The organism is Amycolatopsis sp. NPDC043889 (assembly GCF_056435645.1).
Genome location: NZ_JBWKEC010000032.1, coordinates 1 through 57,671, shown reverse-complemented (window position 1 = coordinate 57,671; position 57,671 = coordinate 1). Strand labels below are relative to the sequence as shown.

At 68.8% G+C, this 57,671-nt stretch carries 50 protein-coding genes (1 of these 50 running past the window's edge); 25 read left to right on the top strand and 25 right to left on the bottom strand.

Going from position 1 to position 57,671, the window contains the following annotated elements:
• The 4 genes from AC0685_RS36190 to AC0685_RS36175 all read right to left on the bottom strand — a co-directional run.
• Positions 1–1,308, bottom strand: partial view of an APC family permease gene (locus AC0685_RS36190; protein WP_478229588.1) — the 5' portion only. It extends 138 nt beyond the left edge of the window; only the first 1,308 of its 1,446 coding nucleotides appear in the window; it begins with the start codon at positions 1,306–1,308; its stop codon lies beyond the left edge, outside the window.
• A gap of 390 nt (positions 1,309–1,698) precedes the next feature.
• Positions 1,699–2,148, bottom strand: a complete 450-nt coding sequence (locus AC0685_RS36185) for a MoaF C-terminal domain-containing protein (RefSeq protein ID WP_478229587.1) — start codon at positions 2,146–2,148, stop codon at positions 1,699–1,701.
• A 100-nt stretch (positions 2,149–2,248) separates the two neighbouring features.
• On the bottom strand, positions 2,249–2,722 hold the full coding sequence (locus tag AC0685_RS36180; RefSeq protein ID WP_340688253.1) for a carboxymuconolactone decarboxylase family protein: 474 nt from the start codon (positions 2,720–2,722) through the stop codon (positions 2,249–2,251).
• Positions 2,723–2,990: 268 nt separating this feature from the next.
• The gene (locus tag AC0685_RS36175) at positions 2,991–3,857 is read right to left on the bottom strand and encodes a cobalamin-binding protein (protein ID WP_478229586.1); all 867 of its coding nucleotides are present in this window, start codon (positions 3,855–3,857) and stop codon (positions 2,991–2,993) included.
• 141 nt (positions 3,858–3,998) lie between these two features.
• Between AC0685_RS36175 and AC0685_RS36170 the strand changes: the two genes are divergently transcribed.
• From AC0685_RS36170 to AC0685_RS36125, 10 genes are all read left to right on the top strand, one after another.
• Positions 3,999–4,880, top strand: a complete 882-nt coding sequence (locus tag AC0685_RS36170; protein WP_478229585.1) for an SIS domain-containing protein — start codon at positions 3,999–4,001, stop codon at positions 4,878–4,880.
• 115 nt (positions 4,881–4,995) lie between these two features.
• Complete coding sequence (locus AC0685_RS36165; RefSeq protein ID WP_478229584.1) at positions 4,996–5,886, top strand: 1-phosphofructokinase family hexose kinase; 891 nt, start codon at positions 4,996–4,998, stop codon at positions 5,884–5,886.
• Between the two features lie 10 nt (positions 5,887–5,896).
• Positions 5,897–6,778, top strand: a complete 882-nt coding sequence (locus tag AC0685_RS36160) for a class II fructose-bisphosphate aldolase (RefSeq protein WP_478229583.1) — start codon at positions 5,897–5,899, stop codon at positions 6,776–6,778.
• Positions 6,779–6,859: 81 nt separating this feature from the next.
• The gene (locus AC0685_RS36155; protein ID WP_478229582.1) at positions 6,860–8,251 is read left to right on the top strand and encodes an ABC transporter substrate-binding protein; all 1,392 of its coding nucleotides are present in this window, start codon (positions 6,860–6,862) and stop codon (positions 8,249–8,251) included.
• Positions 8,251–9,201: a carbohydrate ABC transporter permease gene (locus AC0685_RS36150; RefSeq protein WP_478229581.1), complete on the top strand. Its 951-nt coding sequence runs from the start codon at positions 8,251–8,253 to the stop codon at positions 9,199–9,201. Before AC0685_RS36155 ends, AC0685_RS36150 begins: the two co-directional genes overlap by 1 nt.
• Positions 9,202–9,211: 10 nt before the next feature.
• Entirely contained in the window at positions 9,212–10,141 is a 930-nt protein-coding gene (locus AC0685_RS36145; RefSeq protein ID WP_125682212.1) for a carbohydrate ABC transporter permease, read from the top strand.
• 6 nt (positions 10,142–10,147) lie between these two features.
• Positions 10,148–11,215, top strand: a complete 1,068-nt coding sequence (locus AC0685_RS36140) for an ABC transporter ATP-binding protein (RefSeq protein WP_478229580.1) — start codon at positions 10,148–10,150, stop codon at positions 11,213–11,215.
• The gene (locus AC0685_RS36135) at positions 11,212–13,068 is read left to right on the top strand and encodes a DUF5107 domain-containing protein (RefSeq protein WP_478229579.1); all 1,857 of its coding nucleotides are present in this window, start codon (positions 11,212–11,214) and stop codon (positions 13,066–13,068) included. The genes AC0685_RS36140 and AC0685_RS36135 overlap by 4 nt, the downstream gene beginning before the upstream one ends.
• A gap of 126 nt (positions 13,069–13,194) precedes the next feature.
• Positions 13,195–13,980 (top strand): DeoR/GlpR family DNA-binding transcription regulator, encoded by a 786-nt coding sequence (locus tag AC0685_RS36130; protein ID WP_034316006.1) that lies wholly within the window; start codon positions 13,195–13,197, stop codon positions 13,978–13,980.
• 196 nt (positions 13,981–14,176) lie between these two features.
• Entirely contained in the window at positions 14,177–17,311 is a 3,135-nt protein-coding gene (locus AC0685_RS36125) for a TIM-barrel domain-containing protein (RefSeq protein ID WP_478229578.1), read from the top strand.
• Between the two features lie 222 nt (positions 17,312–17,533).
• Here AC0685_RS36125 and AC0685_RS36120 read toward each other — a convergent pair whose 3' ends face one another.
• Positions 17,534–18,175, bottom strand: coding sequence for an FMN-dependent NADH-azoreductase (locus tag AC0685_RS36120; RefSeq protein ID WP_478229577.1), 642 nt, complete (start codon positions 18,173–18,175; stop codon positions 17,534–17,536).
• An 84-nt stretch (positions 18,176–18,259) separates the two neighbouring features.
• Here AC0685_RS36120 and AC0685_RS36115 point away from each other — a divergent pair, with 84 nt between their 5' ends.
• Positions 18,260–18,739 (top strand): MarR family winged helix-turn-helix transcriptional regulator, encoded by a 480-nt coding sequence (locus tag AC0685_RS36115; protein ID WP_478229576.1) that lies wholly within the window; start codon positions 18,260–18,262, stop codon positions 18,737–18,739.
• Here the strand turns inward: AC0685_RS36115 and AC0685_RS36110 are convergent.
• Together AC0685_RS36110 and AC0685_RS36105 are read right to left on the bottom strand one after the other, a co-directional pair.
• Positions 18,736–19,038, bottom strand: a complete 303-nt coding sequence (locus AC0685_RS36110; protein ID WP_478229575.1) for a DUF6506 family protein — start codon at positions 19,036–19,038, stop codon at positions 18,736–18,738. The two genes, AC0685_RS36115 and AC0685_RS36110, sit on opposite strands and share 4 nt — an antisense overlap.
• Positions 19,039–19,178: 140 nt before the next feature.
• Positions 19,179–19,967, bottom strand: a complete 789-nt coding sequence (locus tag AC0685_RS36105; protein WP_478229574.1) for a LysR family transcriptional regulator — start codon at positions 19,965–19,967, stop codon at positions 19,179–19,181.
• Positions 19,968–20,159: 192 nt separating this feature from the next.
• Here AC0685_RS36105 and AC0685_RS36100 point away from each other — a divergent pair, with 192 nt between their 5' ends.
• Both AC0685_RS36100 and AC0685_RS36095 read left to right on the top strand, forming a co-directional pair.
• Positions 20,160–20,618, top strand: coding sequence for an ATP-binding protein (locus AC0685_RS36100; RefSeq protein WP_478229573.1), 459 nt, complete (start codon positions 20,160–20,162; stop codon positions 20,616–20,618).
• Positions 20,615–21,148, top strand: a complete 534-nt coding sequence (locus AC0685_RS36095) for a hypothetical protein (protein WP_478229572.1) — start codon at positions 20,615–20,617, stop codon at positions 21,146–21,148. Before AC0685_RS36100 ends, AC0685_RS36095 begins: the two co-directional genes overlap by 4 nt.
• Positions 21,149–21,192: 44 nt before the next feature.
• Here AC0685_RS36095 and AC0685_RS36090 read toward each other — a convergent pair whose 3' ends face one another.
• The 5 genes from AC0685_RS36090 to AC0685_RS36070 form a co-directional block, all read right to left on the bottom strand.
• The gene (locus tag AC0685_RS36090; protein WP_016335497.1) at positions 21,193–21,906 is read right to left on the bottom strand and encodes an ABC transporter ATP-binding protein; all 714 of its coding nucleotides are present in this window, start codon (positions 21,904–21,906) and stop codon (positions 21,193–21,195) included.
• Entirely contained in the window at positions 21,896–22,669 is a 774-nt protein-coding gene (locus AC0685_RS36085; RefSeq protein WP_478229571.1) for an ABC transporter ATP-binding protein, read from the bottom strand. Before AC0685_RS36085 ends, AC0685_RS36090 begins: the two co-directional genes overlap by 11 nt.
• Positions 22,666–23,805 carry a branched-chain amino acid ABC transporter permease gene (locus AC0685_RS36080; RefSeq protein ID WP_016335495.1) on the bottom strand — a complete coding sequence of 380 codons (1,140 nt, stop codon included), beginning with the start codon at positions 23,803–23,805 and terminating at the stop codon, positions 22,666–22,668. Before AC0685_RS36080 ends, AC0685_RS36085 begins: the two co-directional genes overlap by 4 nt.
• The gene (locus AC0685_RS36075; protein WP_340688273.1) at positions 23,802–24,773 is read right to left on the bottom strand and encodes a branched-chain amino acid ABC transporter permease; all 972 of its coding nucleotides are present in this window, start codon (positions 24,771–24,773) and stop codon (positions 23,802–23,804) included. The genes AC0685_RS36080 and AC0685_RS36075 overlap by 4 nt, the downstream gene beginning before the upstream one ends.
• Positions 24,774–24,887: 114 nt before the next feature.
• Positions 24,888–26,042, bottom strand: a complete 1,155-nt coding sequence (locus AC0685_RS36070) for a branched-chain amino acid ABC transporter substrate-binding protein (protein ID WP_478229570.1) — start codon at positions 26,040–26,042, stop codon at positions 24,888–24,890.
• Between the two features lie 465 nt (positions 26,043–26,507).
• Between AC0685_RS36070 and AC0685_RS36065 the strand changes: the two genes are divergently transcribed.
• A complete protein-coding gene (locus AC0685_RS36065) occupies positions 26,508–27,326 on the top strand; it encodes an alpha/beta hydrolase family protein (RefSeq protein ID WP_478229569.1) in 819 nt (272 codons plus the stop codon).
• Between the two features lie 131 nt (positions 27,327–27,457).
• On the opposite strand, the gene AC0685_RS36060 is transcribed toward AC0685_RS36065, so the two are convergent.
• Positions 27,458–28,417 (bottom strand): LysR family transcriptional regulator, encoded by a 960-nt coding sequence (locus tag AC0685_RS36060; protein ID WP_478229568.1) that lies wholly within the window; start codon positions 28,415–28,417, stop codon positions 27,458–27,460.
• A gap of 234 nt (positions 28,418–28,651) precedes the next feature.
• Positions 28,652–29,080, bottom strand: a complete 429-nt coding sequence (locus tag AC0685_RS36055) for a PaaI family thioesterase (protein ID WP_125682237.1) — start codon at positions 29,078–29,080, stop codon at positions 28,652–28,654.
• A 222-nt stretch (positions 29,081–29,302) separates the two neighbouring features.
• Here AC0685_RS36055 and polA point away from each other — a divergent pair, with 222 nt between their 5' ends.
• The 7 genes from polA to AC0685_RS36020 all read left to right on the top strand — a co-directional run bounded on the left by polA (position 29,303) and on the right by AC0685_RS36020 (position 40,086).
• On the top strand, positions 29,303–32,044 hold the full coding sequence (gene polA / locus AC0685_RS36050) for a DNA polymerase I (RefSeq protein ID WP_478229567.1): 2,742 nt from the start codon (positions 29,303–29,305) through the stop codon (positions 32,042–32,044).
• Between the two features lie 64 nt (positions 32,045–32,108).
• Complete coding sequence (locus AC0685_RS36045) at positions 32,109–33,713, top strand: S1 family peptidase (RefSeq protein ID WP_478229566.1); 1,605 nt, start codon at positions 32,109–32,111, stop codon at positions 33,711–33,713.
• On the top strand, positions 33,710–35,953 hold the full coding sequence (locus AC0685_RS36040) for a serine/threonine-protein kinase (RefSeq protein WP_478229565.1): 2,244 nt from the start codon (positions 33,710–33,712) through the stop codon (positions 35,951–35,953). Before AC0685_RS36045 ends, AC0685_RS36040 begins: the two co-directional genes overlap by 4 nt.
• Before the next feature lie 10 nt (positions 35,954–35,963).
• Complete coding sequence (locus AC0685_RS36035; RefSeq protein WP_478229564.1) at positions 35,964–37,379, top strand: VWA domain-containing protein; 1,416 nt, start codon at positions 35,964–35,966, stop codon at positions 37,377–37,379.
• Positions 37,376–38,464 (top strand): hypothetical protein, encoded by a 1,089-nt coding sequence (locus AC0685_RS36030; RefSeq protein WP_478229563.1) that lies wholly within the window; start codon positions 37,376–37,378, stop codon positions 38,462–38,464. Before AC0685_RS36035 ends, AC0685_RS36030 begins: the two co-directional genes overlap by 4 nt.
• A complete protein-coding gene (locus tag AC0685_RS36025) occupies positions 38,461–39,750 on the top strand; it encodes an ABC transporter substrate-binding protein (RefSeq protein ID WP_478229562.1) in 1,290 nt (429 codons plus the stop codon). Before AC0685_RS36030 ends, AC0685_RS36025 begins: the two co-directional genes overlap by 4 nt.
• Before the next feature lie 9 nt (positions 39,751–39,759).
• Complete coding sequence (locus AC0685_RS36020) at positions 39,760–40,086, top strand: CU044_2847 family protein (protein ID WP_478229561.1); 327 nt, start codon at positions 39,760–39,762, stop codon at positions 40,084–40,086.
• A gap of 121 nt (positions 40,087–40,207) precedes the next feature.
• Here AC0685_RS36020 and AC0685_RS36015 read toward each other — a convergent pair whose 3' ends face one another.
• From AC0685_RS36015 to AC0685_RS35990, 6 genes are all read right to left on the bottom strand, one after another.
• Positions 40,208–40,786, bottom strand: a complete 579-nt coding sequence (locus AC0685_RS36015; RefSeq protein ID WP_478229560.1) for a TetR/AcrR family transcriptional regulator — start codon at positions 40,784–40,786, stop codon at positions 40,208–40,210.
• A complete protein-coding gene (locus tag AC0685_RS36010) occupies positions 40,783–42,678 on the bottom strand; it encodes a YhgE/Pip family protein (RefSeq protein ID WP_478229559.1) in 1,896 nt (631 codons plus the stop codon). The genes AC0685_RS36015 and AC0685_RS36010 overlap by 4 nt, the downstream gene beginning before the upstream one ends.
• Complete coding sequence (locus tag AC0685_RS36005) at positions 42,675–43,364, bottom strand: ABC transporter ATP-binding protein (RefSeq protein ID WP_478229558.1); 690 nt, start codon at positions 43,362–43,364, stop codon at positions 42,675–42,677. Before AC0685_RS36005 ends, AC0685_RS36010 begins: the two co-directional genes overlap by 4 nt.
• A 137-nt stretch (positions 43,365–43,501) precedes the next feature.
• A complete protein-coding gene (locus AC0685_RS36000) occupies positions 43,502–44,431 on the bottom strand; it encodes a GNAT family N-acetyltransferase (RefSeq protein WP_478229557.1) in 930 nt (309 codons plus the stop codon).
• A gap of 207 nt (positions 44,432–44,638) precedes the next feature.
• A complete protein-coding gene (locus AC0685_RS35995) occupies positions 44,639–45,541 on the bottom strand; it encodes a GNAT family N-acetyltransferase (RefSeq protein WP_478229556.1) in 903 nt (300 codons plus the stop codon).
• The gene (locus AC0685_RS35990) at positions 45,538–46,389 is read right to left on the bottom strand and encodes a class I SAM-dependent methyltransferase (protein ID WP_478229555.1); all 852 of its coding nucleotides are present in this window, start codon (positions 46,387–46,389) and stop codon (positions 45,538–45,540) included. The genes AC0685_RS35995 and AC0685_RS35990 overlap by 4 nt, the downstream gene beginning before the upstream one ends.
• A 304-nt stretch (positions 46,390–46,693) precedes the next feature.
• Between AC0685_RS35990 and rpsA the strand changes: the two genes are divergently transcribed.
• A complete protein-coding gene (rpsA, locus tag AC0685_RS35985) occupies positions 46,694–48,193 on the top strand; it encodes a 30S ribosomal protein S1 (protein WP_007028125.1) in 1,500 nt (499 codons plus the stop codon).
• A 151-nt stretch (positions 48,194–48,344) separates the two neighbouring features.
• Here the strand turns inward: rpsA and AC0685_RS35980 are convergent, their stop codons facing one another.
• A complete protein-coding gene (locus tag AC0685_RS35980; RefSeq protein ID WP_478229554.1) occupies positions 48,345–48,578 on the bottom strand; it encodes a hypothetical protein in 234 nt (77 codons plus the stop codon).
• A 197-nt stretch (positions 48,579–48,775) separates the two neighbouring features.
• On the opposite strand from AC0685_RS35980, the gene coaE reads away from it, so the two are divergent.
• On the top strand, positions 48,776–49,960 hold the full coding sequence (gene coaE, locus AC0685_RS35975; protein WP_478229553.1) for a dephospho-CoA kinase: 1,185 nt from the start codon (positions 48,776–48,778) through the stop codon (positions 49,958–49,960).
• A 3-nt stretch (positions 49,961–49,963) separates the two neighbouring features.
• On the opposite strand, the gene AC0685_RS35970 is transcribed toward coaE, so the two are convergent.
• The 4 genes from AC0685_RS35970 to AC0685_RS35955 form a co-directional block, all read right to left on the bottom strand.
• Positions 49,964–50,500: a hypothetical protein gene (locus tag AC0685_RS35970; protein ID WP_478229552.1), complete on the bottom strand. Its 537-nt coding sequence runs from the start codon at positions 50,498–50,500 to the stop codon at positions 49,964–49,966.
• The gene (locus AC0685_RS35965; protein WP_478229551.1) at positions 50,497–52,017 is read right to left on the bottom strand and encodes an ArnT family glycosyltransferase; all 1,521 of its coding nucleotides are present in this window, start codon (positions 52,015–52,017) and stop codon (positions 50,497–50,499) included. Before AC0685_RS35965 ends, AC0685_RS35970 begins: the two co-directional genes overlap by 4 nt.
• Before the next feature lie 90 nt (positions 52,018–52,107).
• Complete coding sequence (locus AC0685_RS35960; RefSeq protein ID WP_478229550.1) at positions 52,108–53,634, bottom strand: ArnT family glycosyltransferase; 1,527 nt, start codon at positions 53,632–53,634, stop codon at positions 52,108–52,110.
• Positions 53,635–53,779: 145 nt separating this feature from the next.
• Complete coding sequence (locus AC0685_RS35955) at positions 53,780–54,295, bottom strand: ribonuclease FAU-1 family protein (RefSeq protein WP_478229549.1); 516 nt, start codon at positions 54,293–54,295, stop codon at positions 53,780–53,782.
• Between the two features lie 143 nt (positions 54,296–54,438).
• Between AC0685_RS35955 and AC0685_RS35950 the strand changes: the two genes are divergently transcribed.
• Both AC0685_RS35950 and uvrB read left to right on the top strand, forming a co-directional pair.
• On the top strand, positions 54,439–55,722 hold the full coding sequence (locus tag AC0685_RS35950) for a DUF5685 family protein (protein ID WP_478229548.1): 1,284 nt from the start codon (positions 54,439–54,441) through the stop codon (positions 55,720–55,722).
• Positions 55,723–55,774: 52 nt separating this feature from the next.
• Positions 55,775–57,671 (top strand): excinuclease ABC subunit UvrB (gene uvrB, locus AC0685_RS35945; RefSeq protein ID WP_478229547.1); only part of this gene is annotated, 1,897 nt, incomplete at its 3' end.

The following is a 57,671-nucleotide window of genomic DNA, read 5'->3' as shown; positions in this document are numbered from 1 at the left end:
CGGGACGACGCCGTTGCTCGAGCCGACGAGTGTCGGGAAGTTGAGGATCGCCAGCGTCACGATCAGCCCGAGCCCCACCGCGCCCAGCCCGGGGGCGATCAGCGTCTTCGCGACCCGGTGATCCCGCGTCCGGCGGAAGTAGACCAGAATCGCCACCGCCGCGAACAACTGCAGAGTGAGGATCCCGAGCGTGCCGAAGCCGGTCATGCTCGCGGTGAGATCGGCGACCGGGTCGAGCCCGGCGAGCCGGAACGCCAGCGCCACCAACGAACCGAAGACCAACTGGGCGATCGAGGCGTAGCGCGGCGCGCCGTTGCGCGGGCTGGTCTTGCCCAGCAGCCGTGGCAGCACGCCGACCCGGCCCAGCGCGTACAGATAGCGGGTGGCCGAATTGTGCAGCGCCAGCAGCGCCGCGAACAGGCTGACCACCAGAAGCAGCAACATCACCTTCGTCAACGGGCCGCCGAGATACTCCTGCGCGACCGACAGCACGAGGTCCCCGCTCGACAGGTGTGCGGCGGCCACGTCCTGCGCCTGCTCGGCGCCGATCGCGCTGACCACGGCCCAGGTCGTGAACGCGGCGAACACCCCGATGAACCCGATCGCGATGTAGGTCGCCCGGGGGATCGTCCGCTGGGGATCCTTGGCCTCCTCGCCGAACAGCGCCGTCGCCTCGAACCCGATGAAAGCGTTGGCGGCGAACAACAACGCCAGACCGCCCGCCCCCTGGAACACCACGGACGGGCTGAACGCGGCGAACGAGAAGCCGTGCCGGAACAGCACGCTGAAGTCCATGATCAGCAGGATCGACACTTCGAGGATCAGCGAGACACCCAGCACTTTCGCACTGACCGCGATTCCCCGGCGGCTGAGCAAGAGGACCAGCACGACCGAAAGCGCGCTCCAGAACAGCCAATCGAGTTTCAGGCCGAAGACGTCGTCGATCGCCGTGGAGGTGAAGAACCCGCTCGTGCCGATCGCGCCCGCGACGAAACAGTTGTAGCCGAGCATCGCGACGAACCCGGCGACGAGACCCGGCGTCCTGCCCAGCCCCTTGACCACGAAGGCGTAGAAGCCGCCCGCGCTGGTGAGCACCCGCGACATCTGCGCGTAACCGACGGCGAACAGCAGCAGAACGACTGTCGCCAGCAGGAACGCCGCGACCATGCCGCCGCCGTTCCCGACCGCGATGCCGATGGCCGCGATCACGATCATCCCGGTCAAGGGCGCGACCGCGGCGAGCACGAGGAAGACGATGCCCGGCACGCCCAGTACGTTCTTGGCGAGCGACGTGTCGTCTCGGCTCATGCGGTGCTCCTCGTCTCGGCTGGACGGGCCAGTATGGGAGCGGTGGGGGCGCCGGGCTTTGCCTTTGCGTGCGCGGCGCTTGTTCGTCAGCGCCTGGCCTGCCGGCTGTCGGTGGCGGGGCGTCGTGTCTCTAGAACCCCTTCGGCCCTGGTGGTGGGTCGGGTTGGTCGTGAGTGGCGTTTCGGGTTCTAACCCGAAACGCCACTCACGACCCCCTCGTGAAATCGCCCATCCAGGCATCAATCAGACATTGGGTCAGCGAAAGTGTCGGCTCCTGTCGGCCAGGGCAGCCGAGCGCGTAACCTGCGGCAATCCTCCCGCTTACGATCAAGACCCCCATCCAAGATCAACTTGAGCTACGTGGCATTGGGTTGGAACCGTCCCTATCACTCACGACCGCGGTTCGGGAAAGGAAGGCCATCCGTGCGGCTTGTCCAGGATTTCGATGGTCGCCTGATCGACCAGGAAATACTGGCCGCCGTCCTCGCGCGGATTCGTGTAGGCGGCGGTCGCGACCAGACGGCCGAAGTCGGCCATCACCGCGATGGGATAGCCACCGTCGAAGACTTCGCCGTGCGCGGCCGTCGCGACGGTCCCGGTCTCGTACCAGGTGACGAAATACTGCGCCGGGCCGGTTTCGAAGACGCGCAGTGTCGCCTCCTTCTGCCGGACACCGGCGAAATCACCGGAAACGCCGGTCCAGATCATCGTCGTCCGGTCCGCGTAGTGCTGCTCCAGCACGTTCCCGGAGCCGTAGTGGAAGTTCGCGCGGAGCCCGACGAGGTCGGTGGTGAGCGGATGGGTCCCGGTCACGGGGAAGAAGCGGACGTCGAGTTGCACGGGCTGAAACCTCCGGATCGCTGGTATCCGCAGGTTTAGCAGCCCGAAGCAGCTCGATCGTTGTCCGGCGAAGCGATCCTGTTGTCGGTGAACGCGAGGATCAGTCGAACATGCCGGGCTGGTAGTCGCCCGCAGGCGTCCGGGCGATGACGTTGAGCCGGTTGTACGCGTTGATCGTGGCGACCAGCGCGATCAGGGCACCGATCTGCTCGTCGTCGTAATGCTTGCGCACCTGCGCCCAGGTCTCGTCGCTGACACCGTGGTGCGCGTCGGCGATGCGGGTGCCCTCCTCGGTGAGCGCCAAGGCCGCCCGCTCCGCCTCGGTGAAGACGTTCGCTTCCCGCCAGGCTGCGACCAGGTTGAGCCGCACCGAGGTCTCGCCGGCGTGCGCGGCGTCCTTGCTGTGCATGTCGGTGCAGAAGCCGCAGCCGTTGATCTGGCTGGCGCGCAGCTTCACCAGTTCCTGGGTCGCGTGCGGCAGCGAGGATTCCTCGATCGGACGGTTCGCGGCGCCGAGACGCTTGACGTACTTGAGGATGACTTCGTTCTCGAACAGGTTGACGCGCGGTTCCATGATCTTTCCTCTCCGTCGGTTCCTGCACACATGACGAGCGGGCCGGAGAGGTTGTGACAGCCTTCGGCGTGACGCCGGTCACGCGGGATTCGCCGCCCGGCGATGGGGTACCCGCCGGGCATGGGCAACCGTCTGGCCAGCGCCGTCTCGCTGTTCACCGCGGTCGGGACCGGGCTCTGCTTGATCGTGGGGCTGATCGCCCTGATCCGGCATTGGTCGCCGGGATATCCGGCGATCTGGTGCGCCGCGCTGGCCGTGGCCGTCGGCTTCAATCTGTGGGCGGCGAAGGGGAGTGAAGGAGATCGGCGAGGATCTCGGCGCCGTCGACGACGCGCGGGCCTGGCCGGTTGAAGTAGGCCGGTCCGTCCAAGATGTGCACGGCCGGGATGTCGTCCCAGCCCGGCAAACCGGTCAGCAGCGGTAATTCCGCCTCGGTCCGCTCCGGCGGGAAGCCGCAGGGCATGAGCAGCAGCACGTCGGGTCGCGCCTCGGCGACAGCGTCCCAGGTGATGGGGCGAGTGTGTTCGCCCGCGGCGGCGAGCAGAGGGACGCCACCGGCGGCCTCGATCTGCTCCGGGACCCAGTGCCCGGCCGGCCAGAGCGGGTCGAGCCATTCGATGGCCGCCACCTTCGGCCGCGGTCGTCCCGCGACGCGGCCCCGGACGGCCTCCCAGCGTTCCCGGAGAAGACGAGCCTCGGAAGCCGCACGTTCGGGAACACCCAGTACCTCACCGAGCGTGGCCAAACAGCTGAAGACGCCGTCGAGCGTTCGCGGTTCGAGGCTGACCACCCGCGTGTCGCCGTCCAGCGTGCGCACGGTCTCCGAGACCTGCCGGTAGGAGACCGCGCAGACGTCGCAGAGGTCCTGTGTGAGCACGACGTCGGGTTCGGCCTCCGCGAGCAGCGCGGCGTCGAGGGAGTACAGGGCCGAACCGCGATGCTCGCCGCCGACGGCCGCCGAAATCTCCCGGCTCGACAGCACGTCGTGGTCGATCGTGCTGCTCGTGACCACCGGGACGTCGTCCAGCGCGCCGGGTGGCCAGTCGCATTCGTGGGTCCGGCCGGCCAGAGACGGCAGGAGCCCGAGGGTCGCGATGAAGTCGGTCGCGGCGGGGAGCAGCGAGACGATCCGCATCCGCCCACGGTAGGCGACCCGTCCATCCTGCACATCCGCGCGGGGCAAATGCGTGAAAGTGCGCTAACAGAGCATTGACGTTGCACAAAACTGCACCTAACGTGACAGGTATTGCGCACAACTGGCACGGATGGGGAGTTCATGAGCGGGACCTTCATGGCGGCGGAGATCGCGAGCCAGCCTGGCTGCTGGCGGGAAGCGGCGGCGCTGGCCTCGGCGAACAGTGACCTGCTGCCGCCGCCGGGCGCGCGGGTCGCGATCGTCGGCTGCGGCACGTCGTGGTTCATCGGCCAGGCGTACGCCGTCCTCCGGGAGTCCGCCGGGCACGGCGAGACCGACGCCTTCGCCGCGTCCGAGTTCCCGTCCGTCCGGACTTACGACCACGTCGTGGCGCTGACCAGGTCGGGTACGACGACCGAGGTCCACGCCTTGCTGGCGAAGCTCCGGGGCAAGACGCCGACCATCGCGATCACCGGCGTGCCGCGCGAGATCGAGACCGCCGCGGACACGATCGTCGACCTCTCCGTGGTGGACGAGCGCTCGGTCGTGCAGACCCGGTTCGCCACGACGGCGCTGGCGATGCTGCGCGCCCATCTCGGCGAGGACCTGACCGTGGTCGCCGACCAGGCCGAACGCGTACTCGCCGAACCGCTGCCCGACGAACTCGTCGCCGCGGAGCAGTTCAGCTTCCTCGGCACCGGCTGGTCCGTGGGCATCGCGAACGAGGCCGCGCTCAAGTTCCGCGAGGCCTGCCTGCTGTGGACCGAGTCGTACCCGGCCTGGGACTACCGGCACGGGCCGATCAGCATCAGCGAACCCGGCCGGGTGACCTGGATGTTCGGGCAGGCGCCGGAAGGGCTGGCCGACGACGTCGCCCGCGCGGGCGGCCTGTTCGTCGAGAGCGGCCTGGACCCGCTGGCGGATCTGGTCCGCGCGCAGCGTGTCGCCGGGGCAATCGCCGCCCGCAAGGGACTCGACCCGGACAACCCCCGCAGCCTCACCCGTTCCGTCGTCCTGACCTGAAAGCCCGTTGGCGGAGCTGTGAGGTATTCGGAAAAGTGACCGGACGCGTGAACTCGCCCCGGCCGAAGGCCCCGCTATCGCGGTCGCGGGTTCACCGACAGACAATGAGGTCGCCGTGATCGTCACCGTCACGCCGAACACCGCGCTGGACGTCACGTACACAGTGGACGGTCTGCGGCCCGGTGACGTGCACCGGGTGCGGGAAGTGCGACACCGGGCGGGTGGCAAGGGCGTCAACGTCGCCCGCGTGCTGCACACGCTCGGTGCCGACGTCCGCGCGATCTTCACGGCCGGTGGCTCGACGGGAGCCGCCGTCGTGGGTGATCTCGCGGCGGCGGGCATCGCGGCGGGCGTCGTTCCGATCGGCGGCGAAACCCGGCGCACCACCACGGTTCTCGCGGGCGACGGATCGGTCACGCTGCTCAACGAGCCAGGGCCACGGCTCACCGGGGACGAATGGCAAGCGCTTGCGGCGGCCGTCCGGGCTCGGAAGCCGGACGTGCTCGTCTGCTCGGGCAGCCTGCCGCCGGGAGCCGGGGGATACGCCGGGCTCTTCGGTGACGCACCGTCCATCTTGGACACTTCCGGCGATGCGCTGCTCGCCGGACTGGCCGGGAAGCCGACCGTGGTCAAACCGAACACGGACGAGCTGCGCGAGGTCACCGGCCTGCGTGACCCGGTGGCCGCCGCGGCCGAACTCCGCAAGGCGGGGGCGGGCGCCGTCGTCGTCTCGCTGGGGCCCGAGGGACTGCTGGCGGTGACCGGATCCGGCACCTGGCACGCGGCGCCGTCCACTGTGCTCCGCGGCAACACCACCGGCGCGGGTGACGCCGTCGTCGCGGCACTGGCGCTGGGGCTCAGCCGCGTCGAACCGTGGCCGGACATCCTGCGCCGTGCCGTCGCGTTGTCCGGGGCGGCCGTGCTCGGCCCGCTCGCCGGCGACGTCGACCTGGCGCACTACCAAGCCGAACAGGGGCTGGTCGCCGTGCGCGCCCGCCCGGACTAGGAGAACTGCCATGCCTCTGGTGGGAACCGGGGAAATCGTCGGAGCCGCCGCGGCGGCCAGGCGCGGCTGCGGCGCGTTCAACGCGATCCAGCTCGAACACCTCACCGCCATCGTCGACGGCGCGGCCGCGGCGGAAGCGCCGGTGATCGTGCAGCTGAGCCAGAACGCCGTGAAGTACCACGGCTCGCTGGCGCCGGTCGGCGCGGCGGCGCTGGCCGTGGCCAGGAGTGCGGACACGCCGGTCGCGGTGCATCTCGACCACGCCGAATCGGCCGACCTCGTCCGCGAGGCGGTCGCGCTCGGCTTCGGCTCCGTCATGTTCGACGCGTCCAAACTGGATTACACCGACAACGTGTGCGCCACGCGGGAAGTCGCCGCGTACTGCCACGACCACGGCGTGTGGGTGGAGGCCGAACTCGGGGAGGTCGGGGGCAAGGACGGCGTCCACGCACCCGGCGCGCGCACGGATCCGGACGAGGCGGCGGAGTTCGTCGCGTCCACCGGGGTCGACGCGCTCGCGGTGGCGGTGGGCAGTTCGCACGCCATGCTCACCCGTGACGCCGCATTGGACTTCGAGCTGATCGCAAGGCTGCGGGAGCGGGTGCCGGTACCGCTGGTACTGCATGGTTCGTCCGGCGTGCCCGACGACGGGCTGGCCGAAGCCGTGCGAGCGGGGATGACGAAAATCAATATCGCCACCCAGCTCAACAAGGTGTTCACCGCGGCCGCGGCGGAGGATTGGCGTGCGCATCCGGAGCGCGTCGACCCCCGGAAATACCTCGGTGCCGGGCGCGCCGCGGTCGCCGTCGAGGTGCGGCGACTGCTGGGAGTGCTCAAGCTTGATCAGGTTGAACCGGTCAAGGTGACGATTGAGCAGACTTTGCGCGATTGACTGTTGACATGTGCGCGAAACCTCACAAAACTGCGCAACAACAAGCAGAACTTGTGTGATCTTCGATCCAGGTGGTGGCGGATGCGGGTAGGCAGGCTCACGGCATTGACGGCAGGGGCGGCGCTCCTGCTCGCGGGATGCGGCGGCGGGGACGTGGCCGGTGGCACCGGCGAGAACGCGCTCCCGGGCGTCGACCAGTTCCTCAACGCGCCCTGTCCGGAGGCGGGGGTGAAACCCGTGACGGACAAGGAGTTCACGTACTGGTCGATGTGGACGGCCGACGAGCCGCAGGGCAAGGTCCTCCAGAAGGCCTTCAAATGCTTCCAGGAGAAGACCGGCGTCAAGGTCGACGTGCAGTGGCTGGGCCGCAAGGCCTACACCCAGAACCTGGTGCCCGCGCTGAACACCGACGCGGTACCGGACCTGTTCGACCAGGACGTCAGCAAGGTCGGCGCGGCGGTGATGACGCCGGGCGGCACGCAGAGCGTCGACGACGTGTTCGCGATGAAGGTCGGCGAGGGCGACAAGACCGTCAAGGACGTACTTTCGCCAAGCTCGTACGACTTCCCGCAGAACAAGGACCGCGAGGGCCACAACTTCATGGTCCCGTACACGATCCAGTCGAGCGCGTGGTGGTTCAACAAGGACACCGCCGGCGACATCCAGCAGCCGAAGACGATGGACGAGCTGATCGGCCTGTTCGACAAGGCCAAGGCCGACGGCAAGGCCGCCATCAGCCTCGACGGCGACATCCCGTTCTACAACATGTACTTCTACACCCAGCTCGCCGAGCGGTACGTCGGCGCGGGCGGGCTCTACAAGGCCGCCACCGACAAGACCGGCCAGGCGTGGAAGACCGAGCCCGGTTTCCTCAAGGCGGCCACCGAAACCGCGAAGCTGCCCAAGTACTTCATCGACGGCTGGGACGCGGCGAAGTTCCCGCAGGTGCAGCAGCGCTGGGCCGACGGCGATTCCCGGTTCCTCTACGTCGGCAGCTGGGCGCCGAGCGAGACCCGTGAATACCTGGACAAGCAGGGAGCCGGGACGAAGATCAACTACGGCTCCTTCCAGTTCCCGATGCCCGAAGGCGCCACGCACGACACCGTCGAGCAGATGTCGATCGGCTTCTCGGTGACCAAGAAGGCCAAGCACGCCGAGGCGGCCAAGGCGTTCATCGCCTACTTCCTCAACAAGGACCTGCTCGCCGGCATCCCGATCGTGGCCGACAACCTCGTGCCGCGCGCCGACCTCGCCGTGCCGGACGACCTCAAGCAGGTCAAGGCCGCGCTGGACGACCCGAAGAAGGAGCACGTCCTGCAGTACGACGGGATCGACGGCATCGCCGGCGGCAAATGGCAGACCGACGTCTTCGACCCCGCCGACATCGCGCTGCTGAAGGGCCAGATCACCCCGCAGCAGTTCGTGGACCAGCTCGCCACCAAGGGCGCCGAATTCTGGAAGAACCAGGGCTGATGGCGACAGTCACGACTCCGGCGACACCGCCGGCGCGGGCCGTGAAGGCCGGGGCGCACCTGAGTCGCAAGAAACGGCTGTTCTGGCCGTTCGCCGCGCCGGCGCTGGTGTTGTACCTGGCCTTCCTGGTCCTGCCGACGATCGCGACCGTCGTGCTGAGCTTCACCAGCTGGGCCGGCGCGGGGGACACGCCGGAACCCAACGGCGTCACCAACTACACGCAGATGTGGGCGAGCGACTCGTTCCAGTACGCCTTCCGCAACACGCTGATCTACGTGTTCCTCGGCGGGATCGGCACGTTCGCGCTGGCGTTCCTGTTCACCATGGTGTTGCGGGACATGAAGGGCGGCAAGATCGTCCGCGCGATCCTGTTCTTCCCGAACATCGTGGCGCCGGTCGCGCTCGGCATGTTCCTCGGCTTCGTCTTCAAGTACCAGCCGGGGAAGCAGGGCCTGGCGAACTACGTGCTGGAAAGCCTCGGCGCGGACGCGGCGAAGTTCCTCGCACCGTCCAATGTGACCGGTGTGGTGACGGCTTCGCTGATCTGGGCCAGCTCGGGTTTCTACATCACCATCCTGATGGCCGCGGTCGACCGCATCCCGCCGTATCTCTACGAGGACGCAGAGCTGGGCGGCGCTTCGCCGTGGCAGAAGTTCAAGAACATCACGCTGCCGATGACCTGGGACGTCGTCGGTGTCGCCGGGGTGCTGTGGACGATCAACGCGCTCAAGATCTTCGAGCTGGTGTTCGTACTCGCCGGTCCGGGCACCTACGCCCCGCCCAACGAGGCGTGGACGCTGGGGATCTACGTGTTCGACCGGACCTTCGGCTCGAACGGCACACCGGACTTCGGTGCCGCGTGTGCCTGCGCGGTGGCGATGATCGCACTGGTGTCCGTGCTCGTCGTCCTGCTCCGCCGGTTGATGCGCCGTGACGCGATCCAGTTCTGAGGGAGATCACATGTCCGTCACCGACGTCGAGGCGCCTGCGCGCCCGTCGCCGAAACCGGTGCGCAAGCCGCCACGCAAACCGCGTCCGGCGCCCGGCTCCAAGCGGTTCAGCCCGTTGCGGGTACTGGGTTCCACGATCGTGTGGCTGTTCACCGCGGGCAACATCCTGGTGCTGTACTGGCTGCTCACGGCGTCGTTCAAGACACCGGTGGAGATCTTCACCAAGCCGTTCGCCCTGCCGTACCAGTGGTTCCATGTCGGCAAGCCGTTCCGGAACTTCATCTACGCCTGGAACAACGCCGGCTTCGGGCAAGCCGTGCTGACCACCGTGCTCCTGGTCGGGCTGGCGACGGTCGTGACCGTCGCCGTCTCGGCGCCCTGCGCGTACGCCCTGACCAGGCTCGGTGTCCGCGGTGCCGGCCCGATGACGAATGTCGTCGCGATCGGGATGGGCGTGCCGTTCCAGACGGTCATCATCCCGCTGTTCGTGGTGCTCAGCAAAGTGCACCTGGACAACGAGTACGGCCTGTTCGTGCTGTACGTGGCGCTGTCGATCCCGTTCACGGTGTTCCTCATGACGGGGTTCTTCCGGTCGCTGCCGGACGAGCTGGAGGAGGCGGCCGCGCTCGACGGTGCGTCGCCGACGCGCACGTTCTTCTCGGTCATGCTGCCGCTGACCCGCGGCGGCATGATCACCGCGCTGACGCTGAACGCCATCGGCCTGTGGAACGAGACGCTGCTGGCGATCGTGTTCCTCAAGGACCAGGCGCACTTCACGCTCTCCCGCGCGCTCTTCACCTTCTACGGGGCCGCGAGCTACCAGTCGGAGTACGGCGGCCTGATCGCCGGGGTGGCGATCGTCGTGCTCCCGATGCTCGTGCTCTACCTCGTGCTCGCCCGCCGGATCATCACCGGCCTGACCCTCGGCGCCGGAAAGTAGGACCTGATGGCCACCGTGACCTTCTCCGACACCACCCGGTTCTACGCCGGAGTCGAACGCCCCGCGGTCGACGGACTCGACCTCGAGGTCGCCGACGGCGAGTTCCTGGTGCTGGTCGGCCCGTCCGGCTGCGGGAAGTCGACCACCTTGCGGATGCTCGCCGGGCTGGAGGGCGTCGACGACGGCTCCATTCACATCGGCGACCGCGACGTCACCGAACTGCCGCCGAAGGACCGGGACATCGCGATGGTGTTCCAGAACTACGCGCTCTACCCGCATATGACGGTGGGGGAGAACATCGGCTTCCATTTGAAGCTGGCGAAGATGGCCAAGGCCGAACGCGAACGCAAGGTACGCGAGGCCGCGGCCGTGCTCGACCTGACCGATTACCTGGACCGCAAACCCGCGAAGCTGTCCGGCGGGCAGCGGCAGCGCGTCGCGATGGGCCGGGCGATCGTGCGCGAGCCCAGTGTGTTCTTGATGGACGAGCCACTGTCCAATCTGGACGCCAAGCTCCGGGTGCAGACCCGGACCCAGATCGCCTCCCTGCAGCGGCGGCTGGGCATCACGACGCTGTACGTCACGCACGACCAGGTCGAGGCGATGACCATGGGGGATCGGGTCGCCGTGCTGAAGGACGGGATCCTGCAGCAGTGCGACACCCCCGTCGGGCTGTTCGCCAAGCCGGTCAACGTGTTCGTCGCCGGGTTCATCGGCTCGCCCGCGATGAACCTGCTGGAGACCACTGTGGACAGCGACGGCGCCGTCGCCGGGGGTACGCGGCTGCCGCTGACCCCGGCCCAGCGTTCGGCGCTGACCGGCCCCGGCATCGTCGCCGGTGTCCGGCCCGAGGGCTGGACGATCGGGGACGGCGGTTTCGAGGCCGTCGTCGAGGTCGTCGAGGAACTGGGCAGCGACCAGTACCTGTACTGCCGGGACGGCGACCGCGTGCTGACAGTCCGCACGCCGGGCATGGCCCCTTGGCAGCGCGGCGAACCGATCTTCCTGACGCCGCAACCGGGCGCGGTGCACCTGTTCGACGCCGCCACCGGCGATCGGCTCCCGGACGCATGACCCGCCTGTACCGCACCGGGCTGGTGCTCCCGGCCGCCGAGCTGGGGCCGGAGAACCCGTTGCCGCCGCTCCGGAAGCCCGAAGCGGTGGCGAAGGTGTCCAATGTGGATGAGCTGCCGCCGGATCTGGCGGAGAACATCGGCTACGGCCGCCTGGACACGCCGTTGCCGTGCCTGCTGCAGGACGCCTACACCCGCGAGCGCACGGAACGCGAGCTCCCGGCGTTGGTGCTGGAGAACGACAAGCTGCGCGCCACGGTGCTGCCTTCGTTGGGCGGGCGGCTGTACTCGCTGGTCCACAAGCCGTCCGGCCGCGAACTGCTCTACCGCAATCCGGTGTTCCAGCCCGCGAACCTCGCTTTACGGGACGCGTGGTTCGCGGGTGGTGTCGAGTGGAACCTCGGGAGCACCGGGCATACGACGCTGACCTGCGAACCGATGTTCGCCGCGGAGATCGAGGGCCCGGACGGCACGCCGGTGCTGCGGCTGTGGGAGTGGGAACGCACCCGCGACCTGCCGTACCAGATCGACTTCTGGCTGCCCGACGGCTCGGATCACCTGCTCGTGGCCGTGCGGGTGCGGAACCCGCATCCCTACGACGTCCCGGTGTACTGGTGGTCGAACATCGCGGTGCCACAGAACGAAGGCACCCGAGTGCTGGCGCCCGCGACCCAGGCTTGGCACTACGGCTATTCGGGGCGGCTCGACCTGGTCGACGTGCCCGGCGAGCTCACGTATCCGGCTCGTGCCGAGGCCGCGGCGGACTACTTCTTCGAGGTGGCCGGAAGGCCGTGGGTCGCTGCTGTCGAGGCTGACGGTACGGGGCTGGCGCAGTCGTCCACTGGTCGGTTGCGCGGTCGAAAGCTGTTCCTGTGGGGCGAGTCCACCGGTGGACGCCGCTGGCAGGAGTGGCTGGCTCCCGGCGCCGGCGGCTACCTGGAGATCCAGGCCGGGCTGGCTCGCACCCAGTTGGAGCACTTGCGCTTGCCGCCGGGGGAGAGCTGGGACTGGCTGGAGGCTTACGGTCCGGTCGCCGCGGATCCGGCCGCGGTGCAAGGGGAAGACTGGGCGACGGCGCGCGAGGCTGTGGCCGCCGGTCTGCCGTCGGCGGAAGCCCTGGACGAGTACCACGGCGACTGGCGGAAGATCGCCGACGTCACCCCGGAATCCTTCCTGGCCACCGGTTCCGGCTGGGGCGCGCTGGAGAACCGGCGCGCGCCGATGTGCCTGCCCGGCACGCCGTTCCCGGACGAGTCGCTCGGGCCGGAGCAGGAGCCGTGGCTCGCGTTGCTCGACGGGACGCCGCCGGACGGTGATCCGCTCGCGGTGCCGCCGCCGACGCTGGTGAACCGGTACTGGGCGGATCTCATGGAGTACGCGCCGAAGAACTGGCTGACCTGGTACCACCGCGGTGTCGCGCACTGGGCGGCCGGACGGCATTCGGACGCGGTCGGCGCCTGGCGCGAGTCCGTCTCGGCGGCCGAGAACCCTTGGGCGCTGCGGAATCTCGCGGTCGTCACGGCCGGGCACGAAGCCGCCTGGCTGTACCGGCGCGCGGTCGCCCTCGCGCCGTCACTGCGTCCTCTGGTCGTCGAGGCCATCGCGGCGCAACTCGCCGCGGGGCTCCCGGACGAAGCGGGCGAGCTGCTGGACGGGCTGCCCGTGGAGGGGCGGATCGCCCTGCTGACCGCCCGTACCCGGCTCGCCCTCGGCGACGTCGCCGGCGCCAAGGCCGTGTACGACACTGGTTTCGAGGTCGCGAACATCAGGGAAGGGGAAACGTCCTTGTCCGACACCTGGGCAGCGGTTTCCGAGGAACCGCTGCCGGAAGAGCACGACTTCCGGATGAAGTGACCGGCCGGGCCGCTCGACCGGTATGCCGCTCGCGGCGGACAACCGCGATGCAGCATACTGCTCGAAACAGTGGCCAACAGCGCAACGTCATGCGCGATAGGCCGCAGCGAGCTAGGAGTGGCGCCGATGGCCCGGCACGAACGGCTGAGCACCCTGCTGGACCTGCTGGGGCAGCGGGAAAAGATCGACGTCGAGGACGTGGCCGAGGAGCTGAACGTCTCCGCGGCCACGATCCGGCGCGACCTCGATCACCTGGCGGAGCAGCAGTTGCTCACCCGCACCCGAGGTGGTGCGGTGGCCAACGATCTCGCCTACGACCTGCCGCTGCGGTACAAGACCGCGCGGCACGTGCCCGAGAAGCAGCGGATCAGCGTCGCCGCGGCGGCGCTCGTCGCGCAGGGCATGGTGGTCGGCCTCAACGGCGGAACGACGACGGCCGGCGTCGCGCGGTCGCTGGCCACGCGGTCCGATCTGGCCGGTCTCCGTGATTCGCCCGGGCTGACGGTGGTCACCAACGCACTGAACATCGCGCACGAACTCGCGGTCCGGCCGCATGTGAAGATCGTGGTCACCGGCGGGGTCGCGCGTCCGCAATCGTTCGAGCTCAGTGGTCCGCTGGCGACTCGCGTGCTCAGCGAACTCACGATCGACCTGCTGTTCCTCGGCGTCGACGCGTTCGATGCCGACGCCGGCGCCTTCGCGCATCACGAGGGCGAGGCGAGTATCAACCGGCTGATGGTCGAGCGGGCCGAACGTGTCGTCGCGGTCGCCGACGGATCGAAGCTGGGCCGCCGCGCGTTCGCGCGGATCTGCGCGACTCCCCAGGTGCACGCGCTGGTGACCGACTCCAACGCCGATCCGAAGGTGCTGCGGGCGTTCGAGGCCGCCGGCGTCGAGGTCCAAGCCGTCTGACCAAAGTCCGTGAAGGCCCCCTTCCCTACCTTGAGGGTAGGGAAGGGGGCCTTCACGTCTTTTGCGCACTCCTTGTGACATAAGGATCTTTGGCGACCCGACGAAAGTCGGCAGCACCGCTTCGGCGGATGACTTTGCGCGAACCGTGCGCTATACAGAGACCATCTTGCGTATTCATGCGCGAAAGGTGTCTCGAATGAGCAGAGTTGCGCAATCCCTGAGTTGTTTGGCCGCAGTGGCCTTACTCGGGCTTTCCCCGGTCGCCGCGCACGCCGATCCGGCCGCGGCGGCATCCGGCAAGCTGGGCGATCTGACCGGGATCTCCGGCGACGGCGCCACGGTCACCCTGAATTCGGGAAGCGCCGCGGTGCGCGTCAGCTTCCCGGCCGAAGGCGCCGTCCGGGTCTGGCTGGCGCCGGACGGCACGTTCACCGATCCGGCCGGGAGCAAGATCGTGCTGCCGCGCACGGGTGACCCGGTCACGCCGAAGAGGACCGACAAGGGGGACTACTGGGCGGTTTCCACGGCCAAGGCCACGCTGCGGGCGTACAAGCACCCGTTGCGGCTCGCGTTGTACGACGGCGCGGACCGCAAGCGGCTTTGGGAGGAGTCGGCACCGCTGTCCTGGACCGGCAAACAGACCACGCAGACCCTGGCGCGAACCGCGACCGAGCAGTTCGTCGGCGGCGGCGAGCAGAACGGCCGCTTCAGCCACCGCGACCAGACGATCCGGATCTTCGCCGACTACAACTGGAACGACGGCGGGGCCCCGAATTCGCAGCCGTTCTACGCCTCCACGGCGGGATACGGCGTGCTGCGCAACACCTTCGCGCAAGGCACCTACGCCTTCACCGAGCCGGTGCGCACCACGCACGACGAGCGCCGCTTCGACGCGACGTACGTCGTCGGCGACGGGCTCAAGGACGTCATCTCCGGCTACACCGATCTGGTCGGGAAGCCTTTCCTGCCACCGCTCTACGGTCTCGAACACGGTGACGCCGACTGCTACCTGCACAACGCCAATCGCGGTGAGCGGCACACCCTGGACGCGGTGAAGGTCGCGGAGGGGTACGCCGAGCACGGGATGCCGAACGGCTGGATGCTGGTCAACGACGGCTACGGCTGCGGATACGAAAACCTCCAGCAGACCGGCGAAGGCCTCCGCAAGAACAACATGCAACTCGGGCTGTGGACCGAGGACGGCGTGCCGAATCAGGTCGAGGAGGTCAAGGCCGGGGTCCGGGTCCGCAAACTGGACGTCGCGTGGGTCGGCCCGGGATACCAGTTCGCGCTGGACGCGTGCGACACCGCGCACAAGGGCATCGAGGACAACAGCGACGCGCGCGGTTTCGTCTGGACACCGGTCAGCTGGGCGGGCGCCCAGCGCTGCGGCGTGCTGTGGAGCGGCGACCAGGCCGGTTCCTACGACTACATCAAGTGGCAGATCCCGACTTACGCCGGCGCCACGACATCGGGGATCGCGTACAACACCGGCGACATCGACGGCATCTTCGGCGGCAGCCCGCAGACCTACGTCCGCGACCTGCAGTGGAAGGCGTTCCTGCCGGTCTCGATGACGATGGACGGCTGGGCCGCGTCGGACAAGCAGCCGTGGCGCTACGGCGAGCCGTACACCTCGATCAACCGCAAGTACCTGCTGCTCAAGGAGCGGCTGCTGCCCTACACCTACAGCCATTCGGTGGAGGCGCACAAGACCGGCGTCGGCCAGGTCCGCCCGCTGGCGCTCGAGTACCCGGACGACCCGAACGTCTGGGGCGACAAGGCGAAGTACGAGTTCCTGTCCGGCAAGGATTTCCTGGTCGCGCCGGTGTACGAGAACTCGACCGTGCGCAACGGCATCTACCTGCCGAAGGGCACCTGGGTCGACTACTGGAGCGGCAAGACCTACACCGGTCCGACCACTGTGGACGGTTACGACGCGCCGCTCGACACGCTGCCGCTGTTCGTCCGCGCCGGGGCCGTGGTGCCGATGTGGGCCGAGGGCACGAAGTCGTGGCAGACCAGGGACAAGGGCGTGCTCGACCTCGACGTCTACCCGCAGGGCAAGGGTTCGTTCACGCTCACCGAGGACGACGGCGTGACCAGGGCGTACAAGAACGGCGACCAGGCGAAGCAGACGTTCACCGTCGACGCGCCGACGTCCGGCCTGGGCACGGTCACGGTCGGGATCGGCGCCAGTTCCGGTTCCTACGCCGGGAAGCCCGCGTCGCGGAACTACCAGCTGACAGTCCACACGGGAAGCAGGCCCGCGACGGTTCTGGCCGGGACCTCGATCCTGCGGCAGTACGGCAGCAGGGCCGAACTGGACGCGGCGGCGTCGGGCTGGTGGTTCGACCCGGCCGCCGGCGGGGTCGTGCGGGTCAAGACCGGCAAGATCGGCGCCGGTGACCGCCAGGACGTCCGCCTGTTCGGCACGAGCGCGGTCGGTGGGATCTTCCCGGAGGATCGCAATGGCTCGGTCACCCTGTCCGTCCCGGCGGTCGCCGGTCCTGGGCAGACCGCGACCGGCACGTTGAGCTTCACCAACGGCACTCCGCTGCCGGTCCGGAACGTCAAGTTCTCCTTGCCCGCCAACGGCTTCCGCGCCGAGGTGCCTGCCGGGCCGCGACTGGTGATGCCCGGCGAGACCGTACGGGTGCCGGTGAAGGTGACGCCGGACGCGGGGATCAAACCGGACGACTACCAGCTCACCGCGTCGGCGTCGTACCAGGCGCGGCTCGGGGAGAACCGGGTCACCGACTCGGTGACGGTCACCGTCCCGCACGCTTCGCTGGCCGCGGCCTACGGCAACGTCGGCGTTACCGACGCGGCCCACGTCGCGGTGGGGGACATCGACGGCGGCGGCAGCAGTTTCCGGGCGGAAGGCCTCGCCGAAGCCGGTCTCAAGTCCGGCGCGGGCTTCTCCGCGCTCGGTGCTCAGCTGACCTGGCCGCAAACCGGTACCGGGCAGAAGGACAACGTCCTCGCGTCCGGACAGACCATCGCGGTGCGCGGTACCGGGGCGAAGCTCGTGCTGGCCGGAACCGGTACTGGCACGGCGAAGGGCACCGTTGTCGTCCGCTACGCCGATGGCAGCACGAGCCAGGCCGAACTCGGCTTCCCCAACTGGTGTTGCGCGGATCCCGCCCAGTACGGCGCGACCACGGTGGCGTCCGTGATGGGCAAGAACACCCGTACGGGGGCGGCGTATCCGACCACGCCGTACCGGGTGTTCGCGAACTCGATCCCGTTGACCGCGGGAAAGGAGGTCGTCGCGGTGACGCTTCCGTCGAACAGCGCGATGCACGTCTTCGCCGCGGGCATCGGCTGAGTTCTCGTGAGTGGTAAGGACGGTTAGAGCCAACGGTGTCTTGCGTACCTACCGGAGGTGGCTGCCGGTCGGTCGCGGGTCCGTGAAGGCCTCCTTCCCTACGCTCAAGGTAGGGAAGGAGGCCTTCACGGACACCAGAACGCCGGCAACGGCACGTTAAGGCTGGTCCAGGTCCCCTCGTGAGTGGTAAGGACGGTTAGAACCGTCCTTACCACTCACGAGTCAGGCCGCGACGGGGGTCCACAGCGCGTCGATGGCGCGCTCGGCCTCGGCCTGGCTGGCTTCGGCCAGCGGGATGAGGTCCGCCATCGCCGGGTTGGTCTTCGCCAGGGTCAGCTCGGCGGTGACGAACCGCGGTTCGAGGCCGGTCAGCGAGACGCCGTGCGGGATCCACGACTGGGCGTGGTCCCAGCCTTCGCGCGGGGTGCCTTCGCCGTAACCGCCACCGCGTGAGACCACGACGATGAAGTCGCGGTCGCCGAGCAGGCCTTCCCTGGTCTCGGCGTCGAGCGTCAGCCCGGGCACGATCAGGTGGTCGACCCAGGCCTTGACCGTGCTCGGCGGGCCGAAGTTGTACAGCGGCAGGCCCAGCAGGATCGTGTCGGCCGCCTTGACCTCGTCGACCAGTTCCGTGATGAGCCGCCAGGCCGCGGCCTGTTCCGGGGTGTGCTGCTCCGGCGGAGTCGTCCTGGCCACATTGCTCACCGCGTCGAAATGCGGCAGCGGGTCGGCACCCAGGTCGCGGTAGGTGACGGTGCCCTCCGGATGCGCGGCGCGCCAGGCGGCGGACGCCCGCGCGGTGAGGCGGCGGCTGGTCGAGTGCTCGCCCGTGATGCTCGAGTCGATGTGCAGCAGGTTCGTCATGCCTACTATCTTGCATAGATAGTTTGTGTAACGCAAACCATCGATGCCATGTCGTTCATCATGGAGGGAACGTACACTTGACGAGTGCCCGAACTCCCGGTCGTGAACCAGCCCCCGCACCGCTGCGGCGCGCTGCTCGACCACGTCACCCGCCGGATCCGGCTGCGCAGCGAGTCCGTCCTGGCCCCGCTCGGCCTGCGGCCCCGGCATCTCGTCGCGCTGACCGTGCTGCGTGACCTCGGCGGCTGTTCGCAACAGGACCTCGCGAAGACGCTGGAGATGGACGGTACGAACGTCGTCGGGCTGTTGAACGACCTCGAGTCCGCGAACCTGATCGAACGCAGGCGGTCACCTGAGGACCGGCGCCGTCACATCGTCGAACTCACCGACGTCGGCGTGAAGCAACTCGTCAAAGCCGAGTTCGCCCTCGCCGCGGTCGAGGACGAGGTGCTCGGCGCGCTCGACAAGGATCAGCGCGAGACGCTGTACACCCTGCTGTACCAGGCTGCGGGGCACGCCGAGCCCGCAGCCTGTGTCGAGGCCGCGCACAGCGAAACCTGCTAGGCCCCGAGACCGAACAGGTCGTGAAGCTGTTTGGTGGCTTCGGCGCCATACATGACGCTTCCGACCGGGACCTCGCTCCCCACCGCGTCGATCACCCGTGCCGTCCACACGGGACCGAACGCGCCGCACAGTTCGATCAGCTGCGCCCCTTCGCCGACCAGCCGCCGGGCCGCGGCGACGACCTGGTCCACGCGGCCGACGCCGATCAGCACCGTCAGGCATTCCCCACTGTCTACACGGGACACATCCCTTGTCGGGTCGCAGCCATCGGCCAAGTACACGAAACCCCACTGTCGCATGACGATTCTCCTTCGTTCTCGAATACCGTGAGGTAATCGCGAAACGCGGGGGCCGTCCACGAGGCGAATCCGTACGGCCGTTCGGGATCACCGAAGAGGGGAGGCCGGGCGGGTGGCGCGGAGATCCGATGTGGTCGCCGTCATACCAGCGCCGCGATCCGCTCCGAAGACTCGTGCGCCGCATCCCACACGAGCGCGTGCCGAACGACCGGCGGTTCCCGCAGCGGCAACCAACGCAGACCTTCGGCCTGCTCGTCCCTGGGACGCAACGCGACGACGTCGCCGCCGTGCCGCAACTCGGCGACGAACAGCGACCGCCGAGGCGGCCCGGGGCGGACGTGAGCCGGCCGCCAGCCCGCCGCCGCGCAGTCCGCGAGCAGCGCGTCGTGATACCCAGGGGCCAGCTTCCGTTCGTACAGAAGGAGGTCCAGCCCGGCGAGGTCCTCCCAGTCCACGGTGTCCAGCCGAGCCAACGGGTGGGTGTCCACGACGAGCACGCCCAGCGGCCGCTCGCTCACGACGACCACCCGCAGGCCGTCCACGTCCTCCGGAAGGGCGAGCAGACCGGCGTCGAGCGCGCCGCGGCGGAGGAGTTCGAGCTGCCGTGCCGCGGAGAGGTCGTCGATCTCCACCGCTTCCGCGTACAGGGTCGCTAGGACGGTCGGCGGCGCGCCCGGCGTCACGCCGACGCGGAGCGGCCGGCCCACGGTGTCGCGGACGGCCCGTGCGCCGAGGTCGGCCTCCTCCAGCATCCGGCGGGCGTGGGGGAGCAGCGCCAGCGCGGCGGCGGTCGGCGTCATCCCCGCCTGGGTGCGGACGAACAACGTCGCGTCCAGTTCCCGTTCCAGCGCGATGATCTGCTGGCTGAGCGACGACGATCGGATGCCGAGGCGCCCCGCGGCGCGAGTGAGATGCCCTTCCTCCGCCACGGCACACAGATATCGAAGACGACGTAATTCCACAGCCGCACAGTAGCCCCGGACCAGGCAGAATCGACGGGGTGAGTGAATGGCGCAACACCACGCACGACTGGGCCGGTTCGGTGGACCTCGACCATCTGGCGCGCATCCGCCGGAACCCTGGGGAGTTCGCCCCCGGCGGTCGCGCACCTCGTCCTCGAAGTGCTCGCTTACGCGGCGGAGGAGGCCGAAAGCACCGGCGGCGGGCATGCCGTCGTCACGGTCCACCCCGACGGCTCGATCTCCGTGGCGGACGACGGCCGGGGCACCGACACCCGCGCCGACGGGCACGGCGGCTTCGTGAAGAAGCCGGTCATGTCGACCAAGGATCTGCGTTTCTTCGATTCCCCTGAGGCGCAACGGCTCCCGGACGGTCATCCGCGCCGCGGTGTGTCGGTCGTGGCCGCGCTGAGCGACTGGCTCGTGCACACCAACCGGCGTCGCAACGGTTCCTGGACCCAGCGTTACGAACGCGGTGTCCCGGCCACCGACCTGTCGCCGATCGACGACGACGGCACGACCGGCACGACGGTGCGTTTCCTGCCAGGGGAGGAGATCGGCGCGATACGGCTGCCGGAGATCGACGGGTGGCCGCACCTGAGCGTGGAGGTCGTCCGATGAGAAAGCGCCTGACGGCGGCGGCCTCGGTCCTGTTCCTGCTCGCCGGATGTTCCGCCGAGCAAGAACAGCCGCCCGCCAGACCCGTCTACGACCTCCCCGCACGGGAGGTCCGCCCGGACGAGACCGCGCTGCACCTGCCGCCCGCGCTCAACGGGGAGACCGAGTTCTCCCTCATCGGGCTGGCCGCGGGGCTCCCCAGCCTCACCGGCAGCCACGCCGAGTTCGAGGCCAAGGGACAGTTCGTGCGGCTCCGGCTGGTGGTCACGGGCAAGGGTCTGTCCGGAATCCTCTTCGACACAAGGCGCCAGCAGCTGGTCACCGATGCCGGCGAGGTGATCGCGGTCGACAATCAGGCGATGACGATCAAGCGGCAACCGGACAAGTTCGAACTGGGGCGCGGTGTGCGGGTCGAGTTCGATCTCTACTTCGACCTGCCCAAGGAGACGAAACCCTTGGTGTTGCGGGCTTTCGGCGGTCCGACGCTGACCGACATGAAGAACCTCACCGGCACCGACATCAAGCTGACATGAGAAGGGCCCCGCCGCGAAACGCGACGGGGCCCTTCTCGAAGGCGTCAGACGCCCAGGTCACCACCGAGGTAGGCGGCCCGCACCTGCGGGTCGTCCAGCAGCTCGGCACCGCGGGCGCTCTTGACCACTTCACCGGTCTCCAGCACGTACGCGCGGTCGGAGAGCTTCAGCGCCTGCTGCGCGTTCTGCTCCACCAGCAGGACCGTGGTCCCGCGCTTGTTGATCTCGCGGATGATGTCGAAGATCTGCGCGATCAGCATCGGCGCCAGGCCCATGGACGGCTCGTCGAGCAGCAGCACCTTGGGCTTGGTCATCAGCGCGCGGCCGATGGCGATCATCTGCTGCTCGCCACCGGACATCGTGCCGCCGAACTGGGTCTTGCGTTCGTTCAGCCGCGGGAACAGCTCGTAGACCTCGTCGAGGTCGGCCTTCAGGTCGTCCTTGCGGGTGTAGGCACCCATCAGGAGGTTCTCCTGCACCGTCATCCCGGGGAACACGCCCCGGCCTTCCGGTGACTGGCCGATCCCGAGCTCGACCCGCTTGTGGCCGGGCGTCTTCGAGATGTCCTTGCCGTCGAAGAGGATCCGGCCGCTGGTCAGCGGACGCAGGCCCGAGATCGTCTTCAGTGTCGTGGTCTTGCCGGCGCCGTTGGCCCCGATGAGCGAAACGATCTCGCCCTCGCCGACCTCGATGCTCATTCCCTTGAGCGCGGCGATCTTCCCGTAGTGGACGTTGATGTCCTGAACCTCAAGAAGCATCTTCCGCCACCCCCAGGTAAGCCTCGATCACCTTCTGGTTGTTCTGCACCTCGTGGGGGAGCCCTTCTGCGATCTTCTGGCCGAAGTCGAGCACGGCCAGCCGGTCGGCGATCTGCATGACCAAGCCCATGTCGTGCTCGATGAGCAGCACGGTCCGGCCGTCGTCACGGATCTTGCGGATCAGTTGCTGCAGCGAGTTCTTCTCCGCCGGGTTCATCCCGGCGGCGGGCTCGTCGAGCAGCAGCAGCTTCGGGTCGGTCGCGAGCGCACGCGCGATCTCCAGACGGCGCTGGTCACCGTAGGAGAGGTTCTTCGCGGTGTTGTGCTCGACCCGGCCGATGCCGACGAAGTCCAGCAGGTCCCTCGCCAGCTCGCGGCCCCGCTTCTCTTCCTTGCGGTGCACGGGCAGGCCCAGCGTCGCCGAAATCGCGCCGGTCTTGTGGTGCGAGTCCGCACCGACCATCACGTTCTCCAACGCCGACATGTTGTGGAACAGCCGGATGTTCTGGAACGTGCGGGCGATCCCGGCCTGGTTGATCTTGAACCGCTTCATCCCGTCGACCCGGGTGTCGCCGAAGCGCACCTGGCCCTCGGTCGGCCGGTAGACGCCGGTGATCACGTTGAAGACCGTGGTCTTCCCCGCGCCGTTCGGGCCGATCAGGGCGAAGATCTCACCCTGGTTGATGGTGAGGTTGACTTCCTTCAAGGCCGTGACACCGCCGAAGCGCATCGTCACGTTGTCGAATTCGAGCAGCGCGCTCATTTCGTCACCTCCGCCGAAGCCTCGGAATCCGGACCCGCGACTTCGGCGCCCATGGCACCCATCCCGCCCGTTCCTTCGTGTAGTTCCGCCTTGCGCTGCCGCGACGGCAGCAGACCCTCCGGCCGCAGCGCCATCATCAGCACCAGCACACCACCGAAGATCAGAATGCGGTACTCGGACAGGAACCGGAACCGCTCCGGAAGCCAGGCGACCAGGAAGGCACCGAGCATGACACCGGGCAGATTGCCCGCACCACCGAGCACCACGGCCGCGAGGATGGTCGCGGACAGGATGAACGGGAAGTTGTTCGGCTCGATGAAGACGGCCTTGCTGGCGTAGACCACACCGGCCATACCGCCGAGCATGGCGCCGATGGCGAACGCCAGCAGCTTGAACTTGAACGTCGGGACACCCATCAGCTCGGCGGCGTCCTCGTCCTCACGGATGGCCGCCCACGCCCGCCCGACACGGCTCTTGTGCAGCCGCACCGAGAAGATGATCGCGATCACGATCGCCGCGAGGATCAGGTAGTAGTACGGCGCAGGGTCGAGCAGGAACTCGGTCCCGAACATGGGCTCCGGGTGCGGGATGTTGGTGATACCGCGGGCGCCGCCGATGGCGTCGGTGTTCGTCGCGGTGATCCGGACGATCTCACCGAAGCCGAGGGTCACGATGGCCAGATAGTCACCGCGCAACCGGAGCGTCGGAGCACCGAGGATCACCCCTGACATCGCCGCCAGGAAGATACCGAGCACGAGCGTGCCCCAGAATCCCCAGCCGTGCAGGGTGCCCATCACGGCGAGCGTGTACGCGCCGATCGCGAAGAACGCGACGAACCCGAGGTCCAGCATGCCCGCGTGGCCGACCACGATGTTCAGGCCGATCGCCAGCAGGATGTACACCCCGACCGGGAAAATCAGGACCGTGGTCCAGTCCGATTCCGGGGACATGAACGAACCGATCGCGGGCGCGGGCAGGATCAGCGCGCCGATGATCAGGGCGATGTACACGCCATAACGTTGCCAATGCGGAGCGCGTGCCCACCAATCCCGCATACCGTCCACGGGGTGAAAGCCGGCGCGCGTCGGCTTTCCGTTCTCTGGGGACTTTTCAGCCACTTCTTCGTTGCCCTTCATGCGCGTGCCCGCTGCAGCGATTCACCGAGGATGCCGGTGGGACGGAACATCAGGACGAGCACCAGTACCACGAAGGCGGTGACGTCCTTCCAAGCCGAACCGAAGAAGATGGAACTCCAGTTCTCCACCAAGCCGAGCACGATGCCGCCCAGCAGGGCGCCGCGCAGGTTGCCGATACCTCCCAGCACGGCCGCGGTGAACGCCTTGATGCCGAGGAGGAACCCGATGCGGTAGTCGGTGTTCTCGTACTCCATCACGTACAGCGCGGCGGCGACACCGGCCATCGCGCCGCCGAGCAGGAAGGTGAGGCGCACGATCTTGTCGATGCTGACGCCCATCAGCACGGCGGCTTCGGGATCCTGCGCCGTGGCGCGGATACCTCGGCCGATGCGGGTGCGGCTGACCAGCTGGTCGAGCCCGATCATCATGATCACGGCACCGACGACGACGAACACGTGGTCCGTGCGGACCACACCGTTGCCGATGTGGAACAGCTCCTCGTGCGGGATGAAGCGAGGCGCGTTCTGTTGCACGCGGCCGGATTTGTCGGTGATCCATTCGATGATCTCGAGGCCGAACAGTTCCTGGAGGAACAGCGAGGCGCCGATGGCGGAGATCAGGGCAGCGAGCCGGGTCGCGCCCTTCTTGCGGAGCGGCCGGTAGGCCACTTGCTCCAGCAGGACCGCCGCACCGCCGGACACGGCGGCCGAAGCGATGATGATCAGCAGCAGTACGGCGATCATCCCGAACACGCCGAGCGTGATCGGGGCGGTGCCGCCCGCGATGGTGATCAGGACGAACAGGGACGTGACCGTCCCGATCATGAAGATCTCGGAATGCGCGAAGTTGATGAGCCGGAGCACGCCGTAGACCATTGTGTAGCCGAGGGCGATGAGGGCGTAGATGCTTCCGGCGACCAGTCCGCCGATGGTGCTACCGAGGAACTGGGCTTGCAGATCTTGAAGCATGACGTGGATGCCTTACGGGACGGGGCGAGGATTTCTTTCGCCACATTTGCGGGAAGCGGGGGTGCTGTGCCCGCACAGCGCCCCCGCTTCCGTTAGGTGTTCCTATCTGCTCCGTCAGCCGTTGAGCTTGGCTTCGGTCGAGACGCCGAGGTTCTTCAGGACACCACCGGTGACCTGGTAGATGTTGATCGCGTCCGTCGACGGTTCGCCGTTCTCCTTGAACTTGATCTGCTTCGAGGCACCCTTGAAGTCGATCGTCTTGAGGGCCTCGTTGATCTTCTCCGGGGTGTTGGCGCCGGTCTTGACCGCGTTGATGATGGCGGTCGCGGCGTCGTAACCCTCGCTCGAGTAGATCGCCGGGTCGACGTTGAACGCGGCCTTGTACTTGGTGCTGAACTCGTCGGTGGAGCCGGCGTCCGGGATGTTGCACGGGCAGCCGACGACGGCCTTCTCGGCGGCCGCGGCACCGGCACCGCTGACAAGCTGGGCGTCGAGCGAACCGTCACCGGTCGCGAAGGTGGCGGTCACGCCGCCGTCACGCAGCTGCTTGAGCAGACGGCCACCCTGGGCGTAGTAGCCACCGAAGAGGATGATGTCCGGGTTCGCGGCCTTGACCTTCTGCACGGTCGAGGAGTAGTCCGACGCGTCCTTGGCGAACTTGTCGCGATCGGACGGGACGTTCTTCTCCTTCAAGGTCTTCTCGAAGTTGTCGGCCAGGCCGACGCTGTATTCCTGGTCGTCCGAGATGATGTAGGCCTTCTTGGGCGACTTCGCCGTGATGAGGAAGTTGGCGATCGCCGGTCCCTGGCTGGCGTCGCTCGCGACGACGCGGTGCCAGTACTTCCATCCGTTCGAGGAGAGGCCCGCGTTGGTGGCCGAGGGCGAGACACTCGGGATCTTGTTCTGTTCCAGCTGACCGCCGATGGCCTTCGACTCACCGGAGAAGGCCGGGCCGATCAGCGCGGTGATCTTGTCCTGGCCGACGGCGGTCGCGATCAGCGACGTCGCCTGCTCGGGCTTGCCCTGGCTGTCGTATTCCTTGAGCTCCAGCTTGATCGCCGGGTTCGTCTTGTTGTACTCGTCGATAGCGAGCTTGGCGCCGTTGCGGGGCGGGATCACGATCCCGGAGTTCTCACCGGTGAGGTCACCCATGAACCCGATCTTCAGCGTGCTGCTGTCACCGCTGCCGGACGAGCTGCTGCCGCCGGCACAGCCCGCCAGCGCCAGCGACGCAGCCGCCGCGACGGCGAAAACCCGTCCAAAACGCACTCCTGACACCGACTACCTCCCATGACCAACCAGCCGCCGGTAGGCGTTGCCCCCGACACAGGGGCTAGGTTAGGGCAGGAAGATATCCCCCTACGCCATGATCTGCCCAGACGCCCATCACTCTGTGTCCACATCGTGACGGTCGAAACCAGAACGAATTGCACGAAAAGGCGAATGTTGCCGGTTGACGGGTCTTCGCTGGTCACGCTGGGGATTCACCGCTACCACGTCGATCATGCTCGTGGGTAATGATCATGTTTCGGCCGCGTATCTTGCGCTTTTTCGGCTCCTTCGTGGGCGGCCGTTCGTCGTAGCAATGCTGCCCCAAAGGGCGTCAACGGTGCCCGCTCTTCCCTTGTGCCGTGACAACCGATGGTTGTCGTCGCGGTCCGAACGGCTGTTGGATCTCGGCCCTGACCTCGCGATTAGCTGTCTCCAGAGCCGGAAACGAGGACCTGGGAGAACATGACGATGAGTGTCGAAACGATCGAAGGCGTTGCCGCGGGAGTCCCGTTCGTGGCGGTGCCGCCGTCGGACGGGAAACGTCCGGCGCCGCTGGTGCTGACGTGGCATCTGCTGGGCGCGCCGTTCAGCGAGGCGGCCATGGCGGCGGCGCTGCCGATGCGGGACCTGCACGCGTGGCGGGTGCACCTCGGGTTGCCGCTGACCGGTAAACGGTTCCCCGATGGCGGTTTCGAGGGCTTCTTCCGGCTCGCGAGCGAGGACAACGTGCTCAACGTCGTCGAACCGCTCACCAGGCAGGTCGAGGCGGAGTTCCCGGCCGCGGTGGCGGAACTGCGCTCCCGCCTGTCCATTGAGGACGGACCGGTCGGGCTGGTCGGCGGTTCGCAGGGCGGCGCGGTCGCGTTGCAGATGCTGACCCACCCGGAGATCCCGGTGGCGGCTGCCGCGCTGGTGAACCCGGTGACTCAGCTGGCGCCGGTGATCGCGGCGAACGAACGGGTCTACGACGTCACCTATCACTGGTCGGACCGGTCCCGCGCGGTCGCGAACGAGTACGACTACGTGCGGCGGGCCGACGAACTGACCGCGCCGGTCCTGCTCGTCATCGGCGAGGAGGACGACGTTTCGATCACCGAACCGGCCGAGGCCCTGCACAAGGCGTTGGGGGAGCGGCGATCCGAGCTCGTCACCATCCCGGGGATGGCGCACGAATTCGCCGAGGCGCCCGGGCTCGAGCCCGCTCCGCAGACGGACCACGCGAAGCTGGTCGACGCCGAGCTCACGCGCTGGTTCGCCCGGCACCTAGGCGTTGTCCGGTGAGTCTGTTCGATGGGCTTCGTGATCAAGGTGGTTCCTGGCGGTGGGGGCGGATCGGCCTCGTGCCGGGTTGTACTCGGGCGCATCCGCCCGTGCCGTCAGGGGTCGCCTGGGCGCGAAGCCCGCGACCGGACTCACCGGGCAGCGCCTAACTGTCTGAGATCGTCGTCCGGCAGCCAAGACCGCGCGGGATCGTAGGTGCACCAACCTTCTTCGTGGCTGGTCCGGCCGGCGAGCGCCAGCAGGCGCCGCAGGGCCGGGCCTTCGCCGCGCCGCCACACCACCGACCACGGGAACAGCGGCGAGGGCTCGAACGGCAGAACGCGCAGATTGAGGTCGGAGGCGAGGTCCATGTCGGCGCCGGCGAGCGTGACCCGCTGCTTCCCGTAGCGAGTCTGTTCCAGTGTGTGTCTGAGGTCGTAACTGACGCCGGAGTCGTCGATCGGGACGTCGAATTCTTTGCATAGGCGTTGCAAATAAGAAAGCCATTCGACCGGGCCGCCCAATTGCGGAATCCAGATGCCTTCACTCCGGAGATCGGACAGTTTCAGGACATCGTTGCCCGCGAGTGGGTGTTCCGGTGCGAGAAGGGCGACCAACGGCTCCAGCCGGACAAGCCGGTGCTCGAGTTCCGCGGGCACTTCGCGGCCGAGGTCCGCGACGCGGCCGAACGCGAGATCGATCTCGCCGCGGACCAGGGGGTCGAGGGCGTTGGCCAGTCCGCGTCCGGCGACGCGCTCGACCGCCAGTGCCGGGTCTCGCTGGGCGATACGGCGCAGCATGTACATGGGGGAGAGACGTGGATCGATGACGTCGAGGCGGGGCGGGCGGTCCTGCAGGCCCATCACCGCGACGGCGGCGTCGGCCGCGCGGATCAGCTCGCGCGCGTGCGGGAGGAACCGGTCGCCGTCGGCGGTCAGCTCGACGGATCGGTTGGTGCGCCGGAAGAGCTGGACCGAAAGGGCGTCCTCGAGCTTCCGGACGCGCTTCGACAGCGCCTGCTGGGTGAGGAACAGGGATTCTGCCGCGCGACCGAAATGGCCGTGGTCGGCGGTGGCGACGAACGCGCGCACTTGGGCTGTGTCGAGATCCACGTCCCTGAAGGTACGTGAATGCCCCCTTCGCGTACTTCAGGCGCGTACCCCGAAGTCTCGGGCAGTAGGGGCAGTAGTGAGGGCCTCCTTGCCTACCCTCAAGGTAGTGAAGGAGGCCTTCACGGACTTCCGGAGTGAGCGTATCCGTGGCAGTCGCCTATGTCATGAAAGGGTCGTTCGGGACGAATGACGTCCTGAACGACCCTTTCATGACACTTCGAGAGCCGGACGAGCTCACATGCCCGGCGGCCGCTCCCGCACCACGCACGTCAGCCGCGCCGTGCACGACCGGCGCCCCTGGTCGTCGGTCAGCACGATCTCGGCGGTCACGGTCCCGCGCCCGACGTGCACCGGCGTCGCGACACCGGTCACCCGCCCGGACCGGACCGCCCGGTGGTGCGTGCACGAGAGTTCGAGCCCCATCGTCGCCTTGTCGGTGCCGGCGTTGAGCGCGCAGACCATCGAACCGAGCGCCTCGGCGACGACGGCGTTCGCGCCGCCGTGGAGGAGGCCGTAGGGCTGGAGGTTGCCCTCTACCGGGATGCTGCCCACGACGCGTTCGGGACCGAATTCGCTGATCTCGAGCCCGAGCTTGTCGTTGAGCTGCTGTCCGGCGAAGGCCGGGTCGATCCCGGCGAAGGATTCGAGGGCTTGTTCGGTCACGCAGAGCTCCTTAACATTCGTGAACCCGCGACCACGATCGCGTCGCCAGGGCGCACGTTATCGAATTATTCTCACGTCCTGCCCCACGGACGCCCTGCCGCCCCGATCGCGGGGGCTCCGGCCTGGCGGGTTCCTGTGTCGAGGGGGCCGATCAGCGCCGCCGACAGCCCGCAACAGACACGACAGGTAGGACTGTCGGACCCTCACCCTAGACTCGCTCTCGTGAGCCCGAGTGAGAACACGACCGTTGCCAACGCCACACCCGCCACCGCACAGGCCGAGCGGCCCAAACTGCTGCTGATCGACGGCCATTCGATGGCGTATCGCGCGTTCTTCGCGCTGCCCGCGGAGAACTTCAAGACGAAGACCGGGCAGACGACGAACGCGGTATTCGGGTTCACCTCGATGCTCATCAACCTGCTGCGCGACGAGGCGCCGACCCACCTCGCGGTGGCGTTCGACCTGTCCCGCAAGACGTTCCGGTCGGAGACGTACGCGGAGTACAAGGCCAACCGCAGCACCACCCCGGACGAGTTCAAGGGGCAGGTCGGGCTGGTCGAGGACGTGCTGAAGGTCCTCGGCATCCCGGCGCTGACCAAGGAGAACTACGAAGCCGACGACATCATCGCCACGCTCACGACACAGGCGACCGCCGAAGGTTTCGACGTCCTCATCTGTACGGGCGACCGTGACGCGCTCCAGTTGGTGACCGACCAGGTCACCGTGCTGTACCCGAAGCGCGGCGTGTCGGAGATGACCCGGTTCACCCCGGAGGCGGTCGAGGAGAAGTACGGCCTCACCCCGGCGCAGTACCCGGACTTCGCCGCGCTGCGTGGCGACCCCTCGGACAACCTGCCCAGCATCCCTGGCGTCGGTGAGAAGACGGCCGCGAAGTGGATCAGGCAGTTCGGGTCGTTCAACGAGCTGGTCGACCGGGTCGACGAGGTCAAGGGCAAGGTCGGCGACGCGCTGCGCGAGCACCTCGGCGCGGTCATGCTGAACCGCCAGCTCACCGAGCTGATCCGCGACGTCGAGCTGGAGCTCGGCCCGACCATGCTCGAGCTGCGCCCGTGGGACCGCGAGGCCGTCCACGCGCTGTTCGACGAGCTCGAGTTCCGCGTCCTGCGGGACCGGCTCTTCGCCACCCTGCAGAGTGCCGAGCCCGAGGCCGAAGAGGGTTTCGAGGTCAGCGGTTCGAAGCTCGCGCCGGGCGCGCTCACGGAATGGCTCTCCGCGCACACCGGCCAGGACCAGCCGGTCGGCCTGGCGTTCCGCACCACCGGGGCCTCGGTCCGCTCCGACCTGAAGGCCATCACGTTCGCGGCCGCGGACGGTGAGGGCGCGTATGTCGACGTCACCGCGATGGACGCCGAGGACGACAAGGCGCTCACGGCCTGGCTCGCCGATGAGAAGATCAAGAAGATCGGCCACGAGCTCAAGGTCCCGCTGCACGCCGTCCGCGCGCGCGGCTGGACGTTCGCCGGGCTCGTCATGGACACCGCGCTCGCGGCGTACCTGGTCCGCCCTGGCCAGCGCACCTTCGAGCTCGACGACCTGGCCCTGCGGTACCTGCACCGTGAGCTGCGGTCCGAGGCCGACACCGGGGACGGGCAGCTTTCGCTGCTCGACGGTGGCGCCGAGGACATGGAGCAGAAGGAGATCCAGGCCGAGCTGGTCAAGGCCCGCGCGGTCGCGGAGCTCGCGGGCGCGCTGACCAAGGAGCTCGAAGAACTGGGCGGCGCGCAGCTGCTCGCCGAGCTCGAACTGCCGCTGCTGCAGGTGATCACCGGCCTCGAAGCGGCGGGTATCGCGGTCGACATCGAGCATCTGACCGATCTGGAAGCGCACTACCTCGGCCGGGTGACACAGGCCGCGGAGGAGGCGTACGCGGTAATCGGCAAGCAGGTCAACCTCGGTTCGCCGAAGCAGCTGCAGGTCATCCTGTTCGACGAACTCGGCATGCCGAAGACCAAACGCACGAAGACCGGCTACACCACCGACGCCGAGGCGCTGCAGAGCCTGTTCGAGAAGACCGAGCACCCGTTCCTGCAGCATCTGCTGGAGCACCGGGACGCGACCAGGCTGCGCACCACGGTCGAGGGCCTGATCAAGTCGGTCGCCGACGACGGCCGCATCCACACGACGCTGCTGCAGACGATCGCCGCCACCGGACGGCTCTCGTCGGTCGACCCGAACCTGCAGAACATCCCGATCCGCACCGAGGAAGGCCGCCGCATCCGCGACGCCTTCGTCGTCGGCGACGGGTACGCCGAGCTGATGACGGCGGACTACAGCCAGATCGAAATGCGGATCATGGCGCACCTCTCGCAGGACGAAGGGCTGATCCAGGCCTTCAACAGCGGCGAGGATCTGCACACTTTCGTGGCGTCGCGCGCGTTCTCGCTGCCGCCGGAGGAGATCACGCCGGAACTGCGCTTCCGGGTGAAGGCGATGTCGTACGGCCTGGCGTACGGGCTTTCGGCGTACGGGCTTTCGCAGCAGCTGCGGATCTCGACCGAAGAGGCCAAGGAACAGATGGAGGCGTACTTCTCCCGTTTCGGCGGCGTGCGCGACTACCTCCATTCGGTCGTGGGCGACGCGGCGAAGGTTGGTTACACCGAGACCATCTTCGGCCGCCGCCGTTATCTGCCGGACCTCAACAGCGACAACCGGCAACGCCGCGAAATGGCCGAGCGGATGGCGCTCAACGCCCCCATCCAGGGCAGCGCGGCGGACATCATCAAGGTCGCCATGCTCAACGTGCACAAGGCGCTGACCGAGGCGAAGCTGAAGAGCCGCGTGCTGCTGCAGGTCCACGACGAACTCGTCCTCGAGGTCGCCGGTGGCGAGCGCGAGCAGCTCGAATCGTTGGTGCGCCAGGGAATGGGCTCCGCCTACGAACTGGCGGTCCCGCTGGAGGTCTCGGTCGGATACGGCCGGTCCTGGAACGACGCCGCGCATTAGGCCTCGTGAGTGGTAATGACGGTTAGAACCGTCATTACCACTCACGATCGGTAGGGTCTTTCGCGTGACTTCCGAGCGCAGACGCTGGCGGGTGCGGCTGCGCGATCACCGTGGGCGGATCCTGGGCGCCGGGACCATGCTCGACGGCGAACACCTCCTCACCTGCGCTCATGTGATCGAAGGCCACGACGACGTCGCCGTGGATTTCGTGGCGCTTCCCGGCGTGGAGCCAGGAATCGCCACGATCCTCGCGCAGGCGGCGCCCATCGGTGACGACGGCGGGGACATCGCGTTGCTCCGGTTGCGCGACCCCGAGGAACAGATCTCCGGCGCCCCGCTCCACCGGACGGCTCTCGAAGACGGCCAGCGAGTCCGCGCGTACGGCTTCCCGCGCGGTTCGGACGGCATGTGGTCGTTGGCGACCGTCGTCGGCGACGGCGGTCACGGGCTTGAGCGCGTCCAGTTGCACCGCACTCCGGACGCCGAGCCGATCACCCACGGCTTCAGCGGTTCCGCGGTGATCGCCGAGAAGACCGGCCACGTCGTCGGCATGGTCGCCACCCGATACGCGACCGAGGCCGCCCGGGTCTCGTGGATGATCCCGGTCGAGACCATGCTCGGGTACCTGCCTGCCCTGCGCCGCTGGGCCGAAGGCAGCCCCGCGATCGACCCCAGCTTCGTGCAGAACCCGGAACCGCCCGCGATCGATCCGCTGTTCGCCCGCGAATTCGCCCGGTGGCTCGGCGGGCACGGCCGGGCGGACGTCCGGGTGATCATCATGGGCGAGCACGATTCCGCCGTCGCCGCCTCGCTGCGGCGCGCCGTCGTCCTCGCCGACCGCGAACGCGGCGCGGGCCGGAGCGTGACCGGGCCGACGGTGCCGCCGCTGGGCAGTGTCGTGCTCGCCGTCGACGCCGTCGGCAAAACCGCCGACGAGGTCCGCCGCCGGATCTCCGACCGGCTCGACGTCGCCGCGGATTCGCCCGCCGGCCGTCACGGGTCCGCCCGCACCGTCGTCGTCTCCGGAATCGACGAAGCGGCCGAGCCCGACGCGCTCGTCGGCGAGGTGCTCGTGCCGCTGGCCCAGCGCGCGCACGAACTCGGGCTGCGGCTCGCGCTGGCGTTCCGCGAGGAGACGTCGCCGGGGGTGAACGTGGTCCGGTCGAGCACGGACGTCCTGCCCGCCGGCGAGGACGACACCGAGGGCCGCCTCGCCCTGCTGGAAACCCGGTTGGGTGAACTCGACAGCCTGGAGAAGGAGAATCTGAGCGACGCGCCCCGCTTCTCCGACGCCCCACACGTCCATCCCAAGACGCGACGGCTGAGAGGCGCGTTGACACAACTGCGTTCGGCGGAGAAGGACGGCGAAACCGAGTGGGTGAAACGGCAGCTTCCGGTCTGCGAGCGAGCCGTGGCCAAGACGGTCGAGCGCGCCCGCGACCTTCGTCGTCTCCTCGACGAGAACCTCGCGCGGCGCGCGGAACTGCGCGCCCGGCTCGACGCGTACGGGGAGATGGCTCGTAACAGCGGCCTCGTCGAAGACGTCGAACTGGATGCCGCCTACGCACCCGCCTGGCGGATGCTCTTCGAAGGACCGTGCGACCTCGCGGCCGCGGCGGCGGCCGTCGAGCGGTACGCGGACACCGTACGGAAACGGATCGACGGATGACGGCCTGCGGACACGACGGCTGCCCGGGTGTGCTCGGCAAGACCGGGTTCTGCAAGATCTGCGGATTGCCGCCCGGGACACCGGAAGAGCCCGCGCCGCGGGAGAAACCGACCCTGGTGATCCCTGGCCCCGGCGAGGCGCCCACCAGGATCACCAGCACGGTGGTCACCCGTTCCCAGCAGATCGCGGGCCACGCGAGCGCGGACGACCGGGTCCCGCTGCCGGTCGTCGAACTCCCGGACGTCGCGGGCCGCCTGCTCACCGAACCGCATGTCCCGGAAGAGGAACGGTTCTGCGGCAAGCACGGATGCACGGCCACTCCGGTCGGCCGCTCGGTCGGCGGCGGACCCGCGCCTGCCGAAGGGTTCTGCCCGGTCTGCCGAACGTCGTTCTCCTTCGCACCCAAGCTCGCGGCCGGCGACGTGGTCGACGGCCGGTACCACGTGCTGGGCTGCGTCGCGCGCGGTGGGCTCGGATTCGTCTACCTGGCGACGGATTCCGGTCTCGGCGACCGGTACGTCGCGCTCAAGGGCCTGATCAACACGAACAACACCGCGGCCGTCCGGATCGCGGAGACCGAAAGCCAGGTGCTCACCGCGCTGGACCATCCGAACGTCGTCCGGATCCTCGACGTGGTCGAACACGAGGACCTCCGCTACATCGTCATGGAGTTCGTCGACGGGCTTTCCCTGCGGGAGGTCAAGAACCGCGGCCGGGCCGGGCTGGACTCCAGTGAAGGGCGGCTGCTCGTCGAGCACGTCGTGGCGTACGGGCGCGAGATCCTGACCGCGCTCGACTACCTGCACGGCGAGGGCCTGCTGTACTGCGACATGAAGCCGGACAACGTGATCCACGGCGAGAAGCGGATCAAGCTCATCGATTTCGGCGCCATCCGCAAGATCACCGACGACGAAAGCCCGATCGTCGGCACCGAGCACTATCAGGTCTCGCTGCGGGAACGGGCGGAACACGGGCTCACCGTCCGGTCCGACATCCACACCGTCGGCGTGACGCTGCGGGAGCTCTTCCAGGCCAGCGACGGCTGGTCGGTCACCACCGACGCGCGCGGTGTCCGGTTCGGCATCGAATCGTTCCTCCGAGTCCTCGACCGGGCGACCGCCCCGTTCGAACAACGGTTCGCGACCGCGCGCGAGATGCTGGTCCAGCTCGACGGTGTGCTCGGTGAGATCCTTTCCTTGCGGGACAAGCAATCCAGGCCCGCCACCTCGACGTTGTTCACCGAAGGGGCGGTCCTGCTCGACGCGGGACTCGGCCAGGCGCCGCCGCTGGAGCACTGGACGCGGGGGACACCCGTCTCGCTCGGCGCACGCCCGTCCGCCGCGGAGATCGCCGTCGGTCTCCCGGTGCCGCGCGAGGATCCGGACGACCCACAGGCGAACTTCCTCCGCGCCGTCCGCGCGCCCGACGCCGCGCGGCTGCTGAAGAAGCTCGACAAGGTGCCGGGTTCGGTCGAGGTCGAGTTCCGCCGGTGCCGGGCACGGCTGGAACTCGGGGCGACCGTCGAAGCCGTGCTGGCGGTGGCGGAGGCCGAACGGCTGCTCGGCGAACGCGCCGCCCATGACTGGCGTGTGGCGTGGCATCGGGGCCTGCTCGCGCTCGGCGCGGGCGACTTCGCCGCGGCGAAGGAGAAGTTCACCGCCGTGTACCGCGACATCCCCGGCGAGGAGCCGCCGAAACTCGCGCTGGGGCTCTGCGAGGAGCATCTCAACGGCGCGGTCGCCGCCGAGCGGTACTACGACGCGCTGTGGGTGCGGGACCGGTCGCAGGTCAGCGCGGCGTTCGGGCTCGCGCGGGTCCGGCTGCTGCGCGGCAACCGCGCCGCCGCCGTCGAGATCCTCGACCAGGTCCCGGAATTCTCGCGTTACGACGAGGCGGCGCGGATCGCCGGGGTGCGGGTGCTGTCCGTGCCGATGCCGGGCACGGGTGACCTTCCGGCGTCGGCCGAACTCGACGACGCCGTGGTCCGCCTGACCGCTCTGGATCTCGACGGCGACTCCCTCGACAGGCTGGTGACGGCCGTGCGTGAGACGGGACTGGCCGCCGTGCTCCTCGGGCAGGACGGGATCACCGACGGCGAGATCCTGCGCGCAGGCGAAATGGGCGCTCGCACGGTGCTGGACAAGGCGTACCGGCGGCTCGCCCACCACGCGCCGACGCCGGAAGCGCACGACGTGCTGATCGATCTCGCCAATTCCGTGAGACCGGTGACGCTGGTGTGAAAGGGGACTGATGAGCGGGGAACCGAGTCTGGGCCTCGAGGTGCACCAGAACAAGTTCCTGGCCGAGGGGGACCGGGCGATGACCGCGATCGTCCGGGTCGTCTCCCGCGGCGGTGGGGCGGCCGTGACCACGACGGCCGCCGAAGTCCTGATGATCGACTGCTCCAGTTCGATGCGCTTCCCCAGCACCAAGATCGGCGAAGCCCGGCGGGCGGCAGCGGCGGCCATCGACGTCCTGCCCGACGGCGTGCGGTTCGCCGTCATCCAGGGCACCGATCGCGCGAAGATGATCTACCCGGCCGAGGACGGCCTGGTGACCGCGTCCGCGGCGACCCGCGCGGAGGCACGCGCCGCCGTCGAGCACCTCGCGGCCGTCGGCGGCACCGCGATGGGCGCCTGGCTCGCCAAGGCACGCGACCTCTTCGACCTCGTGCCCGGCGCCGTCCGCCACGCGATCCTGCTCACCGACGGCCGCAACGATTCGCAGACCAGGGCCGACCTGATGAGCGTGCTGAACAGCTGCGAGGGCCGGTTCGTCTGCGACGCCAGGGGGATCGGCGACGGCTGGGAGCCCGCCGAACTCACCCAGATCGGCCGGGTGTTGCGCGGGAACGTCGACTCGGTCGTCGAGGACGACAAGCTCGCCGAAGATTTCCGGCAGCTGGTCGAGAGCGCGATGACGAAGGTGTTGCCCGAGGTCCGGCTGCGCATCGGCACCATGCCGTTCAGCAGGCTGCGGTCGGTCAAGCAGGTGTTCCCCGACGAATACGACCTCACCGACCGGTGCCAGGAGGCCGCCGTCCGCGAGCAGGAGCTGTCGCTCGGTTCGTTCGCGAGCGACGAGACGCGGGACTACCAGCTGATCCTGGATCTCGATCCGGACCTCGAACCCAGCCATGGGCAGGATCGTCAGCTGGCGTGGACGGAACTCGTCCCCGTGCCGGGAGCCACGGTCGAGGAGGACGCGCTGGCCATCGCGGGGAGGTGGACCCACGATCCGATCCCGCCGACGCTGATTCACCCGATGGTTTCGAAATACGCCGCGCAGGCCGATCTCGGTGAGGCGCTGATCTCCGGCGGCGACGCCTACGCGGCAGGAGACCGCGCCGGGGCCGAGCAGGCTTGGGGCCGGGCGGTCGCCTTGGCCACCGCCGCGGGCGACGAAGAGACGCTGAGCCGTCTCTCGGGAGTTGTGGAGATCGTCGACGCCGAGAAAGGGCTCGTGCGCCTGCGGCCGGACGCGACACGCAGTCACGCGTTGCACGTCGTCATCCCGTCGAGGGTTTCGGAAATCGCTCTTCCACAGGAAGATCGGCCGATGCCCGAAGGAGCACCGCTCACCTGTGCCGCCTGCCCCGCGCTTTCGCCCGCCGGGGCGAACTTCTGCGTCGGCTGCGGAAGACCGTTCGGCGAGGCGGTTTCGTGACGGCCACCCGGGTGCGGCTGGTCCGGCTCCGGACCGCCCTGCTGGCGCTCACCCTCGCGGTACTGGTGGTGTCGCTGTGGGCGTTCCAGAACGTCCAGAACACGGCGGAGACCGTCCGCGACCGCACCGCGCACGCGGTACTCGAAGTGACCGCCGCCCGGGCCGCGCTGGTGGCCGCCGACGCCGCGGCGATCGCGAGTTTCGCCTCCGGCGAGGCGAGACTCGCCGGACCGGGGCAGGAGTACTCGAATCAGCTGGCGCTGGCGAGCCAAAGTCTCGCTAGGGTCGCGGAGTTCAACCAGGCGGGTGAGGAAGGCGGTAACGCGCTTCAGGTGATCGAAAGCCAGGTCGCGGCCTACTCGGGCTCCATCGGACAAGCCGACGTGCACTTCCGCCAGCCGGACGCCGCCGTACTGGGCGCGGTCGACCTCTGGCACGCCTCACGGCTGCTGCACGCTCCTGGCGGTGTCCTGGAGGAGCTGGAAGCGTTGCAGGGCAGGCAACGCGAGGCGCTGAACCGGCAACTGGCGTCCACCGGGATGAGTCTCGCGATGCTCCCGCTGTGGCTTCTGCCAGTGCTCGCCCTCCTGGTGCTGCTGGTCTTCACCCAGCTGTACCTGAGGAAACGGTTTCGCCGCGTGGCGAACGTCCCGCTGCTCGCGGCGACCGTGCTGATCGCCGCCATCGGGGTGGCCCTGGTGTTCACCTTGATCAGCCGGGGCAGGCTGGACTCGGTCGGAGAGCGGCTCGACGGCGTCGCCGCCGCGCGGGCCGCGCAGCTCCAGGCGGCCGACGACGACGGCCAGCGACGGCTCGCCGAGCTGCTGGCCGGGTACTGCGACGAGGAGCAGGGATGCGGTGTGACCGTCGACGGGTTCCGGGAGCGGGTACGGCAGGCCACCGCACCGGCGACCGACAACACGCGGGTGGCCACGGCGGGCGCGAGGGCGGTGGCGGCCGACGCCTCCGCCGCGGCCGAATCCGGCGGGCGGGAATTCCTGATCCCGGCCGGCACCCTGCTCGCGGGCGGGCTCGTCCTGCTCGGCCTGCACGCCAGGATCGACGAATACCGGTACCGCCCGTGAAACGCCTGCTGGCCGTGGTGATGGCGCTGACGCTCGTCGCGGGCGGCTGTACGGCGTCGGCGGAGGACGGGCCGGTCGTCGTCCTCGCGTCCTGGACCGGGGAGGAGGAGAAGGCGTTCCGTCAGGTGCTGGACGCTTTCAAGGCCGACATCGGGATCGACTACCTCTACGAGGGCACGCGGGCCGTCGACCAGGTGCTCGCTTCGGACGTCCAGCGTGGCACGCCGCCGGACGTGGCCGTCCTGCCCAACGCCGGGGTGCTCGCGAAGTACCAGAAGTCGGGTGACCTGCTGCCGCTCGACGAAGACCTCTCCGCCGCCGTGACACGATCCTTCAGCCCGCAATGGGTCATGCTGCAGCAGATCGGCACCGAGAAGTTGTACGCGGTCGCCGTGAAGGCCGACCTCAAGAGCCTGATCTGGTACAACCCCGCGCGGATGACCGGGATCCGTCCCACGACGTTCGCCGGGCTCCGCGAGTACTCCGCCGGGCTGGCGGCCGCCGGCGGTACGCCCTGGTGCGTCGGGATGGGCGCCCCGCCCGCCTCGGGCTGGCCGGGAACCGACTGGATCGAGGACATCCTGCTGCACTCGGCGGGCCCCGGCAAGTATCGGCAGTGGGCGTCCGGCGGCCTCGAATGGAGGTCGCCGGAGGTCAAACAGGCCTGGCTGGACTGGGGTTCCCTGATCGAGCCCAGCGCGATCCGCGGCGGTACCGCGGCAGCGCTGCTGACCGATTTCGGCGACGCGGGCAAGCCGATGTTCACCGACCCGCCGGGCTGCGCGCTCGAACACCAGGCGTCGTTCATCATGAGCCGGTACCAGAACTTCCCGCGGCCCGGCGGGACGTTTCCCAAGCCGGGTACCGATTTCGACTTCCTCACCTTTCCGGGGCGGGACGTCTCCGAGGTCGCCGCCGACCTCGCCGGGATGTTCCAGGACACGCCCCAGGCGCGGAAGCTGATGGAATTCCTCGCTTCGGAGAAGGCGCAGCGGATCTGGCCTTCGATTCCCCGCGCGAACGCCTTCTCCGCCAACCGGAAGCTCGGCCTCGACGTCTATCCGGACCAGGTGAGCCGGAAGGTCGCGGACACGATCACCACGGCGTCCGCGCTGTGCTTCGACGCGTCGGACCTGATGCCCGCGACGATGACCGGCGCGTTCCACCGTGCCGTCCTGGAGTACCTGAGCAACCGGGACCGCCTGGACATCCTGCTGAGGCAACTCGACGACGTCCGGGAGAGCATCCAGCCCGGCGAATGGTTGAAAATCCATTGTGGACAGTGAGGAGCATCGGTGAACGACCTGGCGCGGTTCCCCCTCGAAGGCGGCGGTTCGGTGGTCGTCGAGATCGACCCGGTCCCCGGCACCTCCCGGGTCTCCCGGCGTGACGACCTGGTCGAGGACGCCAAGGGGTCCTTCGAAGCGGCGCTCGCGAACGTCAAGGACGCGGCCGTGGCGGCACTGGACACCTTCCGGTCGATGACCAGGGGGCCGGACGAGGTCGAGCTCAAGTTCGGCGTCAAGCTGACCGCGCAGGCGGGCGCGGTCATCGCGAAAACGGGACTGGAGGGAAACTTCGAGGTCAAGCTGAAGTGGGCCCGGGAGACCGAAGACGCGTGATCGGAGCCCGCACTCGCGTGCTTGAAGCCGGAACACACGTGCTTGAAGCCGGAACACGCTCCGCACCGCGAGATCCGGCTTCAAGCACGCGAGATCCGGTCTCAAGCACGCGAGATCCGGTCTAGCGGCCGAGGCCCCGGATCAGCACCATCACCGATTCCCGCACGTCGTCCCGCGTCCGCTTCGGCTGGAACACCTGCCAGTCGAGGGCGACCACCAGCATCGTGCCGAACAACCCGGCCGCGGCCGTCTGGATCTGGACGCCGTCGGGCAGCCGCCCGGCGGCGTCCAGCCGGTGGAGCTGTTCGCGCACGATCGAGATGATCTCCTCGCGCAGCAACGTCAGCGTCTCGTGCCAGGTGCCGGGCGTACGCCACATCTCGCTCACCAGGATCTGCGAGAAACCGGGGTATTCGGCGATGAACTCCAGCGCACCGTCCACTTGCGACTCGATCACGTCCATCGGGTCGCCGTCGCCGGTCGCCGCGCGCAGCCGGTCCGCGAGCACGCCGACGCCGTAGCGCAGCAGTGCGTCGACAAGGCCGTCCTTGCTGCCGAAGTTGTAGTAGACGGTGCCCTTCGCGACCTTCGCCTCGGCCGCGATGTCGTCCACTGTCAGCCCGACGAGGCCGCGGCTGGCCGACAGCCGCAGCGTCGCCTCGAACAGCTTCTGCTTCGTCGCCTCACCCCGGGGACTCACAACGCCAGCTCGGGTTTCAGCGCCGAAACCGTCCAGGTGCGCCGTTTCCGCGCAGCCAGCGTCGAGACCAGGATCCCGCCGACGAGATAGGCGAGAAGGACACCGATGTCACCGAGGATCTCCATCGAGGCGCCACTGTAGAGCAGGTGCCGGAACCCGTCGATCGCGTAACCCATCGGCAGCACGATGTGCAACGGGTACAACGCGTCCGGGATGGTCTGCCACGGGAACGTGCCACCGGCGCTCACCAGCTGGAGCACCAGCAGGACCAGGCCGAGGAACTTCCCGACGGCGCCGAAGAACGCGTTGAGCGCGTGCACCACCGACGTGAAGGTCAGCGACACCAGCACCGCGAACCCGACCGCGCCGAGCGGATGTGCGACGTCGATGCCGACCAGCCAGGTCACCGCGCCGAACAGCACGATCACCTGCGCGATCCCGAGCAGCGCGGAGGACAGCCAGCCGCCGAGCGCGACCTTGAACGGCGACGCGCCGGCGGTCAGCGCGCGGGTCGAGAGCGGGCGCAGCAACAGGAACAGCACGAACGCGCCGATCCAGGTCGCGAGCGAGATGAAGAACGGGGCGAGACCCGCGCCGTAGGTCCCGGCCGAGGCGACACCGGAGGAGTTGACCGCCACCGGGTCTGCGATGGTGTTGGCGGTCGCCGCGCGGGTGGGGTCGTCCGGGTTCGGGATCTCCTTGAGCCCGGCGGCGAGCCCGTCGCGCAGCTGCACCGCGCCGTCGGCGAGCTGGTTCGTGCCGGTGACCGCGGACTTCTCGCCGTCGTTCAGTTTCGCGGCGCCGTCACGGATCTGCGCGGAGGCGTCGGCCGCCTGCGCGATGCCGCTGGTGAGCTGCGGTGTGGCGGACGCCAGCTGGTGCGCGCCGTCGGACACCTGCCGGGCGCCGGACGCGAGCTGGATCAGCTGGCTGTTCGCGCCCTGGATCTTCGTGTTCGCCTGGTCGACCGGCGAACGGAGGGTGTCGAGGCGGCTCAGGATCTCCTGGACCTTCGTCTCGGGGACGCCGGCGTCGCGCAGGTCCTGCGCGAGCTGAGTGCGGTAACCGTCGAGTTTGGCCTGGATGTCGCCGGACGCCGTCGCCGCGAGCGAGGCGGCGTCGGCGACCTTCTGGTTCCCGTCGGCGACCTGACCGGCGCCGTCGGCGAGTTTCTGCGTCTGCGCGGGGAGCTGGGCGGTACTGGATTTCAGGGTGCCGAGCCCGGTCGCCAGCTGGGAGCTGCCGGAGGCGAGCTGGGAGGCGCCGTCCGCCAGTTGCTGCTGTCCCGTCTTGAGTTTGCCCGCACCGTCGGCGAGCTGGGAAGCGCCCGTCGAGGCTTCCTGGATCTTGCCGTAGATCGTGGAGAACCCGACCAGGAACTTGTCCGCGGCCTCGCTGCCGACCTTCTCCGCGATCGTCTTGCGGACCTGTTCGGCCACCTGTTTCGCGATGGTCCCGGACAGATAGTTGTTCGCGTCGTTGGTGGTCAGCGTGATCGTCGCCTGCTGGGGCTGGAAGTTGCCGGAGGACAGCAGCGCGGCGGAGAAGTCGCGCGGAATGCCGATGGCGAACGAGTACTTGTCGTCGCGGACGCCCTTCGCCGCCTCCTCCGGGGACACCTCGTGCCACTGGAACGTGCCGGACTTGACCAGTTCGTCGGTGACCTCGCGGCCGACGTTGCGTTCCGCGCCGGCCGAGTCCTTCGCGCCGGTGTCGGCGGTGAAGACGGCGGCGGGCAGCTTGTCCAGACGCGAGTACGGGTCGTAGTTCGCGTAGAGGTAGAAGGACGCGTAGAGCAGCGGCACCAGGACGAGCGCGGCCATGGCGAGCTTCGGCAGGGTGCCGCTGCTCAGCCGGCGCAGCTCGTTGGCGGCGATCCGGACGGGATTCATTCCTGGTCTCCTGAAGTCTTTTCGATCTCCGCGGTTTCGGCGGGCTCGGGCTCGACGGGCGCGCAGCGCACGGGGTCGGGCTGGTCGAGGGCGCCGCAGAGGGCGGGTTTCTCCGGCAGGGCCGAAACCGGGGTGGTGGCGGTCAGCACGATGACGGCGAGGCCGCGCTCGGCGTGCTCGCGGGCGAGCTTCGCCCAGCTGCCGACGTCGCTGGTGTGCCGGTCCGGGGTGTCGAGCACGAGGACGCCGACCCCCTTGCGGTCCGCGGCGAGCGCGGTGAGCAGCCGAGTGCGCATCACCGGTTCGAGATTCTCGAAGCGTGTGGTGGCGAAGGCGGCGGCGTCGTGCTCGGCCAGCCAGTCCGCGACGGCGGCCTTGTTCGCCGGTCGCTTCGCCAGTTCGAGTTCCTCCCCGACGACGACCTGCAGCGACAACGCGCCGTCCGGCTCGCTCACGCCGGGGGAGTCGACGATCGCCACGACCTGGTGCGGGTCGCCGCCCTCGACGGTCACCGTCCCGGTGGCGGGCTTCAGTCTGCCTGCCAGCGCCAGCCCGAAGGCGGTGACACCGACCCCCGGCTCGCCGTGCACGATCGCCAGCTCACCGCCCGAAACGGTGAGCGAAGTAGGCGACAGCAACGTGCCGTGGGGTCCGGTCACGGACACCCTGTCGGCTTGAACCCGCACGAAGAACTCCCAGATCGGTGACTCGCGGAACTTGAACTGACTGGTCAGTTCAAAAGTTAGCCCTGACCTGGGAGGTATACAACCGTGGGGGGCTTACGTCACACGCAAGAGTGACGAAACCCCCGCAAACCGGACGGTTAGCGCAGGGCCGAAGCCGGATGGATCTCCCAGGAGGTCCACAGTGGACGATAACCCTGGCGGTGCCAGAACACCGAGGAAAGCGGGTTGGTCGGGTTGTAGTAAAGGTACGTGCCGTCCGCATCGCCCGCGGCGAACTCCTCGTGCACCGCCGCCATCAGTGTGCGGCCGAGGCCGCTCCCGCGCAGGGCGGGCACGGTGACGACGTTGTTGACGTATCCCCAGTGGCCATGGGGGAGCAGCTCGGCCTCGGCCGACCCCGGCGACGACGTGATCCAGGCGCCGTGCGCGAACGCGGCGATGCGGGCGTCCCGTTCGGCCAGCCACAGCAGCGGGCGATCCTTTTCGAGGGCGAGTTCCAGCGCCGGGGCGAGCAGTTCGGCCGCGTTCGGGCGGTACCGGGTGGCGACCTGGCCGATGTAGTCGTGCGTCGACACGGCCAGCTCGAGCAGGGTGTCGAAGTCTTCGTGCCGGGCCCGGCGGACGGTCACGCCGTCGGCACCCGGATCGTCGTGACGGCTCCCGGTGCGCACGGCGAGCGCGGACATCGGCACCAGCCCGTGGTCGAGGAAGGCACGGATCGCCTCGGCGTCCCGGCTCGGCCAGTTGATCACGCAGGACGAATCCTCGCCGGGTGCTTCGGCGTCCATCCGCGTCCGCCACGCGCGCAGCAGGACGTCCATGCCTTCGGTGCCGGTGGTCCCGATGAACGGGAACAGCTGCCGCGCGTCGGCGGCCGACCAGAGCAGGGTGACGTCGTCCGGACCGTGCAGCTGACGTTGCACCACGCCGGTGACCTGGACACCCGCCGCCGTGGCGGCGTCCACGCGCTCGCCGCGGGCCGGGGGCCGCGCGGCTTCGGGCAGGAGCCGGTCGATCGCCGCGAACCGGGCGCGGTGCGCGTCGAACAACGTCTTCTCGATTTCCATCCCATCCCCAGTGTCTGTAGGTGAACCCGCGTCCGCGATCGACGTCGACAGGGCGCGCGTTGGTCTTTCGGGTCGCGACGGTGGTAAAGGCGCCCTGCCACCGCGATAGCGGGGCCTTCGGCCGGGCGGGTTCACGCGTATAGTCACTTTCCGGACAAATCCTCAGCTCCGCCACCAGGCTCTCAGGGGCGGCCGCGCCGGGCTCCGCTACCGCAGGGCCGCGGCGGGGCAGACGGCCCACGTCGTCCACAGTGGACGATAACCCTGCCGGTGCCAGAACACCGGGGAAAGCGGATTGGCCGGATTGTACGAGACGAAGGTACCGCGCAGCGACGGCGAGAACAGTTCGTCGTGCGCGACGGCGGTCAGCGCGCGCCCGATCCCTCGCCCCCGCGCGGCCGCGGTCACCGCGAGCGTTCCTACATAGCCCCACTCGCCCGGCGGCAGCCGCCCGGCGAGCGCGTCACCGGGGATCGGGGAGCGCTTTCCGGAGGTCACCATCCCCACCGTGACGCCTTCCTCTTCGGCGATCCAGACGCGGCCCCCGAACTGCAGGCCACGCCGGACCTCTTCGGCGAGCAGGGCCTTGGCCCCCGGCCGGACGACACCGTGGCCGACCAGTGAGGTGTAGTGAAGTTCTTCGAAGCGCAGGCCGACGATCTCTTCCAAGTCGCCGTGGGTCGACGCGCGGATGGTCACGCCGGGTACGGAATACGCCTCGCCCGCCACGGGCGCGCGGACGGCCAGCGCCAGTTGCGGCGCGAGCCCGTGGTCGAGCAGGGCCCGCGACACCGCGACGTCCCGGCTGGGCCAGGTGACCGTGCACGACGAGTCGGGTTCGGCGTCGGCTAGGGCGATTCGCTCGCGCCAGGCGGAGAGCAGCGCGCTCATCCCCGCGCCGGCGTCGAGCGGGAGGATCGCGGAGAGGATCTGCAGTTGAGCCGGGCTCCAGAGTCGTTGCCAGGAACCCGCCGCGAACCGGACGTGCGCGATCGTCCCGAAGGCGCCGTCCGCCTCGACCGGTTCTCCGGCCGGGAGCGGAGGCGGCGGCGGGAGCAACGGGTCGAGCGCGGCGAACCGCGCCCGCTGCCGCTCCGCCGCCGGGATCATCCCCGCTGGGTGCAGAAGATCGCCGTGCCGGGGAAGAGCTTGCCGCGCAACGGGCTCCACTGCCCCCACGTGCGGGAGTGGCCCTCCGGCCAGGCGGGCTCGATGAGGTCGGTCAGCGCGAACCCGGCGTCGGCGAGCGCGCGGACGTAGTCGCCGAGGGTCCGGTGATACTCGACGTACGTCGCGACGCCCTCTTCGTCGACCTCGACATAGGGTGTGCGGTCGAAATACGGCTGGGTGACGGTGAGGCCCTGCGGGCCGGGGTCGTCGGGGAAGATCCAGCGCATCGGATGGGTCACCGAGAACACCCAGCGGGCCCCCGGCCGGAGCACCCGGTGCACTTCGGCGAACACGACGTCCACCGAGGCCACGAACGGGATCGCGCCGAAGGCCGAGCAGGCCGCGTCGAAGCTCGCGTCGGCGAACGGCAGCGACTCCGCCGTCGCCTGCACGAGCGGGACGAGGGTGCCGGTGCGCTCGTTGCCCTCTTTCGCGTGCCGGAGCATGCCTGCCGACAGATCGGTCGCCACCGCGTCGGCGCCCTGCGCGGCGAGCCAGCGCGAGCAGGCCGCCTGTCCGGAGCCGACCTCGAGGATCCGCTTGCCGCCGACTTCACCCAGAAGCGCGACGTCGGCCTCGCGGACACCCTCGGGGCACCAGACGAAGTCCGCGTCGCCGAGGAAGCCGCCGTGGGTCGCCTGGTAGTCGTCGGCGTCGGCGTCCCACCACGCCAGGTTCGCGGCGGTGGCCTCCGGCGCCGAGACCGCCCGGTAGGCGACCCCCGCGGTGCCGAGCCGCTCCTCGGCCTCTGCGTGCCGTTCGGGCTCGGTGACGGACTGCTGGCTCAAACCGATATCCTTTCCCCAGGTCAGGGCTTCGCGGGACAGTCTATCCGCCCGCCGCGATCGTGGGGGCGACCCTGATTGTGCCGTGTACAGGGGGCCGCGTAGGATATCTGTTAGCGCAGTGGGTTCGCGCTACTCTTTCCCCCGGTTCGCTCAGCGTCCGGGTCAGGGGGTCGCGTACCGGATGCGGTGATGCTCGCGGTCGTTCCCTGTGGACGTTTGCTTATGTGGTCGCCTCATGTCGGAAGAGCCCATGGTGCCCTAACTGCAAACCCACTACTTCCCATCCACCGGAGCAACCCGCCTAATGACGACCGACACCGCCACCGCCCCGACCGCCCCCGCCGGGCCCCAGCAAGTCGCTATCAACGACATCGGGTCGGAGGAAGACTTCCTCGCTGCGATCGACAAGACGATCAAGTACTTCAACGATGGCGACATCGTCGAAGGAACCATCGTCAAGGTCGACCGTGACGAGGTCCTGCTCGACATCGGCTACAAGACCGAGGGTGTCATCCCCTCGCGCGAGCTCTCCATCAAGCACGATGTCGACCCGGCTGAGGTTGTCACCGTCGGCGATGAGGTCGAAGCCCTGGTCCTCCAGAAGGAGGACAAGGAAGGCCGTCTGATCCTGTCCAAGAAGCGTGCGCAGTACGAGCGCGCCTGGGGCACGATCGAGGAGCTCAAGGAGAAGGACGAGCCCGTCAAGGGCACCGTCATCGAGGTCGTCAAGGGCGGCCTCATCCTGGACATCGGCCTGCGCGGCTTCCTGCCGGCGTCGCTGGTCGAGATGCGCCGCGTGCGCGACCTGCAGCCGTACGTCGGCCGCGAGCTCGAGGCGAAGATCATCGAGCTGGACAAGAACCGCAACAACGTGGTCCTGTCCCGCCGCGCCTACCTGGAGCAGACCCAGTCCGAGGTGCGCAGCGAGTTCCTCAACGCGCTCGCCAAGGGCCAGGTCCGCAAGGGTGTCGTGTCGTCCATCGTCAACTTCGGTGCCTTCGTGGACCTGGGTGGCGTCGACGGCCTGGTGCACGTCTCCGAGCTGTCCTGGAAGCACATCGACCACCCGTCCGAGGTCGTCGAGGTCGGCCAGGAGGTCACGGTCGAGGTTCTGGACGTCGACATGGACCGCGAGCGCGTCTCGCTGTCGCTGAAGGCGACCCAGGAAGACCCGTGGCGTCAGTTCGCCCGCACCCACGCGATCGGCCAGATCGTGCCGGGCAAGGTCACCAAGCTCGTCCCGTTCGGTGCGTTCGTGCGCGTCGAGGAGGGCATCGAGGGCCTGGTGCACATCTCCGAGCTGGCCGAGCGCCACGTGGAGATCCCGGAGCAGGTCGTCCAGGTCAACGGCGACGTGATGGTCAAGGTCATCGACATCGACCTCGAGCGTCGTCGCATCTCGCTGTCGCTGAAGCAGGCGAACGAGGGCGTCACGCCGGAGACCGAGTTCGACCCCACCCAGTACGGCATGGCCGCCGAGTACGACGCCGAGGGCAACTACATCTACCCCGAAGGCTTCGACCCGGACACCCAGGAGTGGCAGGAAGGCTTCGACAAGCAGCGTGAGGAGTGGGAGCGTCAGTACGCCGAGGCTCACACCCGCTACGAGGCTCACATGAAGCAGGTCCAGAAGGCAGCCGAGGCCGACGCCGAAGCCGCCGCGGACGCCGCGACCGGTGTCACCTCGGGCGACTCGGGCGAGCAGAGCTACACCTCCGCTCCGGCCGAGGCCAAGAGCGGTGGCACGCTCGCCAGCGACGAGCAGCTCGCGGCTCTCCGCGAGAAGCTGTCGGGCGGCGCGTGATCCAGGCGCTCAGCCAGTAGCTGACTGACAGCGGCCCCGGTCCACTACGGACCGGGGCCGCTTTCTTGTCCGCGTTCAGTCCTCTGGATGCGTTCCTTGCACGCGCAACTACCGCATTCAGAGGACTGAACGCGGTAGTGGGGAGAGGAAATCAGGAGGTGGCGGTCCGGACGGACGGGACGGACGGCACCCAGACACGTTCGAGTGCCGCGGCGCGGGCCTTGCGGCGGAGTCCGGCGAAGCTGTGCTTGGCGGGAACGAGGAGCGCGCTCAGCCACGTGCGCCGGTATTCGGCGAGGGCGTCGGCCACGGGACGATGGAGGACACAGTGCACCAGACCCGGCGTTCCGAGCCGGTGCCTTCCGACGTGCTTACCGTCTGCCATCTTTCCTCCGTGTGGGCTACCTTCGCCGCGCACGGTACGCAATCAAGCCGCCGAAGCCCGGTAACCGCCCGGCGTGTCACCCATAAAGGTCGTGTAACGCGTCACTATGAACTTGCCTTTTGCACCCTTCTGTGCCGGAAGTGCACATCTCGTGACCCTGCGCGGTCGGCCCAGGTCGCGCCACTAGGCTGATCGTCATGCTGCGTGTGGGCCTGACCGGCGGGATCGGCGCCGGAAAATCGACGGTGGCGAACCGGCTTTCCGAGCACGGCGCCGTCCTCATCGACTCCGACAAGATCGCCAGGGAGGTCGTCGAGCCGGGGACACCGGGGCTCGCCGAACTCGTCGAGGCGTTCGGGGAAGACATCCTCGCCGCAGACGGCGCGCTGGACCGGGCCGCGCTCGCCGCCAAGGCGTTCGCCGGCGAAGAATCCCGCAAACGGCTGAACTCGATCGTCCATCCGAGGGTCGGCGCCAGGACGGCCGAGCTGATGGCGGCCGCGGCGCCGGACGCGATCATCGTCCACGACATCCCGCTGCTCGTCGAAGGCGGGCTCGCGCCGATGTACCACCTCGTCGTCATGGTCGACGCGCCGGAGGAGGTCCGGGTCCGCCGCCTGGTCGAAGCGCGGGGGATGGCCGAGAACGACGCGCGCGCCAGGATCAAGGCGCAGGCCACGACCGATCAGCGCCGGGCCGTGGCCGACGTCTGGTTCGACAACAGCGGAGCGCCCGACATCGTGCTCGCCGAGGTCGACGCGCTGTGGGCGGACAGGCTGACCCCGTTCGAGGCGAACGTGCGGCTCCGCAAGCCGCGCGCGCCGATGTCGCCGAAGATCGCGCCGTACGACGAGACATGGCCCGTGCAGGCCGAGCGGGCGCTCGCGCGGATCCGCGTGGTGGCCGGTGACAACGTCGTACGGGTCGATCACATCGGTTCGACGTCCGTGCCGGGGCTGCCCGCCAAGGACATCCTCGACCTCCAGCTGACCGTGTCCACTTTGGACAAGGCGGACGAGCTGGCCGACGCGCTCTCCGACGCGGGGTTCCCGCGAGCGGAAGGGGAGTGGTTCGACGACGCGCACGGTGAAGAGGGCACTTGGCCCAAGCGGTTCCACTTCGGTGGCGATCCTCGCCGTCCGATCAACCTGCACGTCCGCTCGCGGGAGACGCCGGCCTGGCGGCTCGCGCTGCTGTTCCCGGAATGGCTGCGGCGGAATCCGGACGAGCGCGACGCCTACGCCGCGGTCAAGAACGCCATGGCCGCGAAGCACGCAGGCGACGGGACGGTCGAGCGGTACACCGACGAGAAACAGGGCTGGGTCGACGCGGCCTTCACTCGTGCCGACGCTTGGGCGGACTCGACCGGCTGGACCCCGTAGGCCTCAGCCGCCGGGCGGTCCCCGCGCGAAAGCGGTGGCGACGGCGGCCGTCTGGACGAGCGTGACCACGATCCACAGCGCGGGCTGATCGGCGAACCCCCGCAGCGGGCCGCCGTTGGGGACCGTGTTGATCAGCGCGGAGACCACGAAGATCCCGGCGAGCGCCAGTGGGGCGGGCCGCAGGCGCATCGCGTCGAAGAACCCGGTGATCATGAAGATGAGGAAGATCGTGTCGTGCGCTTCGAGCTCCGCCGCGATCGCTACCAGCCCGGTGAAGGACACGGCGATCACGACCGGATGACCTTCCCAGCGCTTCGAAAGCAGCGTGGAGGTGAGCAGGAGCCAGACGGCCGCGATCCCGGCCAGTCCCAGTGTGCGCAGCGGGTCGTGCTCGGAGATCACGAGACTGAGCACCGTACTGAGCGCCAGCAGAGCGTACGGCAGACAATTTTCGATCCGGCCGCCCCCAGGGCGCCACAGCGACCCGCCGTCATCAGGAGACGGCCACAGCGAGTCCTGCCAACGGATCCAGCTGGTCATACCCGGAATTCTCGCAGGCCGGGCCATGCCGTGGCCCAGGTTTCGGTGTGGCCGGTGACCAGCCAGATCGGCATTCCCCGGCTCACGTTGCGGACGCCGGCCGCGTTGTCCACCCGGGAGACGATCCGGGCGTCGGTGAACGACCGCAACAGCCGTGCCGGATCCGGCCCGACGAACAGGACGCTGTCCGCGGTCTCGGGCGGATGCCCGAAGTACCAGAAGCCCCGGCTGGGGCTGTACACGGCGGGAAGCCCGTAGTCGGCGCCGTACCGGTCCAACGCTCCGGCCTGCCAGTACCCGGCCGTGACGAGCGTGGTGCGCGCCCGTTGGTCCGGCGGGAGCCGGTAATAGGCGTCCGCTACGGAACGCGCGAGATCCGGCCAGCCGATCTCCTCCAGCGTGTACGCCGGGCGGGGGACGTCCCGGCCTTCCGCGAGCCAGGCGGACGGCCACACCGGCAGCGCGTACGGCAGCGTGTACAGCGCGGAAAGCAGGAACACCGGCCAGGTCGGGATCCAGCGGAACCACCAGGACGGCCTCAACTGTCCGAAGTGGACGGCGGCGCCCGCCCACAGCACGCTGAACATCCCCGCCGCGTAGTAGTACCGGCCGTTCGACAGGATGAACAGGGTGATCACGCCGACCGCGGTCCAGCCGAGGAACCGGTATTCGCGCAGTTTGGCCGAGAACAGCAGGACCAAGAGTCCATAAAGGACACCGACTACACCGATGCCGAGCCCGGCGCCGGTCAGCAGGGCGGGCAGGAATCCGGCGCGGCCGCTCCAGCCGCCGGTGGTCTCGTGCGCGATGACGTCGCCCATCTCCAGTTGCGGCCAGCCGTTCGCGGCCTGCCACCAGAGGGTGGGGACGAGCGACAGCGCGGCGATCCCCGCGCCGAGCCAGAGTTTGTGCCTGCGCAAGAGATCCCGGGGCCCGAAGACCAGGATCGCGACCCCGGCGGCGACCCAGAACGTCGCGATCAGGAGCTTGACGTTCAGCGCGACGGCGGTCGCCACGCCCAGCCACAGCAGCAGATTGTCGTCGCGGGTCCGCATCCAGCGCACGACCAGCCACGCGATGAGGGTCCACAGCGCCGGGTCGATCGTCGAGGTGGCCAGGTAGTGCCCGCTGCCGAGGAACTGCCCGCAGATCGCGTACGCGGCGGCGGCGCGGGTCTGCGCCCGGCGGTCACCGCCCATCTCGTAGGCGATGAGTCCGGTGAACACGACACCGGCGGCCGTCGCGAGGACGGCGGGGAAGCGGAAGACGAAGACGTTGCCGGGCGCGAGCGTGTCCATCGCCAGCGCCAGGACCGGGAGCACCGGCGGCTGGTCCGCGTAACCCCAGGCGAGCCGCTTGCCCGCGGAGAGGAAGTACAGTTCGTCGCCGAAGTAGCCGTACCGCCACGCCGTCGCCATCAGGACCGCCGCGGCCGCGGCGGCGAGGAGCCCCACCGGGAGCCGGGCGAACGCCGCACTGGACACCGTCGGTGTTTCGGCCGCGCGGGCGGCTTCCATCCATTCCTCGCAGATCCCTCGGGTGCCGGTCCTCTCGCACCTTACGTGCCACCGGCGTGGCGCGTCGGTCGTGAGAGGGCCGGTGAGGGCTCAGAAGCCCCAGTCCGTGAGTTTCGGCCACACCGTGTCCCAACTCCCGTTCCGGCCGGTGGCCAGCCAGATCTTCATGCCCTGACTCACGTTCTGGATCCCGGCCCCGTTGTCGAGCGCGCCGACCTCACGCACCTGCGTGAAGTACGGCACAAGTCCCGAAGGGTCGTTCCCGACGAACAGGATGTCCCGTGCCGATTCCGGCGGCCTCGGCAGCGTCACGTAGCCGCGGTTGGGGCTCGACGGCGACGGAAGCCCGAACTCCGGTCCATAGTGGTCGATGGCGCCGGCCTGCCAGTACTTCGCCGTGACGACACCGGTCCGGGACGGATCGGGAACGGTCCGGTACACCCGCCCCACCGACTCCGTGATCTCCCGCCAGCCGACCTCTTCGACGGCGAAGATCGGCCGCGCCCACACCGGAGCGCTCGCCAGCTGCGCACGCGGGAGGACCGGAAGTGCCTGCGGGATCGCGATCACCATGGCCACGAGGTACACCGGCCAGGTGGCGATCCAGCGCCAGTACTTCGACGCCTGGCCCGCCTCGATCTCCACCGCCGCCGCGGCGAACAGGGGGGCGAACATCCCGGCCGCGTAGTAGTAGCGCCCGTTCGCCAGCAGGAACACGGCGAGGACGCCGAGCGCGGTCCAGCCGAGGAACCGGTACGGCCGCAGGCGTTCGGACCGCAGCAGGCGCCACAGTCCATAGCAGACCAGGATCGCCCCCACCGGTAGTCCGGCGCTCAGCACCAGCGTCGGGACGAAGGTGGCCCGCCCGCCCCAGCCTGCCGAGACCTCTTGGGAGATCGCCGCGCCCATGGTCAGCTGCGGCCATCCGTTCGCCGCCTGCCAGACGAGGGTGGGCGCGATCATCACGGCGGCGATCAGCGCGCCGATCCACAGCGCCGGACGGCGGACGAGGTCACGGGGTCCGAACGCCACCGCGGCGGCGAGTACGACGACCCAGAAGCCCCCGACGAGGAACTTCGTGTTCAGGGCGAACCCGGTCACCACACCGGCCCAGACCAGGAGTCTGTCCGTCCGGGTCCGCACCCAGCGGACGAGCAGCCAGATCAGCAGCGCCCACAGGAACGGGTCGATCGTGCTGGTCGCCAGGTAGTGCCCGCCGCCGAGCATCTGGATGGACACCGCGAACGTCGCCGCCGCGATCGTCTGCGCTTTGCGGCCGCCGCCCAGCTCCCTGGCGATGAGCGCCGTCAGCACCACGCCGGCCACCATCGCCAGCATCGCCGGGATGCGCAGGACGAACGGCGAATCGGCGCCGAACGCGTCCATCAGGCGGGCCAGCAGTGGCAACAGCGGCGGCTGGTCGGCATACCCCCAGTCCAGATGCCGACCGGCCGCCAGGAAGTACAACTCGTCGCCGAAGTAGCCGTAGCGATCGGCCGTCGCCGCGAGGACCGCCCCCATCGCCCCGGCGATCATCAGCACCGGTGTCCCGGCGAACGACGCGACCGCCGCGGGTTCTCGCCCATCGGACCGTTCCCGGAGTCCCTCGGCCTCCATGACCACGGGTATCCGCCCCCTCTCGATCGGTTACGCCCTTGATCGAGAGTCCCGCACCGCCGCCCCGCCGGGGATCCATCGGCCGGTCAGGATCGGCTCACCCAAGGGATGAGCCAGGATCAACCGATCGATGGATGCCGAGAGGTCAGTGCCGTCGCCAGTCGAGTGTGATGTCCTTTGTGGACAGCCAGCCGCGCAGGTCGTGGCCGTGAGAGGCCAACCCGTCCACCGTCGCGTGGCTGACGCCGAGCGCGCGTTCGCCGTCGGCGGGGGAGAGCAACCCGGCGGTGACCGCGGCGAGGAGTTCGTCGGTGTCGATCACCTGGACGGATTTCTTGTCCCGCAGAACGAGGTCGAGATAGAGATCGGTGGCCACCCAGACGCCGTCCTCACGGCGGATGTCGACGACGTCGAGGTAGAAGTCCTGATCGCGTTCGTGGCCGGGGGTGAACCAGAAGTCGGTGATCCGCAGGCCGAGATCCGGCAGCAGCCAGGACTCGATGTAGTGGAACTGGGCCCGCCCCGGCGTCGGCCGCGCCATGTAGAGGCCGAAGGGTTCTTCGCGGTATTCCTCGACGTCCCTCACGATGCCCTTGGGGTCCGTGTTGGTCTTCGCGGCCGGGTCGAAGTACTCGACCTTGGGCGGATGCAGCGCGGTCATCCGCCCATCTTGGAAGGCGGCGCCGCCCGCGAACACCGCCCAACCGGGTGGACGATCACGGTTTGCGGGTTCCGGGGGAGTAGCGCCGTCTGGCCGGATAAGGTGCGCTGGTTCCGCCAGAGGGGTGAGTGGGGAGTCGACGCATGTTCGGGATCATCAGGCCGTGCCGCCACCGGCTTTCCGCGGGTCTGCACGCGGACTGGCTCGCCCATCTCTGCGGTCTTTGCCTGGCGTTGCGGGACGAACACGGACATCTCGCCCGAATGGTGACGAACTATGACGGGCTGATCATCTCGGCGCTCGTCGAAGCCCAGTCATCACGTGCGGAAGGACGTCGCGACGCCGGCCCTTGCCCGCTTCGGGCGATGAAGGGGACTTCGGTCGCGAAGGGCGGCGGCGCCCAGCTCGCGGCGGCGGTCTCCCTCGTGCTGGCGTCGGCCAAGATCAGCGACCACGTCGAAGACCGTGATGGTGCCTTCGCGCGGCGTTCTGTCGCTCTCGCCGCGAGGCGGGTGGCGACGCGCTGGGCGGATCAGGGAAGCCGCACGGGGATCCGGGTCGGCTTCGACACCGCGGTCCTGACCGAGGCCGTCGACCGGCAGGCCGAGATCGAAAACGCCGTCCGCCTCGGTGATTCGGCCGTACTCGCCACCGAACCCGCGGAACTGGCGACGGCGGCCGCGTTCGCGCACACCGCGGTCCTGGCCGGCCGCCCCGGGAACGCGGCGCCGCTGGCCGAGGCCGGCCGCCTGTTCGGCAGGGCCGCGCATCTGCTCGACGCCGTCGAGGACCTCGCGGAGGACGAGGCCGCCGGTGCGTGGAACCCGCTGACGGCCACCGGGACCGGGCTCGCCGAGGCTCGGCGGCTGTGCGACGACGCCGTGCTCGGCGTCGAACTCGCCCTTCGCGAGGTGAAGTTCGATCAGCCCAAGCTGGTGCACGCCCTCCTGGTCCACGAACTGCGGCAGGCGGTGCGGCGCGCTTTCGGGCACAACCTCACCGGGCACGGCCATGGCCCGCAGCAGCCGCCGCCGGGCTGGATCGGGCCCGGCCCCCAGCCACCGCAGCATCCCCACCAGCCTTATCCGCCCCAGCAGTACCCGCAGGGCGGCTACCAGGCGCCGCCTCCTCCGCCGGGCGCTCCCGGTGGCGGGGGTCCGCCGCAGGAGCCGCCGAAGAAGAAGCGGAAGCACGGCGGCCCGCCGACCGACGGTCAGGGTGGGTGCTGCTGGACGCCGAAGTTCCGGGTGCCCGCCCAGCCGAGGGGGTTCTTCCTCGGTTGCGCGGTGGCCACCTACATGTGCTGTTCGTGCCAGTTCTGCTGCCGGGACCCGTTCCCCGGGGCGTGGAGCGGGAAGCCGCACGAGGCATGGTGCAACAACTGTGACGGTTGTGACTGCTGTAACTGTTGTGACTGTTCCTGCTGATCCCGACCAGGCGAAACGGAAACTGTCGGACCCAGCGCCTACTCTGGTTCCCGTGGCTTTCGCAACCGAACATCCCGTGCTCGCCCAGTCGGACTTCCGCCCCGTCACGGACATCCCCCGGACCGGCGGCCGGTTCGAGGTGGTCAGCGAGTACAAACCCGCCGGTGACCAGCCGGCGGCCATCGACGAGCTCGAACGCAGGATCAAGGCGGGCGAGAAGGATGTCGTCCTGCTCGGCGCCACGGGTACCGGTAAGTCGGCGACGACGGCCTGGCTGATCGAGCGCGTCCAGCGTCCGACGCTGGTGATGGCGCCTAACAAGACGCTCGCCGCGCAGCTGGCGAACGAGCTGAGGGAGCTGTTCCCGCACAACGCGGTCGAATACTTCGTCAGTTACTACGACTACTACCAGCCCGAGGCGTACATCGCGCAGACGGACACCTACATCGAGAAGGACTCGTCGATCAACGACGACGTCGAGCGGCTGCGGCACTCGGCGACGATGAACCTGCTGTCCCGGCGTGACGTCATCGTGGTCGCGAGTGTCTCGTGCATCTACGGTCTCGGCACGCCGCAGTCGTACCTCGACCGGTCGACGAAGCTGAAGGTCGGCGAGCAGCTCGACCGGGACGTCTTCCTCCGCGCCCTGGTGGACGTGCAGTACACCCGCAACGACATCGCCTTCGCGCGCGGCACTTTCCGCGCCCGTGGCGACACGGTCGAGATCATCCCGGCGTACGAGGAGCTGGCTATCCGCGTCGAGTTCTTCGGCGACGAGATCGAGAAGCTGTACTACCTGCACCCGCTCACCGGAGACATCGTCAAAGAGGTCGACGAGGTCCGCATCTTCCCGGCCACGCACTACGTGGCGGGCCCGGAACGGATGGAGAAGGCCATCGGCGGCATCGAGGCCGAGCTCGAGGAGCGGCTGGCCGAGCTGGAAAAGCAGGGCAAACTGCTCGAGGCCCAGCGACTGCGGATGCGCACCGCGTACGACATCGAGATGATGCGCCAGGTCGGGTTCTGCTCCGGCATCGAGAACTACTCGCGGCATATCGACGGCCGCGGCGCAGGCACCGCGCCCGCGACCCTCATCGACTACTTCCCGGAAGACTTCCTGCTGGTCATCGACGAGTCGCACCAGACCGTCCCGCAGATCGGCGGCATGTTCGAAGGCGACATGTCGCGGAAGCGGAACCTGGTCGACTTCGGGTTCCGGCTGCCCAGCGCGGTCGACAACCGGCCGCTGACCTGGGAGGAGTTCACCGACAGGATCGGCCAGACGGTCTACCTCTCGGCGACGCCGGGGCCGTACGAGATGGGGCAGGCGGGCGGCGAGTTCGTCGAGCAGGTCATCCGCCCGACCGGCTTGGTTGACCCGAAGGTGGTCGTGAAGCCCACCGAGGGTCAGATCGACGACTTGGTGCACGAGATCCGCGAGCGGGCCGAGAAGGACGAGCGTGTTCTGGTCACCACGCTCACGAAGAAGATGGCCGAGGATCTCACCGATTACCTGCTGGAGCTGGGCATCCGGGTGCGGTACCTGCATTCCGAGGTGGACACGCTGCGCCGGGTCGAGTTGCTGCGGCAGCTGCGCGCGGGCGATTACGATGTGCTGGTCGGCATCAACCTGCTCCGTGAGGGGCTCGACCTGCCTGAGGTGTCGCTGGTCGCGATCCTCGACGCGGACAAGGAGGGCTTCCTCCGCAGTGGCACGTCGCTGATCCAGACGATCGGTCGCGCGGCCCGGAACGTGTCGGGCGAGGTGCACATGTACGCGGACAAGATCACCGACTCGATGCGGCACGCCATCGACGAGACCGATCGCCGCCGCGCCAAGCAGGTGGCCTACAACGAGGAGCGGGGTGTCGACCCGCAGCCGCTGCGGAAGAAGATCGCCGACATCCTGGATCGGGTCTACAGCGAGGCGGAGGACACGGAGTCCGTCG

What these genes read in the sequence shown, in the direction of transcription:
- AC0685_RS36180 (WP_340688253.1), bottom strand. Translation starts at nt 2,722, where the DNA reads ATGGAACCGCGCGTCAACCTGTTCGAGAACGAAGTCATCCTCAAGTAC.
- AC0685_RS36175 (WP_478229586.1), bottom strand. Translation starts at nt 3,857, where the DNA reads ATGCGGATCGTCTCGCTGCTCCCCGCCGCGACCGACTTCATCGCGACC.
- AC0685_RS36170 (WP_478229585.1), top strand. Translation starts at nt 3,999, where the DNA reads ATGAGCGGGACCTTCATGGCGGCGGAGATCGCGAGCCAGCCTGGCTGC.
- AC0685_RS36160 (WP_478229583.1), top strand. Translation starts at nt 5,897, where the DNA reads ATGCCTCTGGTGGGAACCGGGGAAATCGTCGGAGCCGCCGCGGCGGCC.
- AC0685_RS36155 (WP_478229582.1), top strand. Translation starts at nt 6,860, where the DNA reads ATGCGGGTAGGCAGGCTCACGGCATTGACGGCAGGGGCGGCGCTCCTG.
- AC0685_RS36150 (WP_478229581.1), top strand. Translation starts at nt 8,251, where the DNA reads ATGGCGACAGTCACGACTCCGGCGACACCGCCGGCGCGGGCCGTGAAG.
- AC0685_RS36145 (WP_125682212.1), top strand. Translation starts at nt 9,212, where the DNA reads ATGTCCGTCACCGACGTCGAGGCGCCTGCGCGCCCGTCGCCGAAACCG.
- AC0685_RS36140 (WP_478229580.1), top strand. Translation starts at nt 10,148, where the DNA reads ATGGCCACCGTGACCTTCTCCGACACCACCCGGTTCTACGCCGGAGTC.
- AC0685_RS36135 (WP_478229579.1), top strand. Translation starts at nt 11,212, where the DNA reads ATGACCCGCCTGTACCGCACCGGGCTGGTGCTCCCGGCCGCCGAGCTG.
- AC0685_RS36130 (WP_034316006.1), top strand. Translation starts at nt 13,195, where the DNA reads ATGGCCCGGCACGAACGGCTGAGCACCCTGCTGGACCTGCTGGGGCAG.
- AC0685_RS36125 (WP_478229578.1), top strand. Translation starts at nt 14,177, where the DNA reads ATGAGCAGAGTTGCGCAATCCCTGAGTTGTTTGGCCGCAGTGGCCTTA.
- AC0685_RS36120 (WP_478229577.1), bottom strand. Translation starts at nt 18,175, where the DNA reads ATGACGAACCTGCTGCACATCGACTCGAGCATCACGGGCGAGCACTCG.
- AC0685_RS36110 (WP_478229575.1), bottom strand. Translation starts at nt 19,038, where the DNA reads ATGCGACAGTGGGGTTTCGTGTACTTGGCCGATGGCTGCGACCCGACA.
- AC0685_RS36095 (WP_478229572.1), top strand. Translation starts at nt 20,615, where the DNA reads ATGAGAAAGCGCCTGACGGCGGCGGCCTCGGTCCTGTTCCTGCTCGCC.
- AC0685_RS36090 (WP_016335497.1), bottom strand. Translation starts at nt 21,906, where the DNA reads ATGCTTCTTGAGGTTCAGGACATCAACGTCCACTACGGGAAGATCGCC.
- AC0685_RS36085 (WP_478229571.1), bottom strand. Translation starts at nt 22,669, where the DNA reads ATGAGCGCGCTGCTCGAATTCGACAACGTGACGATGCGCTTCGGCGGT.
- AC0685_RS36080 (WP_016335495.1), bottom strand. Translation starts at nt 23,805, where the DNA reads ATGAAGGGCAACGAAGAAGTGGCTGAAAAGTCCCCAGAGAACGGAAAG.
- AC0685_RS36075 (WP_340688273.1), bottom strand. Translation starts at nt 24,773, where the DNA reads ATGCTTCAAGATCTGCAAGCCCAGTTCCTCGGTAGCACCATCGGCGGA.
- AC0685_RS36065 (WP_478229569.1), top strand. Translation starts at nt 26,508, where the DNA reads ATGACGATGAGTGTCGAAACGATCGAAGGCGTTGCCGCGGGAGTCCCG.
- AC0685_RS36040 (WP_478229565.1), top strand. Translation starts at nt 33,710, where the DNA reads ATGACGGCCTGCGGACACGACGGCTGCCCGGGTGTGCTCGGCAAGACC.
- AC0685_RS36035 (WP_478229564.1), top strand. Translation starts at nt 35,964, where the DNA reads ATGAGCGGGGAACCGAGTCTGGGCCTCGAGGTGCACCAGAACAAGTTC.
- AC0685_RS36010 (WP_478229559.1), bottom strand. Translation starts at nt 42,678, where the DNA reads ATGAATCCCGTCCGGATCGCCGCCAACGAGCTGCGCCGGCTGAGCAGC.
- AC0685_RS36000 (WP_478229557.1), bottom strand. Translation starts at nt 44,431, where the DNA reads ATGGAAATCGAGAAGACGTTGTTCGACGCGCACCGCGCCCGGTTCGCG.
- AC0685_RS35995 (WP_478229556.1), bottom strand. Translation starts at nt 45,541, where the DNA reads ATGATCCCGGCGGCGGAGCGGCAGCGGGCGCGGTTCGCCGCGCTCGAC.
- rpsA (WP_007028125.1), top strand. Translation starts at nt 46,694, where the DNA reads ATGACGACCGACACCGCCACCGCCCCGACCGCCCCCGCCGGGCCCCAG.
- AC0685_RS35980 (WP_478229554.1), bottom strand. Translation starts at nt 48,578, where the DNA reads ATGGCAGACGGTAAGCACGTCGGAAGGCACCGGCTCGGAACGCCGGGT.
- coaE (WP_478229553.1), top strand. Translation starts at nt 48,776, where the DNA reads ATGCTGCGTGTGGGCCTGACCGGCGGGATCGGCGCCGGAAAATCGACG.
- AC0685_RS35970 (WP_478229552.1), bottom strand. Translation starts at nt 50,500, where the DNA reads ATGACCAGCTGGATCCGTTGGCAGGACTCGCTGTGGCCGTCTCCTGAT.
- AC0685_RS35965 (WP_478229551.1), bottom strand. Translation starts at nt 52,017, where the DNA reads ATGGAAGCCGCCCGCGCGGCCGAAACACCGACGGTGTCCAGTGCGGCG.
- AC0685_RS35960 (WP_478229550.1), bottom strand. Translation starts at nt 53,634, where the DNA reads ATGGAGGCCGAGGGACTCCGGGAACGGTCCGATGGGCGAGAACCCGCG.
- AC0685_RS35955 (WP_478229549.1), bottom strand. Translation starts at nt 54,295, where the DNA reads ATGACCGCGCTGCATCCGCCCAAGGTCGAGTACTTCGACCCGGCCGCG.
- AC0685_RS35950 (WP_478229548.1), top strand. Translation starts at nt 54,439, where the DNA reads ATGTTCGGGATCATCAGGCCGTGCCGCCACCGGCTTTCCGCGGGTCTG.